The organism is Chelatococcus caeni (assembly GCF_014196925.1).
GTDB lineage: Bacteria > Pseudomonadota > Alphaproteobacteria > Rhizobiales > Beijerinckiaceae > Chelatococcus_A > Chelatococcus_A caeni.
This window is the reverse complement of sequence record NZ_JACIEN010000004.1, coordinates 171,409-226,636: the sequence shown is the minus strand read 5'-3', so window position 1 is coordinate 226,636 and position 55,228 is coordinate 171,409. Positions and strand designations below refer to the sequence as shown.

The 55,228-nt window shown below is 69.3% G+C and carries 53 protein-coding genes and 2 pseudogenes (2 of these 55 running past the window's edge); 24 read left to right on the top strand and 31 right to left on the bottom strand.

Annotation, left to right across the window (positions count from 1 at the left end):
- The 8 genes from GGR16_RS17165 to GGR16_RS17130 form a co-directional block, all read right to left on the bottom strand.
- Window positions 1–1,296, bottom strand: the 5' portion of a protein-coding gene (locus GGR16_RS17165; protein WP_019402653.1) for an FAD-binding oxidoreductase. It extends 117 nt beyond the left edge of the window; 1,296 of the gene's 1,413 nt are visible here — the first part of the coding sequence; the start codon lies at window positions 1,294–1,296; its stop codon lies off the left edge, out of view.
- A gap of 340 nt (window positions 1,297–1,636) precedes the next feature.
- Window positions 1,637–3,355 carry an FAD-dependent oxidoreductase gene (locus GGR16_RS17160; protein ID WP_019402654.1) on the bottom strand — a complete coding sequence of 573 codons (1,719 nt, stop codon included), beginning with the start codon at window positions 3,353–3,355 and terminating at the stop codon, window positions 1,637–1,639.
- Window positions 3,352–4,131, bottom strand: a complete 780-nt coding sequence (locus tag GGR16_RS17155) for an SDR family NAD(P)-dependent oxidoreductase (RefSeq protein ID WP_019402655.1) — start codon at window positions 4,129–4,131, stop codon at window positions 3,352–3,354. The genes GGR16_RS17160 and GGR16_RS17155 overlap by 4 nt, the downstream gene beginning before the upstream one ends.
- Before the next feature lie 15 nt (window positions 4,132–4,146).
- On the bottom strand, window positions 4,147–4,890 hold the full coding sequence (locus GGR16_RS17150) for an SDR family NAD(P)-dependent oxidoreductase (RefSeq protein WP_183317394.1): 744 nt from the start codon (window positions 4,888–4,890) through the stop codon (window positions 4,147–4,149).
- A 60-nt stretch (window positions 4,891–4,950) separates the two neighbouring features.
- Entirely contained in the window at window positions 4,951–6,078 is a 1,128-nt protein-coding gene (locus tag GGR16_RS17145) for a C4-dicarboxylate TRAP transporter substrate-binding protein (RefSeq protein ID WP_183317393.1), read from the bottom strand.
- A gap of 68 nt (window positions 6,079–6,146) precedes the next feature.
- On the bottom strand, window positions 6,147–7,451 hold the full coding sequence (locus GGR16_RS17140) for a TRAP transporter large permease (protein WP_183317392.1): 1,305 nt from the start codon (window positions 7,449–7,451) through the stop codon (window positions 6,147–6,149).
- Between the two features lie 9 nt (window positions 7,452–7,460).
- A complete protein-coding gene (locus tag GGR16_RS17135; protein WP_183317391.1) occupies window positions 7,461–7,964 on the bottom strand; it encodes a TRAP transporter small permease subunit in 504 nt (167 codons plus the stop codon).
- A 1-nt stretch (window position 7,965) separates the two neighbouring features.
- Window positions 7,966–8,724 carry an SDR family NAD(P)-dependent oxidoreductase gene (locus tag GGR16_RS17130; RefSeq protein WP_183317390.1) on the bottom strand — a complete coding sequence of 253 codons (759 nt, stop codon included), beginning with the start codon at window positions 8,722–8,724 and terminating at the stop codon, window positions 7,966–7,968.
- A gap of 158 nt (window positions 8,725–8,882) precedes the next feature.
- Here GGR16_RS17130 and GGR16_RS17125 point away from each other — a divergent pair, with 158 nt between their 5' ends.
- From GGR16_RS17125 to maiA, 5 genes are all read left to right on the top strand, one after another.
- Window positions 8,883–9,644: a GntR family transcriptional regulator gene (locus GGR16_RS17125; RefSeq protein WP_183317389.1), complete on the top strand. Its 762-nt coding sequence runs from the start codon at window positions 8,883–8,885 to the stop codon at window positions 9,642–9,644.
- Window positions 9,641–10,261, top strand: a complete 621-nt coding sequence (locus tag GGR16_RS17120; RefSeq protein WP_183317388.1) for a glutathione S-transferase — start codon at window positions 9,641–9,643, stop codon at window positions 10,259–10,261. The genes GGR16_RS17125 and GGR16_RS17120 overlap by 4 nt, the downstream gene beginning before the upstream one ends.
- Window positions 10,262–10,438: 177 nt before the next feature.
- The gene (hmgA, locus tag GGR16_RS17115) at window positions 10,439–11,797 is read left to right on the top strand and encodes a homogentisate 1,2-dioxygenase (RefSeq protein WP_183317387.1); all 1,359 of its coding nucleotides are present in this window, start codon (window positions 10,439–10,441) and stop codon (window positions 11,795–11,797) included.
- Window positions 11,794–11,934 carry a hypothetical protein gene (locus tag GGR16_RS17110; RefSeq protein WP_183317386.1) on the top strand — a complete coding sequence of 47 codons (141 nt, stop codon included), beginning with the start codon at window positions 11,794–11,796 and terminating at the stop codon, window positions 11,932–11,934. The genes hmgA and GGR16_RS17110 overlap by 4 nt, the downstream gene beginning before the upstream one ends.
- Window position 11,935: 1 nt before the next feature.
- Entirely contained in the window at window positions 11,936–12,571 is a 636-nt protein-coding gene (gene maiA, locus GGR16_RS17105) for a maleylacetoacetate isomerase (protein ID WP_183317385.1), read from the top strand.
- Between the two features lie 9 nt (window positions 12,572–12,580).
- Here maiA and GGR16_RS17100 read toward each other — a convergent pair whose 3' ends face one another.
- Complete coding sequence (locus tag GGR16_RS17100) at window positions 12,581–13,693, bottom strand: iron-containing alcohol dehydrogenase (RefSeq protein ID WP_210289604.1); 1,113 nt, start codon at window positions 13,691–13,693, stop codon at window positions 12,581–12,583.
- Between the two features lie 414 nt (window positions 13,694–14,107).
- On the opposite strand from GGR16_RS17100, the gene GGR16_RS17095 reads away from it, so the two are divergent.
- The 6 genes from GGR16_RS17095 (at window position 14,108) to GGR16_RS17070 (ending at window position 20,077) form a co-directional block, all read left to right on the top strand.
- Window positions 14,108–14,560, top strand: coding sequence for a tripartite tricarboxylate transporter TctB family protein (locus tag GGR16_RS17095; RefSeq protein WP_183317384.1), 453 nt, complete (start codon window positions 14,108–14,110; stop codon window positions 14,558–14,560).
- A gap of 43 nt (window positions 14,561–14,603) precedes the next feature.
- Complete coding sequence (locus GGR16_RS17090; RefSeq protein WP_183317383.1) at window positions 14,604–15,572, top strand: Bug family tripartite tricarboxylate transporter substrate binding protein; 969 nt, start codon at window positions 14,604–14,606, stop codon at window positions 15,570–15,572.
- Between the two features lie 87 nt (window positions 15,573–15,659).
- Entirely contained in the window at window positions 15,660–17,147 is a 1,488-nt protein-coding gene (locus GGR16_RS17085) for a tripartite tricarboxylate transporter permease (RefSeq protein ID WP_183317382.1), read from the top strand.
- A gap of 10 nt (window positions 17,148–17,157) precedes the next feature.
- Window positions 17,158–18,057 (top strand): dihydrodipicolinate synthase family protein, encoded by a 900-nt coding sequence (locus tag GGR16_RS17080; RefSeq protein WP_183317381.1) that lies wholly within the window; start codon window positions 17,158–17,160, stop codon window positions 18,055–18,057.
- Window positions 18,054–19,019 (top strand): phosphoglycerate dehydrogenase, encoded by a 966-nt coding sequence (locus GGR16_RS17075; protein ID WP_183317380.1) that lies wholly within the window; start codon window positions 18,054–18,056, stop codon window positions 19,017–19,019. The genes GGR16_RS17080 and GGR16_RS17075 overlap by 4 nt, the downstream gene beginning before the upstream one ends.
- Window positions 19,016–20,077: an Ldh family oxidoreductase gene (locus GGR16_RS17070; RefSeq protein ID WP_183317379.1), complete on the top strand. Its 1,062-nt coding sequence runs from the start codon at window positions 19,016–19,018 to the stop codon at window positions 20,075–20,077. Before GGR16_RS17075 ends, GGR16_RS17070 begins: the two co-directional genes overlap by 4 nt.
- A gap of 15 nt (window positions 20,078–20,092) precedes the next feature.
- On the opposite strand, the gene GGR16_RS17065 is transcribed toward GGR16_RS17070, so the two are convergent.
- Together GGR16_RS17065 and GGR16_RS17060 are read right to left on the bottom strand one after the other, a co-directional pair.
- A complete protein-coding gene (locus GGR16_RS17065) occupies window positions 20,093–20,812 on the bottom strand; it encodes a FadR/GntR family transcriptional regulator (RefSeq protein ID WP_343059823.1) in 720 nt (239 codons plus the stop codon).
- A gap of 17 nt (window positions 20,813–20,829) precedes the next feature.
- Complete coding sequence (locus tag GGR16_RS17060) at window positions 20,830–21,924, bottom strand: four-carbon acid sugar kinase family protein (RefSeq protein WP_183317377.1); 1,095 nt, start codon at window positions 21,922–21,924, stop codon at window positions 20,830–20,832.
- A gap of 203 nt (window positions 21,925–22,127) precedes the next feature.
- Between GGR16_RS17060 and pdxA the strand changes: the two genes are divergently transcribed.
- Window positions 22,128–23,126, top strand: a complete 999-nt coding sequence (gene pdxA, locus GGR16_RS17055; protein WP_183317376.1) for a 4-hydroxythreonine-4-phosphate dehydrogenase PdxA — start codon at window positions 22,128–22,130, stop codon at window positions 23,124–23,126.
- Between the two features lie 52 nt (window positions 23,127–23,178).
- Here pdxA and cml read toward each other — a convergent pair whose 3' ends face one another.
- The gene (gene cml, locus GGR16_RS17050) at window positions 23,179–24,387 is read right to left on the bottom strand and encodes a CmlA/FloR family chloramphenicol efflux MFS transporter (RefSeq protein WP_183317375.1); all 1,209 of its coding nucleotides are present in this window, start codon (window positions 24,385–24,387) and stop codon (window positions 23,179–23,181) included.
- 295 nt (window positions 24,388–24,682) lie between these two features.
- On the opposite strand from cml, the gene GGR16_RS17045 reads away from it, so the two are divergent.
- Window positions 24,683–25,192 (top strand): ferritin-like domain-containing protein, encoded by a 510-nt coding sequence (locus tag GGR16_RS17045; RefSeq protein WP_019402678.1) that lies wholly within the window; start codon window positions 24,683–24,685, stop codon window positions 25,190–25,192.
- Between the two features lie 77 nt (window positions 25,193–25,269).
- Here GGR16_RS17045 and GGR16_RS17040 read toward each other — a convergent pair whose 3' ends face one another.
- The 6 genes from GGR16_RS17040 to GGR16_RS17015 all read right to left on the bottom strand — a co-directional run bounded on the left by GGR16_RS17040 (window position 25,270) and on the right by GGR16_RS17015 (window position 29,435).
- Window positions 25,270–25,503 carry a hypothetical protein gene (locus tag GGR16_RS17040; protein ID WP_053194209.1) on the bottom strand — a complete coding sequence of 78 codons (234 nt, stop codon included), beginning with the start codon at window positions 25,501–25,503 and terminating at the stop codon, window positions 25,270–25,272.
- A 43-nt stretch (window positions 25,504–25,546) separates the two neighbouring features.
- On the bottom strand, window positions 25,547–26,545 hold the full coding sequence (locus GGR16_RS17035; protein WP_183317374.1) for an SDR family oxidoreductase: 999 nt from the start codon (window positions 26,543–26,545) through the stop codon (window positions 25,547–25,549).
- 25 nt (window positions 26,546–26,570) lie between these two features.
- Entirely contained in the window at window positions 26,571–26,897 is a 327-nt protein-coding gene (locus GGR16_RS17030; RefSeq protein WP_183317373.1) for a hypothetical protein, read from the bottom strand.
- Between the two features lie 24 nt (window positions 26,898–26,921).
- Window positions 26,922–27,146, bottom strand: a complete 225-nt coding sequence (locus GGR16_RS17025; protein WP_183317372.1) for a hypothetical protein — start codon at window positions 27,144–27,146, stop codon at window positions 26,922–26,924.
- Window positions 27,147–27,595: 449 nt separating this feature from the next.
- On the bottom strand, window positions 27,596–28,807 hold the full coding sequence (locus GGR16_RS17020) for an adenylate/guanylate cyclase domain-containing protein (RefSeq protein ID WP_183317371.1): 1,212 nt from the start codon (window positions 28,805–28,807) through the stop codon (window positions 27,596–27,598).
- 160 nt (window positions 28,808–28,967) lie between these two features.
- Window positions 28,968–29,435, bottom strand: coding sequence for an Lrp/AsnC family transcriptional regulator (locus GGR16_RS17015; RefSeq protein WP_183317370.1), 468 nt, complete (start codon window positions 29,433–29,435; stop codon window positions 28,968–28,970).
- A gap of 117 nt (window positions 29,436–29,552) precedes the next feature.
- On the opposite strand from GGR16_RS17015, the gene GGR16_RS17010 reads away from it, so the two are divergent.
- The gene (locus GGR16_RS17010; RefSeq protein ID WP_183317369.1) at window positions 29,553–30,569 is read left to right on the top strand and encodes a threonine ammonia-lyase; all 1,017 of its coding nucleotides are present in this window, start codon (window positions 29,553–29,555) and stop codon (window positions 30,567–30,569) included.
- On the top strand, window positions 30,569–31,183 hold the full coding sequence (locus GGR16_RS17005; RefSeq protein WP_183317368.1) for a glutathione S-transferase family protein: 615 nt from the start codon (window positions 30,569–30,571) through the stop codon (window positions 31,181–31,183). The genes GGR16_RS17010 and GGR16_RS17005 overlap by 1 nt, the downstream gene beginning before the upstream one ends.
- A gap of 17 nt (window positions 31,184–31,200) precedes the next feature.
- Here the strand turns inward: GGR16_RS17005 and GGR16_RS17000 are convergent, their stop codons facing one another.
- The 6 genes and pseudogenes from GGR16_RS17000 to GGR16_RS26600 form a co-directional block, all read right to left on the bottom strand.
- Window positions 31,201–33,426 carry a TRAP transporter permease gene (locus GGR16_RS17000; RefSeq protein WP_246373146.1) on the bottom strand — a complete coding sequence of 742 codons (2,226 nt, stop codon included), beginning with the start codon at window positions 33,424–33,426 and terminating at the stop codon, window positions 31,201–31,203.
- 239 nt (window positions 33,427–33,665) lie between these two features.
- Window positions 33,666–34,640 (bottom strand): TAXI family TRAP transporter solute-binding subunit, encoded by a 975-nt coding sequence (locus GGR16_RS16995; RefSeq protein ID WP_183317367.1) that lies wholly within the window; start codon window positions 34,638–34,640, stop codon window positions 33,666–33,668.
- Between the two features lie 211 nt (window positions 34,641–34,851).
- Window positions 34,852–36,201, bottom strand: coding sequence for a sigma-54-dependent transcriptional regulator (locus tag GGR16_RS16990; RefSeq protein ID WP_183317366.1), 1,350 nt, complete (start codon window positions 36,199–36,201; stop codon window positions 34,852–34,854).
- Window positions 36,198–38,099: an ATP-binding protein gene (locus GGR16_RS16985; RefSeq protein ID WP_425486579.1), complete on the bottom strand. Its 1,902-nt coding sequence runs from the start codon at window positions 38,097–38,099 to the stop codon at window positions 36,198–36,200. Before GGR16_RS16985 ends, GGR16_RS16990 begins: the two co-directional genes overlap by 4 nt.
- 53 nt (window positions 38,100–38,152) lie before the next feature.
- On the bottom strand, window positions 38,153–38,311 hold the full coding sequence (locus GGR16_RS16980; RefSeq protein WP_183317543.1) for a hypothetical protein: 159 nt from the start codon (window positions 38,309–38,311) through the stop codon (window positions 38,153–38,155).
- A gap of 116 nt (window positions 38,312–38,427) precedes the next feature.
- Window positions 38,428–38,718, bottom strand: a pseudogene (locus tag GGR16_RS26600) (LysE family translocator); the annotation flags it as partial.
- 255 nt (window positions 38,719–38,973) lie between these two features.
- Here GGR16_RS26600 and GGR16_RS16970 point away from each other — a divergent pair.
- The 5 genes and pseudogenes from GGR16_RS16970 (at window position 38,974) to GGR16_RS16955 (ending at window position 43,399) form a co-directional block, all read left to right on the top strand.
- Complete coding sequence (locus tag GGR16_RS16970) at window positions 38,974–39,279, top strand: zinc ribbon domain-containing protein YjdM (protein WP_053194201.1); 306 nt, start codon at window positions 38,974–38,976, stop codon at window positions 39,277–39,279.
- A gap of 144 nt (window positions 39,280–39,423) precedes the next feature.
- Window positions 39,424–40,638, top strand: a complete 1,215-nt coding sequence (locus GGR16_RS16965; protein WP_183317365.1) for an acyl-CoA dehydrogenase family protein — start codon at window positions 39,424–39,426, stop codon at window positions 40,636–40,638.
- An 86-nt stretch (window positions 40,639–40,724) separates the two neighbouring features.
- A pseudogene (locus GGR16_RS16960) lies at window positions 40,725–41,849 on the top strand (AMP-binding protein); the annotation flags it as partial.
- A gap of 287 nt (window positions 41,850–42,136) precedes the next feature.
- Entirely contained in the window at window positions 42,137–42,331 is a 195-nt protein-coding gene (locus tag GGR16_RS26595; RefSeq protein ID WP_425486580.1) for an AMP-binding enzyme, read from the top strand.
- A 21-nt stretch (window positions 42,332–42,352) separates the two neighbouring features.
- The gene (locus tag GGR16_RS16955; RefSeq protein ID WP_183317364.1) at window positions 42,353–43,399 is read left to right on the top strand and encodes a phosphotransferase family protein; all 1,047 of its coding nucleotides are present in this window, start codon (window positions 42,353–42,355) and stop codon (window positions 43,397–43,399) included.
- 17 nt (window positions 43,400–43,416) lie between these two features.
- On the opposite strand, the gene GGR16_RS16950 is transcribed toward GGR16_RS16955, so the two are convergent.
- The 6 genes from GGR16_RS16950 to GGR16_RS16925 form a co-directional block, all read right to left on the bottom strand.
- Window positions 43,417–44,256: a GNAT family N-acetyltransferase gene (locus tag GGR16_RS16950; protein ID WP_183317363.1), complete on the bottom strand. Its 840-nt coding sequence runs from the start codon at window positions 44,254–44,256 to the stop codon at window positions 43,417–43,419.
- Window positions 44,256–45,002, bottom strand: a complete 747-nt coding sequence (locus GGR16_RS16945) for an aspartate/glutamate racemase family protein (RefSeq protein ID WP_183317362.1) — start codon at window positions 45,000–45,002, stop codon at window positions 44,256–44,258. The genes GGR16_RS16950 and GGR16_RS16945 overlap by 1 nt, the downstream gene beginning before the upstream one ends.
- A gap of 26 nt (window positions 45,003–45,028) precedes the next feature.
- Window positions 45,029–45,847: an ABC transporter permease gene (locus tag GGR16_RS16940; protein ID WP_183317361.1), complete on the bottom strand. Its 819-nt coding sequence runs from the start codon at window positions 45,845–45,847 to the stop codon at window positions 45,029–45,031.
- A 1-nt stretch (window position 45,848) separates the two neighbouring features.
- Window positions 45,849–46,763 (bottom strand): ABC transporter permease, encoded by a 915-nt coding sequence (locus GGR16_RS16935; protein ID WP_183317360.1) that lies wholly within the window; start codon window positions 46,761–46,763, stop codon window positions 45,849–45,851.
- 93 nt (window positions 46,764–46,856) lie between these two features.
- Window positions 46,857–48,158, bottom strand: a complete 1,302-nt coding sequence (locus tag GGR16_RS16930) for an ABC transporter substrate-binding protein (RefSeq protein ID WP_183317359.1) — start codon at window positions 48,156–48,158, stop codon at window positions 46,857–46,859.
- Between the two features lie 46 nt (window positions 48,159–48,204).
- Window positions 48,205–49,290 (bottom strand): ABC transporter ATP-binding protein, encoded by a 1,086-nt coding sequence (locus GGR16_RS16925; protein WP_183317358.1) that lies wholly within the window; start codon window positions 49,288–49,290, stop codon window positions 48,205–48,207.
- 121 nt (window positions 49,291–49,411) lie between these two features.
- Between GGR16_RS16925 and GGR16_RS26435 the strand changes: the two genes are divergently transcribed.
- Together GGR16_RS26435 and GGR16_RS16920 are read left to right on the top strand one after the other, a co-directional pair.
- Entirely contained in the window at window positions 49,412–49,546 is a 135-nt protein-coding gene (locus tag GGR16_RS26435) for a hypothetical protein (RefSeq protein WP_256374274.1), read from the top strand.
- Between the two features lie 7 nt (window positions 49,547–49,553).
- Window positions 49,554–50,267 carry a GntR family transcriptional regulator gene (locus GGR16_RS16920; RefSeq protein WP_183317357.1) on the top strand — a complete coding sequence of 238 codons (714 nt, stop codon included), beginning with the start codon at window positions 49,554–49,556 and terminating at the stop codon, window positions 50,265–50,267.
- A gap of 18 nt (window positions 50,268–50,285) precedes the next feature.
- On the opposite strand, the gene GGR16_RS16915 is transcribed toward GGR16_RS16920, so the two are convergent.
- A complete protein-coding gene (locus GGR16_RS16915) occupies window positions 50,286–53,153 on the bottom strand; it encodes an MbtH family protein (RefSeq protein WP_183317356.1) in 2,868 nt (955 codons plus the stop codon).
- Window positions 53,154–53,311: 158 nt separating this feature from the next.
- Between GGR16_RS16915 and GGR16_RS16910 the strand changes: the two genes are divergently transcribed.
- Window positions 53,312–54,409: a GNAT family N-acetyltransferase gene (locus GGR16_RS16910; RefSeq protein WP_183317355.1), complete on the top strand. Its 1,098-nt coding sequence runs from the start codon at window positions 53,312–53,314 to the stop codon at window positions 54,407–54,409.
- Between the two features lie 30 nt (window positions 54,410–54,439).
- Window positions 54,440–55,228: the 5' portion of a lysine N(6)-hydroxylase/L-ornithine N(5)-oxygenase family protein gene (locus tag GGR16_RS16905; RefSeq protein ID WP_053194195.1), read on the top strand. It continues 552 nt past the right edge of the window; 789 of the gene's 1,341 nt are visible here — the first part of the coding sequence; its start codon is at window positions 54,440–54,442; its stop codon lies off the right edge, out of view.

Genomic DNA, 55,228 nt, shown 5'->3' with positions numbered 1-55,228 from the left:
GCCGATGCCGTGCTCGGCCGAGATGCTGCCGCCGAGCTCCTTCACGAGCCCGTAGATGATCGCGTCCATGGCCGGCTTCGGCTGGGCGGCGGCGGCAAGGCCCGGCACCCAGGTGACGAGATGCAGGTTGCCGTCGCCGATATGGCCGTAATAGACGCTGTCGCAGCCGGGGATCGCCGCCTCGAGCGCGGCTTTGCAGCGGCGCGCGAAGTCGTCCATCCGCCCGACGGCGAGGCCGATGTCGTAGGACACGTGCGGCCCGAGCACGGCCGGGAATTCGGCGCAGGCATCACGCAGGGCCCAGAACGCATCGATGTCGGCCAGCGATTGCGCCACGGCCGCGTCGACGAGCAATTCCTGCTCCATGAGGCCCTCGAGCCAGCTCTCGAAGCGGGGCCGGTCGATGGTCTCGTCGGTGCCCTGTGCCTCGACGAGAACGTAGAGGCCGTCTCCCGGCGCAACCGGGCTGCGCACGCCGGCGCGCTCCGTCACCACCTGCCAGTAGTCCGGCCACATCACCTCGAAAGCCGACAGCAGCGGCCCGAGGCCGCGGCGGGCGGCAGCGAGCAGGGCAACCACCCGGTCGTAGTCGGCGAGCTTGCACAGGGCCGCCATCGTGCACTGCGGCTTCGGAAACAGGCGCAGCACGACGCGGGTGACGATGCCGAGCGTGCCTTCCGAGCCGATGAAGAGGTGCTTCAGGTCGTAGCCGGCGTTGTTCTTCAGGAGCTTGTTGAGATTGGTGATGATGGTGCCGTCGGGCAGCACCACCTCGAGGCCGAGCACCAGCTCGCGCATCATGCCGTAGCGAATGACGCGATTGCCGCCGGCATTGGTGGAGAGATTGCCGCCAATGGCGCAGGAGCCGCGCGAGCCGAGGTCGAGCGGGAAGAGGAAACCTGCCTCGTCGGCCGCATCCTGCACACGCTCCAGCGGCGTGCCGGCCTTCACCGTCATGGTGGCGCTCGCGGCGTCGACCTCCTCGATGCCGCTCATCCGCTCCAGCGACAAGGCAACCCAGCCCTCCTCCGGCGTGGCGCCGCCGCACAGGCCGGTAAGGCCACCTTGCGGAACCACGGGGAAGCCCACCGAGCGGCAGACCTTCAAGGTCAGGGCGACGCCGGCGGCGTCGAGCGGCCGCACCACCGCGACCGGCCGGCGCGGCGCCTGCGGGCTCCAGTCGTTGCAATTGCGCGCGGGGACGTCGTCGCCGACGAGAACGGCGCCGGGGCCGAGCTGCCGGCGCAAATCATCGAGAACCTGCTGCCGCAGCGCAGGCGTGGTGATGACGTGCATGATCCTCCCCGACGACATCTTATATGTAAGGTACTAGCATATATGCTGTGACGAGGCCGTCAATGGCGGACGTGCAGAAGGGACTGCAAGGAGCTTTCGAACAGCGGAGAAGGGGAGGCGGCAGGGGCCGGCAAGTGGGCGCCATGCGCTGCTGCCGGCATCCCGCAGGTGCCGGGCGATGGGCGAGGGTGTGGAGGGCTTCGTTGGCCCGAGGCGCTGCAGCGCGTTTTGCGGGCTGCAGCGCCGGTGATGCCGGGGCGCGAGTAGGGAGGCGGCGCCGGTTCAGTGTCGGATCGGTCGGCGCGGCTTCAGCCGGCAGGCGGCAGGCGCCGTTATCGACTCAGGGGCCCCCGGCCACCCGGGCCGCGTGCCGCGCGACGATATAGCCGAAGGTGAGCGCCGGGCCGAGGGTGATACCGGCCCCCGGATAGGCGCCGCCCATGATCGAGTTCATGTCGTTGCCGCAGGCATAGAGCCCGGCGATCGGAGCGCCGTCCTCGTCGAGCACCTGCCCGTCGGCATTCGTCGCAAGGCCCGCGCTGGTGCCGATATCGCCGGGGAAGATCTCGACGGCGTAGAAGGGCGCCGCGCTGAGCGGGGCAAGGCAGGGGTTGGGCGCGACCTCGGCATCGCCGAGATAGGTCTGGTAGGCGGTGCTGCCCTTGCCGAAGGCGGTATCCTGCCCTTGGGCGGCATCGGTATTGAACTGCGCCAGCGTCGCTGCCAACCCGTCGGCATCGATGCCCGCCGCCTCGGCCAGCTCGCGGACGGTGCGCCCGCGGCGCAGATAGCCCGAGCTGAGATAGGGTCCGATGCGGCCGGGGAAGGGCGGCACGGCGCCGAGGCCGTAGCGGCGCAGCGCCCGGTGGTCGCAGACGAGCCAGGTGGATGTTCGCCCGTCCTCCGCCAGGGCCGTGAGCATCCCCTGCACGAAGTCGTGGTACGACACCGCCTCGTTGACGAAGCGCCGCCCCGCATGGGTGACGGCGATGACGCCGGGCTTCGCCCGGTCGAGGAAGAGATGCGGAAAGGGGCGTCCGCCGTCGCCGTCCGGCAGGAGCGATACCGGCGTCCAGAAGGCCGGATTGCTGTTCGAGGTGACGAAGCGGGCGCCCGCCGCCCGGCCGATGCGGATGGCATCGCCCGTGTTGCCGGCCGGGGAGAGCGAATGGAAGCGCAGGGGCGTTTCGGCCTGCGGCATCGTCTCGCCCCGCAGGTCCACCCCGTGCGGGAAGCCGCCGGTGGCGAGCACGACGCCGACGCGCGCCATGATGGTGCGGCGGCCGTGCCGGCCTTGGGTCTCGATGCCGGCGATGCGCCCGCCCTCGCGCACGAAGCCGGTGAGGCCGGTCTCGAGGAACAGCGGAATGCCCAGGCCGAACAGCGTCTCGGCGAGGCGGCCGGCCACCGCCTGGCCAAGCACCAGCCGCGTGCCGCGCGGATGGGCGAGCCGGTCGCGCAGGTGGCGCAGCACGAGCCGCCCGGCATGCAGCGCCGAAGGCAGCGAGCGGCTCATCTTCAGGAAATGGCCGATGTCGATGCGGTTGAGCATCAGGCCGCCGAGGATGGTGAAATCCTCGATCGGCGGCCGCAGGCGCGCAAAGTGACGGCCGAGGCGGCGGCCATCGTAGTCCTGGGCGTCGAGCACCCGCCCGCCGAGCGCCGCGCCCGGCACGTCCGGATGATAGTCCGGCGAATAGGTGCGGCAGTCGAACTGCAGGGCCGTGTTGGCCTCGAAGAACGCGACCATCTCCGGCCCATGGCGCAGGAAGGCCTCGACGAGCGCGCGATCGAAGCGGTTGCCGGCCTCGGCTGCGATATAGGCGAGCGCCGCCTCGGCGCTGTCGTTGATGCCGGCCGCCCGCATCTTCGGATTGTCGGGGATCCAGATGGCGCCGCCGGACACGGCCGTGGAGCCGCCGTAGGTCGCCTCCTTCTCCACCACCGCAACGTCGAGGCCGTGCAGCCTGGCCGTGATCGCCGCCGCCATGCCGGCCGCGCCCGAGCCGACGACGACGAGGTCGTAGGCCTCGGCCGGCGCCTGATCCTCAAAACTCATCGCGCCGCCTCCGGGCGCGGGTAGCGGCCCATGGCCCAGCCGCCGTCGACGCGCACCGTCTCGCCGGTCACGAAGCCGGCCGCATCGCCGAGGAGGAAGGCGATGACGCGGGCGACGTCGATCGGCTGGCCGACGCGACGCAGCGGCGCCTGCTCGATGAAGATGTGCCGGCGCCAGGTCTCGCTGGCGATGCGCTCGCGCGTCAGCGGCGTCTCGATGAGGCCCGGCGCGACGGCGTTGATGCGGATGTTCTCCGGCCCGTAGTCGGTCGCCATCTGCCGGGTGAGGCCGGCAAGCGCCGCCTTGCTGGCGCTGTAGCCCGCGCTCGCCGTGGCGCCGACGATCGAGTAGATCGACGCGACATTGACGATGGCACCGCCGCCGGCCGCACGCATCGCGCCGACGGCGAAGCGCGACAGGCGGAAGGCGCTGACGAGGTTGACGGCCAGGAACTGTTCCAGCTCGGCGTCGCCCGTCTCCTCGGCCATGCCGCCGCGGCCGATGCCGGCATTGTTCACCAGGCCATCGAGTGGACGGCCGATCGACTGGAGGGTCTGCGACAGGCGCTCGGGCAGGGCGGGGTCCGTCACGTCGGCCAAGAGCGGAACAACTCCCGCCGTGCCGGCAGCGAGGCGGGCAAGGCCGTCCTCGTTGCGGTCGACCGCAATGACGCGAGCACCATCGCCGGCGAGAAGCCCGACCGTCGCCTCGCCGATGCCGGAGGCGGCGCCGGTGACGATGATGAGCCGTCCGGCGAGCGATGGGGATGAGGTCATGTCCGGTCCTCCGAGTCAGAAGCCGAGCGAGCCGCCGAGCGAGCGGCCGCCGTCGACGATGAGCACCTGGCCGGTGATGAAGCCGGCCTTCGGCGAGGCGAGGAAGGCGACGGCGTGGGCGATGTCCTGCGACTCGCCGAGCCGGCCCGAGGGCTGCAGCGCCCTCAGGGCATCGAGATTGGTGTCCGAGCGCGCGCGCAGCATCTCGGTCTCGATGACGCCCGGCGCCACGGCATTGACGGTGATGTCCCGGTCCGCGAATTCGAGCGCCATCGCCCGCGTCAGCCCGGCGACGGCCGCCTTCGATGCGACGTAGTGGGCATAGTGGCGCGCCCCGAGCATCGCCCGCGAGGCGATGTTGACGATCCTCCCGCCCGGCTTCATGACCCGCGCCGCCGCCTGCGAGAGGCCGAAGAGGGCGACGAGGTTCACGTCGTACATGCGGCGGAAGTCCTCCGGCGTCAGTGCGAAGACATCCTTCACGTCGAAGATGCCGGCATTGTTGACGAGCACCGCGAGCTCGCCCGTGCCCGCGATCAGCTGCGCGCAGGCGGCGCTGTCGCAGATGTCGAGCACGGCCGCTTCCGCGGCGCCGCCCGCCTCGCGGATCAGCGCCACGGTCTGCGCGGCGCGCTCGCCGTCGCGCTCGGCGACAATGACGCGGTAGCCGTCGTCCGCGAGCGCCATGGCGATGGCGCGGCCGATGCCGGCGCCCGCGCCGGTGACGATGGCGGCGGGACGGGAGGATGCTGTGGTCATGGTGTCCTTGATGCTCCTGGGGCAGGCCGGCCGGAGGCGGGAGGCCCCCGGCCGGTGCCGTCACTTCAGGCCGAAGCTGTTCTCGTCGATGCCGGCGTAGAGGTTATCCTTGAGCACCTTGGCGACGGCGTCGGCATCGGTGCGGTCGACGCCCTCCATCAGGCCCTTCCACTTCTTCTGCAGCTCGAGGAAGGTGGCGATGACGTCGCTCGGATCCTCGACCTTGCGCTCGGCCACGGCGGTCTGCGGCAGCTTCTCGACGAGGGCGGCCTGGAAGGCGGCGAGCTTCTCCGTAAGGTCCGCCGCCGGCTCGATGATCTTGAGGCCGCGCTCCTTGGAGCCTTCGAGCGCCGCCTGCACGCCGACGTGGTAGGCGACCTGGGCGCGCGCGACGCCGACGGCCATGCTGTCGAGCAATGCGCGGCGCTGGGCCGGTTCCAGCTCCTTCCAGAAGGTCGGGTTGTAGACGTAGTTGGCGCCGACCACGACGCCCATGGGCAGCAGGGTGACGGACTTCGCCACCTCCCAGAACTTGTTGCCCTTGTCGAGGTTGGTCGGGTCCGACATCGTGCAGTCGATCGAGCCGCGCTCGAGCCCGGAATAGACGTCGCCGATGGGCACCGAGACGGGCACGCCGCCGAGCGACTGCACCCAGGCGGTCTGGGCGCCGCCGGCGGTGCGGATCTTGAGCCCCTTGGCATCGCCCGCCGCCGTGATCGGCTTGACGCAGACGAAGTTGTAGACCGGCGTCGAATAGCCGCCGGCGAAGATGCCGCCGTTCTTCTTCCACTCCGCGATGAGCTTGGGATGGGTGAGCCCGAGCTCGGTATAGGCGAAGGCGGAGGCGAAATCGTCGTCGGAGACGAAGACGAGGTCGTTGACGACGTTGTTCAGCGGCAGTTCGGACGGCGTGTAGCCGGGATAGACGACGCCGAGCGCGGCAACGCCGTCGCGGATGCCCTGCATCGTCGTGCGCGCCGGCACCAGCGAGCCGTTGGAATAGACCTCGAAGGTGATGCCGCCGCCGGTGGCCGCCTTCACGTCCTCGGCGAATTTCTGGTAGGTGAACTCGTTGAGGATGTGCACCGGGGCCATCCAGTTGGTGGCCTGGTAGGTCTCGGCGCTGGCCGGCGGGGCGAGCCCGCCCATCAGGGCCCCGGCGGCAACGGATGCAAGAAGGCGCTTCATCTGTCTACTCCCTAGAACTGGCGCTTCGTTTTTTGGCGCCTGGTTGGCGGCCGCGGCGCGGCCATCTGCTAGCGGACCATCATGCCCGGCAGCCAGAGGCTGAGCGCCGGGAAGCCGATGAGCAGCGCAAGGGTGATCACGTCGGTCAGGATGAACCATCCGGCGCCGGCGAAGATCGTCCCGAGCGGCACCGTGCCCCCGAGGCTCGAGCGGATGACATAGACGTTCATGCCGACCGGCGGCGTGATGAGGCCGATCTCGAGCAGCTTCACCGTGATGACGGCGAACCAGACGAGGTCGATGCCGAGCGCCGACAGGAGCGGCGCCAGCACCGGCAGGGTCAGCAGCATGATCGAGATGCTCTCGAGAAAGCAGCCGAGCACGAGATAGAGCGCGCTGACGAAGACGATGACCGTGACGGCGCTGTAGCCGTCGAAGAAGGTCATCAGCCAGTTCGGCAGGGTCGACAGCGCCACGAAGCGGGCGAACAGCGCCGCCCCGACGACGATGATGAAGATGGTCGAGGTGCCGACCGCCGTGTCGAACAGCGCCTGGCGCATGACCTCGACCGACAGCCGCCGGCGCAGGAGGGCGATCGTCGAGGCGAGGAAGGCTCCGACCGCCCCGGCCTCGGTCGCGGTGAAGATGCCGGCGAAGATGCCGCCCATGACGCCGGCGATGAGCACGGGCAGGGGCCAGGTGTCGCGCAGCAGCGCCATGCGCTCGGCGCGGCTGTGGTGCTCCACGACGCGCGGCGCGAGCGCGGGATTGCGCCAGGCGCGCCAGGTGATCATGCCGACGAACATCAGCGCCGAGAGGACGCCCGGCACGATGCCGGCGACGAAGAGCGTGCTGATGGAGACGTCCATCATCAGGCCGAAGACGATGAAGAGGACGCTCGGCGGGATGAGCGAGCCGAGCGTGCCGGCCGCCGCCACGCTGCCGGTGGCGAGCGAGGGGGAATAGCCGGCCTTCAGCATCTCCGGCACGGCGATGCGCGAGAAGGCCGCGGCGGTCGCGACGCTCGAGCCGCTCGCCGAGGCGAAGAGGGCGCTCGCCGCGACGGTCGAGGAGGCGAGCCCGCCGGGAATGGGGTTGAGGAAGATGCGGGCCGCGCCGAACAGCCCGTTGGTCAGGCCGGCGCGGGAGGCGACATAGCCCATGAGCAGGAACATGGGCACGGCCGAAAGATTCCAGTCGCCGATGAGCTCGTAGGGGATCGCCTTGGCGATGCCGATGGCCGGGCGCAGGCCCATCATGGCCGTGATGCCGGCAAAGGCGACGCTGCCCATGGCGACCCCGATCGGCACCCTGAGGCCGATCATGAGGAGCGTGGCGGCGATGCCGATGAAGCCGATGTCGATGCGGTCCATCGCCTTGCCTCACGCGGGCTCGGTGCGCGGGCCGGGATCCCGGCCGAGCAGGAGGTCGGCGAGGCGCGGCATGAGCACGATACACGCGATGGCGAGGCCGAGCGGCAGGAGGAATTTCGCCGGCCAGACCACCACCTTCCAGGTGCCCTCGACGATCTCGCCGATGCGCCAGGCCGCCAGGGCCGAGCCCCAGGAGAGCCAGGCCAGCACGCCGTAGAAGGCAATGGTGAGGACGGTGCCGAGCAGGTCCATGGCCCGCCGCCCCGCGGCCGGGGCCATGGTGTAGAAGAGGTCGACCACGATGGGCTGGCTGCGGGCCTCGACCCATGCCAGCGGCAGGAAGACGGCGGCGATCATGTAGTAGTTCGCGACCACCTCGGCCGTGCCGGGGATCGGTGCGCGCAGGAGGTACTTGCCGGCGACGTCGGCGGTGACGTGCAGCATCATCAGCGCCATGGCGAGGGCGGAGAGGACCGCGAGCGTGGTGGTCAGGACGTCGACGAGCCGGCGCATGTCATTGCATCCTGTAGCCGCCGTTGACGTCGATGGTGGCGCCGGTGACGTAGCCGCCGTCAGGGCCGACGAGGAAGGCGACGGCTCCCGCCACGTCCTGCGGCGTGCCGATGCGCTCGAGCGGGATGTTGCGCGCCGCCGTCGCATCGTCCTCAGGCGACAGCGACAGCCGCAGCATCGGCGCATCAATGAGGCCCGGCGCCACCGCATTGACGGTGATGCCGAGCGCCGCCGCCTCGCGCGCCGCCGCCTTCGTCAGGCCGAGGACGGCCGCCTTGCTCGCGATATAGGCCGAGCTCGAACGATAGCCGCCGAGCTGGGCGGCGACGGAGGAGAAGGTGACGAAGCGTCCGCCGGGCGCCGGGCGGCGCGTGCGGGCGCGCAGGAAGGCGCGCAGCAACAGGAAGGTGCCGGTGCTGTTGACGCGCTGCGTCAGTTCCCATTCCTGAAGCGAGATCTCGGTGAGCGGCGGCCGCTCGCCGCCTTCGCGCAGGAGGAGGATGCCGGCCGCCGCCACGACGACGGCGATCCGGTCGCCCGCCGCCTCGGCGGTCTCGAACAGGCCCTCGACCATCGTCTCGCTGGTGACGTCGAGCGCGAGGCCGCGATGACCCGCGCCGGGCAGCGCTCCGGCGACCGCCACGGCGCGCTCCTTGTCCATGTCGGTCGCGATCACCGCAAAGCCGTCGGCGGCCAGCCGCTCCGCCACCGCGCGGCCGATCCCGCCGGCAGCCCCCGTGACGAGGGCGAAGGTTGCCATCAGATGCCTCCCTGAACGTATTCTTGTGCGTGCATTGGCCGGAAAAGTGGATCCAATATTGCGCCATGTCAATGATCAAAGTTCCAAACTGCGCTTCATTGGATCCATTTTTTGTCCGACGGGCTTGTGCGCGGCGTCGGCCGTGCTAGGTTGAAACCATGAGCGACATGTCTTCATCCGCCGACATCACCAGCGTGGACCTCGTCGTCCGCGCCATTCGCGAGAAGATCCTCGAGGGGGAGCTGGAGCCGGGCAGCCGGCTGCAGCAGGACCATCTGTCGGAGATGCTCGGGGTGTCGCGCACGCCGCTGCGCACGGCCCTTGCCATGATCGCGCAGCAGGGGCTCATCGAATACGAGGCCAACCGCGGCTATCGGGTGCGCAGCTTCTCGCTGGCCGATGTGCAGGCGGCCTTTGCCGTGCGCGCCGAGCTCGAGGGGCTCGCCTGCCGCTATGCCGCCTGCCGGCGCCTGCCGGAGGAGACGCTGGCGCGCTTCGGCGAGCTCGTGGCGGAGGGGGATCGCATTCTCGCCGGCGGCGTGCTCGATCCGGCGCTGCTGCCGGCCTACCGGCGCATGAACGTCGCCTTCCACGAGCTCATCATGGCGGCGGCCGACAATCCTTGGATCCAAAGCTTCGTCCACCAGACGCACAACGTGCCGCTGGCGTCCGACCGTATCTTCCTGTGGGACAATTTCGACATCATCTACCGCTCGCACGACGATCATCATCGCATCGCCGACGCCATCGCCGCGGGCGAGGCCGTGCGCGCCGAGCACCTGATGATCGAGCACGTGACTTTCGCCGGGAAGCTGCTCATGAAGCGGCTCGAGGCCGACCCGCGCGGTGTTTTCGTGTCCCAGCCGCAAAGGCGAGCCAGATCCCGCAACCGATCAGTCAGAAACGGAACAGCCGCATGACCGCCTTCCAGCTTTTCCACTCCCCGGCCTCGCCCTATGTGCGCAAGGTGCTCGTCAGCGCGCACGAGAAGGGCGTCGCCGACGCGATCGCGCTGCTGCCCTCCGCGGCAGGGCCGGTGAAGCGCGACGCCACGATCGTCGCCCACAACCCCTCCGGCAAGGTGCCAACGGCCCTCCTGCCGGACGGCTCGGCGCTCTACGACAGCCGCGTCATCTGCGCCTATGTGGACAGTCTCGCCGAGGCGCCGCGCCTCCTGCCGGCCGAGGGACCCGAGCGCTTCCGCGTCCTGACGCTGGAGGCGCTGGCCGATTCGATGCTCGATGCGGCTCTCCTGTGCCGCTACGAGACGGTGCTGCGCCCCGAGGAACTGCGCTGGGATGCGTGGTACGCAGGCCAGATGGAGAAGATCGACAGCGGCCTCGCCGAACTGTCGCAGCATTGGCTGCCGCTGCTGGAGGGGCCGGTCAATGCCGGCAGCATCGCCGCCGCCTGCGCCCTCGGCTATCTCGACTTCCGCTTCGCCGACAAGAATTGGCGCGACCCGCACCCCGCGCTCGCCGGGTGGTATGCCACCTTTGCCGAGCGCCCTTCGATGCAGGCGACCCGGCCGCGCTGACGAGCGTTCCGGGCACGATCTCGCGACCGGCCTTCCGGCGAAGGGCAGTCGGGCTCAGAATCGGTCGCGTCGTTCCTCCAGGGTCCGCACGGCCTGGCTGGCCAAGCCTCGCGCGGATCCGGGCGGCGGCCGCCGCAGATGGGGGCCACGCAAGTGACCAGACAGGAGGTTCCGCTCATGAATGACCAGCATTCATCCCCTGATGCCGGCCGTGCGGAGCGGCCCGAGAGCGCCATCCAGCGGGGCTACATGTCGGGCTTCGGCAACGGTTTCGAGACCGAGGCGCTGCCCGGCGCGCTGCCGCTCGGCCGCAACTCCCCGCAGAAATGCGCCTATGGCCTCTATGCCGAGCAGCTCAGCGGCTCCCCCTTCACGGCGCCGCGCACGACGAACGAGCGCTCGTGGCTCTACCGCATCCGCCCGACGGTGGCCCATTGGGGCGAGTTCCGGCAGGTGGATATCGGCCTGTGGCGCACGGCGCCGGCGGCCGAGGCCGAGGTGCCGATCGCGCCCATGCGCTGGGATCCGATACCGATCCCCGACGAAGAGTTGTCCTTCCTCGAAGGAATCCGCACCATCACGACGGCGGGCGATGCCGGTGCGCAGGCCGGCATGGGCGCGCATGTCTATCTCGTCACCCGCTCGATGGCGGGCGAATATTTCTACAACGCCGATGGCGAGATGCTGTTCGTGCCGCAGCAAGGCGAGCTGCGCCTGTGGACCGAGTTCGGCATCATCGATATCGAGCCGGGCGAGATCGCCGTCATCCCGCGCGGCGTGAAGATCCGCGTCGAGCTGCGGGGCGGGCCGGCACGCGGCTATCTGTGCGAGAACTACGGCGGGGCCTTCAGCCTGCCCGAGCGTGGGCCGATCGGCGCCAACTGCCTCGCCAATCCGCGCGACTTCCTGACGCCGGTCGCCGCCTATGAGGACCGCGAGGCGGCCTCGACGATGTATGTGAAATGGGGCGGCACGCTCTGGGCCGCGGACATCGACCGCTCCCCGCTCGATGTCGTCGCCTGGCACGGCAACTACGCGCCCTACAAATATGACCTGCGCCGCTATTCGCCGGTCGGGCCGGTCCTCTACGACCACGCCGACCCGTCGATCTTCACCGTGCTGACCTCTCCGTCGGAGACGCCCGGAACGGCCAATGTCGACTTCGTCATCTTCCCGGATCGCTGGCTGGTCGCCGAGAACACCTTCCGCCCGCCCTGGTACCACATGAACGTGATGAGCGAGTTCATGGGGCTCGTCTACGGCGTCTATGACGCCAAGACCGGCGGTGGCTTCGTGCCCGGCGGCATCTCGCTGCACAACACGATGCTGCCGCACGGGCCCGACGTGGACGCCTTCGAGAGGGCGAGCAACGTCGAGCTGAAGCCGCACAGGCTGGAGGGCACGCTCGCCTTCATGTTCGAGACGCGCTTCCCGCAGAAGGTGAGCGCCTTCGCCGCCGGAACCGAGGCGCTGCAGAAGGACTATCGGGCCTATGGTCGCAAGCTGAAGATCCATTTCGATCCGCAGAGGCCATGAGCAGCGCCATGGCAGGGCTCGGCGAGCCCTATGGGCCGCAACTGAAAAGCCGGGAGGCCGCGGCCGGCGGCCACCCGATCCCCAACGGCTTCGGCGCGTGCCGTGCCACGATCCTGCCCGCGCCGCCGGAGGCCTGACATGAAGCTCTACACCTATTGGCGATCGACCTCGTCCTATCGCGTGCGCATCGCCCTGGCGCTGAAGAACATTCCGGTCGAGCAAGCCTTCGTCCACCTCGTGCGCGACGGCGGCGAGCAGAACGGGCCGACCTACAGGGCGATCAACCCGCAGGGGCGCGTGCCGGCGCTGGCGCTCGACGACGGCACGGTGCTCATCCAGTCGCCCGCGATCCTCGAATATCTGGAGGAGGTCCATCCGAGGCCGGCGCTGCTGCCGGCCGATCCGGTGGCGCGCGCCAGGGTGAGGGCGGTCGCGGCCATCATCGGCTGCGACATCCATGCCCTGCACAATGTCGGGCCGCTCAACCACCTGAGGAAAGTGTTTGGCCGCTCGGAGCCGGAGGTGAGCGACTGGATCACGACCTGGATGGGCAAGGGGCTCGCGGCGGTCGAGGCCCTCATCGGGGACGAGGGCTTCTGCTTCGGGCCCGAGCCGTCGCTCGCCGACGTCTATCTCATCCCGCAGCTCTATGCCGCCCGGCGGTTCGACGTGCCGCTCGATGCCTGTCCGCGCATCCTGCGTGTCGAGGAACGCGCAGCCAGCCATGCGGCCTTCCGCAGCGCGCATCCGTCGGTGCAGCCCGACGCGGAATAGGCGCCAGGTTCAGAACGCCGCCTCGTAGATGGCGAGGATGTCCGCTTCGCCGAGGTCGCGGGGATTGAAGTCGAGCAGCCGGCGGATGGCGTGGGCCTCGCGTGCCATGGCCGGCAGGTCGTCGCGCGGCACGCCGTGGCCGGAGAGGGACATGTCGAGCCCGAGGTCGGCACAGAACCCGTAGGCCGCCTCGAAGACCACGCCGTCGGGCCGGCCGAGCGCCCGGCACACGGCGGCCGTCTTGTCCGGCACCGCGGCGGCATTGGCCGCGAGCACATGGGGGAAGATCAGCGCATTGGCGATGCCGTGGGCGATCTTGTGCCGGGTGCCGAGCGGATAGGCGATGGCGTGTCCCGCCGTCGTATTGACCGGCCCGAGGCAGACGCCGCCGTAGAACGCCGCGAGCGCCAGTCCCGTGCGGGCCTCCACATCCGCGCCGTTCTCCACCGCGCGCCGCAGGTAGCGGCCGACGAGCTCGATGCCCTGCAGCGCATAGGCATCGATGAGCGGATGCGCGCGCTTGCTGGTGAAGGCTTCCACGCAATGGGCGAGGGCGTCGACACCCGTCGCCGCCGTGACGGCGGGAGGCACCGTCAGCGTCAGCGCGGGGTCGATGATGACGAGATCCGCGAGCATGCCGCGGCTCTCGGTCGCCACCTTGTTCATCGTCGCCGGGTCGGTCACGAGCGCGCGGGTGCCGGCCTCGCTGCCCGTGCCGGCGGTCGTCGGGATCTGCACGAGGCCGACCGTGCGGGGCGGCGCGCGGTCCGGTCCGCTGATGTCGGCCAAGGCGCGGCCGGAGCCCAGCATGACGGCGACGAGCTTGGCGATGTCCATGGCGCTGCCGCCGCCGAAGCCGATGATGACGTCGGGGCTGCAGCCTCCCGCTGCCGCGAGCGCCGCCTCGAGGTCGGTGATGGCCGGCTCCGGCTGCACGTCGCCAAAGACGGCGGTGCTGCCGAGGCCGAGCATGTCCACGCGTCCCGCATTGAACGCGTCGGCGATCACGAAGGCCCTGCCGCCGCGCTGCGCCGCCCACGGCGCCAGCGTGTCGAGCTGGCCCGGGCCGAAGCGAACGGCCGGCGGGCGCAGGATCTCGATGGGACGGTCGAACATGCTCATGTGATGCCTCCCTGCCGGGCCGCAGGACGTGCCCGACGACGCCGAAGAACCGGCCGTGATATCCGCGCAGGCAGAGCCCGGGATTGGTCACGGCGCAGCGGACAAAACCGCCGCATACCCGTTGATAGAGGTGCCTGCTTTCACTTGTCAACTTATGACAGAAGCAGCCTCCTCAACGCCTCGATTGCCGTCGAATTTGTTCAAAAACAAAGGCTTAAATGCAGGGCGGTGCGATGGGCCAACCAACTGGCGAGTGACCGAAAAATCAGAGTGATTGGAAGATTTCTCATATAAAACAACGAAATGGCTCGTGTGAGAGACGGAAACGCATGCGCCGTTGCCTTGCGAAGTTGACAACTTGAGGGATTGCGGCGATGAATCGGGCGGCGCCGCAAGAGCGCGAATGGAGGAAGCATGATCGGACGGCGGGCGGACGTGTGGCTGGGCCTGGTGCTCCTCGCCTTCTGCGGCGTCGCCGGCTGGTGGACGCTGCGCATCCCCTCCGTGGGGACCGGCACGGCGGCTGGCCCGAGCTTCGTTCCCTGGATCATGATCGCCGGCATCGCCATCCTGTCCGTCGCGATGATGCTGCGCGCGCTGCTGCATGCCACGCCTGCCGCGGCGGAAGGGCAGGGGGCGACCAGCCGGGCGACGCTGCTGCGGCTCGGCGTCTTCGTGGTGCTCCTTGTCGCCTATGCCGGCCTGTTCCTGAGCGTCGGCTATCTCACCACCACCATCGTCGTCTTCATCGCCGGCATGTTCGTCCTCGGTGAGCGGAACTGGCTTTTCCTCGTCGTCCTGCCCGCGGTGCTGACCGGCGCGATCTACTTCGTCTTCACGCAATTTCTCGGCGTCTGGCTGCCCTAGGGCGCCGCCTGCCGTCGATCATAAGGACATCAAGGAGGAGCCCATGTTGAGACCCGTTTCCGCCATCCTCGGCGCCTGCGCGCTATTGGCCGCCGGCGCCGCTGCCGCGCAGGACTTCCCGGCCCGCCCGGTCCAGGTCGTCGTGCCCTATGCGGCCGGCGGCGGCACGGATCTGTCCGCCCGCATCATGGCGGACGTCTTCCAGAAGCACCTCAAGGGCCCGCCGATGGTGATCCGCAATCAGCCGGGCGGCGGCGGCGCCATCGGCACCTCGGCCGCCCTGCATGCGCGGCCGGACGGCTATACGCTCGGCATGGGCGCCCAGGGCCCGCTCGCCCTGCTGCCGCACTACGGCGGCACCGACTACAAGCTCGACGATGTCCAGTTCATCGCCCTGATGGGCCGCAACCTGCAGCTCGTCGTCGCCTGCGCCAAGGCTCCCTTCTCCGATTTCAAGGCGTTCATGGCCTATGCGAAGGCGAACCCGAAGGGCATCCAGGTCGGCAATTCGGGCGCCGGCGGCGCCAATCACATCGCGATGGAGGCCTTCGGCCGCGTCGCCGAGGTGAGTTTCGAGAACGTGCCGTTCGGCGGCGCGTCGGAGGCGATGACGGCCTGCGTCGGCGGCCACGTGCACGCCATGGTGGCGACCCCGGCCGAGGCTTTGCCGCATGCCAAGTCCGGCGCCATCAAGCCGCTCTTCATCATGGAGGAGAAGCGGATCGACACCTTCCCGGACACGCCGACGGCGATCGAGGGCGGCGTCAAGTTCACCTGGTCGTCGTGGAAGGGCGTCATCGGCCCCAAGGGCATGCCGGCCGACGTCGTCGCCAAGCTGCAGGAGGCGCTGAAGGCGACCTTCACGGACGAGGAATTCGTGCGCCGGATGCAGGATCTCGGCGAGTTCGTCGATTACCGCGACGGCGCCGCCTATGAGGAGCTGGCGCGCAACGACAGCCAGACGGCCGAGGCCATCATCCGCGACCTCGGCATGTATCAGATGAACAAGTAGGCCGGCCGGGCGGGTGGAACGGTTCCGCCCGCCCGTCTTTCCGTGACCGCGTGCGGGGCGCCGCACGCCTGAAACGTTCCCGAGCCGATGGACATTCTGCAGCATCTTTCCGCCGTCCTTTCCCTCGAGGTGATGTGGTTCATCGCCCTCGGGACGCTCGGCGGCCTCGTCATAGGCGCCCTGCCGGGGCTGACGGCCACCATGGGCGTCGCCCTGCTCATCCCGCTGACCTTCGGCATGGCGCCCGTCGCCGGGCTCAACATGCTCATCGGCATCTATATCGGCGGCATCTATGGCGGTTGCATCTCGGCCATCCTGTTGCGCACGCCCGGCACGCCCTCCTCCGCCGCGACCGTGCTCGACGGCTATCCGCTGGCGCAGAAGGGGGAGGCCGGCAAGGCGCTCGGGATGGCGACGATCGCCTCCTTCGTCGGCGGCCTGTTCGCCGCCATCGTCCTCGCGACGCTCGCGCCGCAGCTCGCGTCGATCGCGCTCAAGTTCGGCGCGCCGGAATATTTCGCTCTTGCCCTGTTCGGGCTCACGATCATCGCCTCCTTGTCCGGCGACCTCCTGAAGGGGGCGATCGCCGGCCTCCTCGGCGTGCTGATCTCGACGGTCGGCGCCGACCCGATCTCGGGCGTGTCGCGCTATACCTTCGGTCTTCCGGGCTTTGCCGCGGGACTTTCCTTCACCCCGGCGCTGATCGGGCTCTTCGCCCTGTCCGAGGTCTTCGTGCAGCTGGAGAAGATCGTCGGCGACAAGATCGTGACGCTCAAGGTCTCCGGCCGCTGGCCGAACCGCGCCGAGATGCGGGAATCGGTGCCCGCCCTCCTGCGCGGATCGCTCATCGGAACGGTCATCGGCATCGTGCCGGGCGTCGGCTCCGGCACCGCGTCGTGGATCGCCTACAACGAGGCGCGCCGGGCCTCGAAGACGCCGGAGAAGTTCGGCACGGGCCATGTGCCGGGCGTCGCGGCGACGGAGAGCGCCAACAACGCCGTCTGCGCGGCGGCGCTCATCCCGCTACTGGCGCTCGGCATCCCCGGCGACGTCGTCACCGCCGTGCTGATGGGCGGGCTGATGATCCAGGGGCTGGCGCCCGGGCCGATGCTGTTCGAGAGCCGGCCGGACATCATCGTCGGCATTTTTGGCGGCACCTTCCTCGCCACCGTCTTCATGTTCATCTTCGGCATGCTGGGCATCGGGCTGTTCTCGCGCATCCTGCTGATCCCGAAGCGGCTCCTGACGATGAGCATCGTGACCTTCTGCTTCATCGGGGCCTTTTCCATCAATCTCAACCCGGTCGACCTCTACACGATGGTGGCCTTCGGGGTGCTCGGCTACGTCATGCAGAAGTTCGGCTTCAGCCAGGCGGCGCTGTGCATCGCCATGATCCTCGGCCCGATGGCGGAGGCCAACCTGCGGCGCGGCCTGCTGCAGACCCGTGACAACGTGCTCGAATTCGTTTCGGGCCCGATCACGATCACCTTCCTCGTTCTCACCGTCCTCTCGCTCCTGTGGCCGCTGCTGCGGGATCTCAAGGCGCGCAGACGGATGGCGGAACAGCCGAACTGAAGGTTCATCCATGACAGCCAAGGAAAGCTTCGTTGCCCTCGTCACCTGTTTCGACGGGGACGAGAGCCTCAACTATGCGGCCACGCGGGCCCAGGCGCGACGGCAGGTCAAGGCCGGCAACAACATCCTGTGCGCCGGCACCAATGGCGATTTCACGGCGCTGACCTTCGCGGAGAAGGTGCGTCTGTGCGCCGAGGTGGTGGACGAGGTCGCCGGTCGCGCCAAGGTCATCGTCAACGCCGGCATGCCGGCGACCTACGAGACCGTGCTCCTCGCGAAGGAATTCGACCGGATCGGCGTCGACGGCATCGCCGTCATCACACCCTATTTCATCTCCTGCACCCAGGAGGGGCTCATCCGCCACTTCACGGTGGTCGCCGATGCGGTCGCAACGCCGGTCTATCTCTACGACATCCCGGCGCGCACGCAGAACCACATCGAGCCGGAGACGGCCCGCCTGCTCGCCCATCACGGCAATATCGCCGGCATCAAGGATTCGGGCGGCGCTGAGGCGACGCTCGAGGCCTATCTCGCCGTCTCGCGCGACAGCAACGGGGCCTTCGACGTCTATTCCGGGCCGGATTCGCTCGTCTACTGGGCCTTCAGCAACGGGGCCCGCGGCTGCATCTCCGGCCTCGGCAACGTCATGCCCGAAACGCTCGCCGCGCTCACCCGCGCCTTCAACGCGGGCGACCTCGCCGAGGCCGAGCGCCAGCAGGAGACGTTCACGGCCCTGCGCAAGGACCTCTATGCCCTCGGCTACCCGCCGGCGATGGTCAAGCGCGCGCTCTACCTGATGGACAGGTCCGTCGGTGCCAGCCGGCAGCCGGCCCTCGCGCCCGATCCGGCGCAGGATGCGAAGATCGCCGCCATCCTCGCGGCCCACGGCCTCGCCCCGGAGCACGCATGACCGTCATCGCCACCACCTCTCCCGGCTTCGGCCGGCACGGGCGCGTGCCGCACAAGCTCGCCGAGAACGGCTGGGAACTCATCCGCTGCATCGACACGAGCCGCCCCGACGGCGGCCTCGGGGAGCACCTGCCGCGCGTCGACTATCTCGTCGTCGGCCTCGTGCCCGTCACCGCGGCAACGCTGGAAGCGGCGCCGCGCCTGAAGGCGGTGCTGAAGCACGGCGTCGGCACCGACAACATCGACATACCGGCCTGCACCGCCCGTGGCATCCCCGTCCTCAACACGCCCGGGGCCAATGCCAATGCGGTGGCGGAGCTGGCGCTCGGCATGATGTTCTCCTTCGCGCGCCGTATTCCCCAGGGCCATGCGAGCGTGATCGCCGGCGGCTGGGACCGCAAGGTCGGCATCGAGATCGCCGGCCGGACGCTCGGCATCGTCGGCCTGGGCAACATCGGCAGGATGCTGGCGCTGAAGGCGCTCGCTCTCGGCATGAAGGTGGTCGCGTCGGATCTCTATCCGGACAAGACCTTCATGGCGGAGCACGGCATCGAACTGATGGACCTCGACGCGCTCCTCGCGCAGAGCGATTTCGTGTCGCTGCACGTCTTCGGCGGCAAGGACAATGCGGCGCTCATCGGCGCCGAGCGCCTCGCCCGCATGAAGCCGACGGCGTGCCTCCTCAATCTCGCCCGCGGCGAGGTGGTGGACGCCGACGCGCTCCATGCCGCGCTTGCCGAAGGCCGGCTCGGGGGGGCTGCCCTCGACGCCTATGTGACGGAGCCGCCGGACGTTTCGCACCCGCTCTTCTCGCTGCCGAACGTGATCTTCTCGCCGCATACCGGGGCTGATACCGTCGAGGCGGTGGAACGCGTCGGCCTGATGAACATCGCCGACATCGAGGCGCTGATGGCCGGCGGCCGTCCCGCCCGCGTCCTCAACCCGGAGGTTTTCGCGCGATGACGAGCGAAGAGGAACGTCCCCGCTACGACGCCGCGGCCCTGCGGGAGGCGGCGCAGGCGCTCTTTTCCGCGGCAGGCCTCGAGGAGGAGAAAGCCGCCGCCGTGGCGCGCTATCTCGTCGAGGCTGACCTCATGGGCCACACGACGCACGGCCTCGCGCTCGCCGGCTGGTATCTGCAGGGCATCGAGGACGGCGTGATGGCGAAGGGCGGCGCGCCGGAGGTGGTGTCCGACCGCGGAGCGGTCGTCTGCTGGCGCGGACGTCGCCTGCCCGGCGCCTGGCTGACCTCACAGGCGGTGGAACTCGCCGCGACGCGTGCCGCCGTCCACGGGGCGGCGACCGTCGTCATCGGCGACAGCCACCACATCGGCTGCCTCGCGGCCTATCTGCCGATCGCCACCGAGCGGGGCATGATGGTGACGGTGGTGAGCTCTTCGCCGTCGGGCGCGCAGGTCGCGCCCTTCGGCGGCCTCAAGGGGCTCTACACGCCCGATCCGGTGGCGCACGGCATCCCGACGCCCGGCGATCCCATCCTGATCGACATCTCCGCCTCGATCACCACCGTGAACATGAGCCAGCGCCTGATCCGCGAGGGCGGCCGCTTCCCGTACGACTGGCTGATGGACGCCGAGGGCAATCCGACGAACGACCCGACCGTCATCAACCGCGGCGGCACGCTTTTGCCGACGGGCGGCCTCGACCACGGGCAGAAGGGCTATGGCATGGCCCTTCACGCCGAGGCGCTGACGCAAGGCCTCGCCGGCTACGGCCGTGCGGACGCGCCCAAGGGCACGAATGCGGCGGTGACGGTGCAGGTCTACGACCCGGAAGCTTTCGGCGGGCGCGAGGCCTTCCTGCGCCAGACCGGCTGGCTGGCCGACGCCTGCCGCGCCAACCCGCCGCGTCCCGGCGTCGAGCGGGTCCGCCTGCCGGGCGAAGCGGCGCTGAGGCGCAAGCGCGAGGCGCTCGCGCAGGGCGTCGTGCTCCATCCCGGCATCGTGGAGACGCTCGCGCCCTATGCCGAGCGATACGGCGTATCCCTGCCGCTGGCGCTCTGACGGGCGCCGGCACCCTCACATCGACAGGTCGATGAGGCTGCCGCCGAACAGGCGGTCGCGGGAATTGACGATGTGTTCGCGCATGACGTCGCGAGCCTTGTCCCCGTCGCGGTCGCGGATGGCCTCGTAGATGGCGTTGTGCTCCGCCAGCACCTCCTCGAGGCCCTTCGGCCCGTCGGACATCAGCGACTGGCCGTGCATCTTCATGCCGACATGGATGTGCTGGCGCAGGGCGCGCATGGAGGCTTCGAAATACTGGTTGTTGGACGCGCGCGTCACGGCGAGATGAAAGGCGAAATCCGCATCCTCGCGGTGGATGTGCGAGCCCGTGGCGGCGCTCAGCAGCTTCAGCGCCTCCTCCATCTCCGCAAGGGCGGCGGCGTTGCGCCGCTGGGCGGCGAGGCGCGCCGCATCGGGCTCGATCGTCAGGCGGAACTCGTAGCAGCGCTGGATGTCGGCGATCGTCTCCACGCGGGCGAAACCCAGCGGCGCCTCCTGCTGCGGCGCCCGCACGAAATTGCCCGCGCCCTGGCGCGAATAGATCAGCCCCTCGCTGCGCAGCCGCTCCAGCGCCGCGCGCAGCACGGGACGCGAGACGTCGAATTCCTGCGACAGCTGCTTTTCGGGCGGCAGCTTCTGGTTGGCGGGATAGTCGCCGCTCGATATGCGGCTGAACAGGGAATGATAGACGCGATCGGCAAGCGTTGCCCGCGGCTTCTGACGTTGTTGCTGCACCAGGGCTCCTTGCGCCATCACACGCGATTCCGATCGCCCGATAATAGGTCAAGTTGTCGGCCGGACTCAATCATGGCCACCAGCGAGAGCAGGAGCTCGGACGGGCCGAAGCCGCCGGACTTGGTGACGAGCCGCATGTCCGCCCCGCCGAAGGAGAATTGCGAGACGGGCACGCCGGCAAGGACCTCGCCCTCGAGCGCGAGGACGCCGACACCGAGTTCGCCGAGGAGGGCGTCTGCCGTCTCCCCGCCGCAGGCGAAGAGGGCGCGCGGCGCGAAGCTGCTGACCGCCGTGCGCAGGCCTTGCGCGAACCGCTCGCCCGCGGCACCCGGCGAGGCGCCCGGGCCCGGCACCATGCGCACAAGCACCGTGCTTTCACGGGGCAGGGCGGCTGGCGGCACGGCACCGTCCGGCGCGTCGATGCAGGGAATACCGCAGGTGTCGAGGAGGACGGCGACCTGCGCCAGCGAGATCGGGTCGCGCGAGCCGACGGCGAGCAGCAGCGGGCCTTCGACGCGCGGGCGGTTTGGCACAGCAGCATTCGGCGCCAGGCGGCGTGCCAGGGCACCGGCGAGGCCGCGGGCTCCGGCAAGGAGCGCGCGCGGCCCCATGCCGGCAACCGCCGCATCGAGCTCGCCCTCGCTCTCGCAATCGGGCATGACAAGTCGCGCCGGCAGGCCCGCCATCACGTCGGCGAGCGCGATGGGCTTCGCGATGCCCATTCCGCTGAGCTGCCCCGCGCGCACGATGCGGCCCATGTCAGGAATCGCGGGGCAGAACAGGATCTCTTCCGCCCCCGCTGCCTGCAGGACGATCGCCGTCTCCGCGGCGACATGACCCTTGAGGCGGGAATCGACCTTCTTGAAGACGATCGGGGGCAGTTGCGCTCCGAAGGGCGCCAGGGCTGCCGCGACCGACTGCTCGGCCTCGGCGGCCGTGCCCTCGCGCGAGGCGGTGCTGACCGCGATCACGTCCGGTTCTCGTGCAAGCGCCTCCGGCAGGTCGGACGGACGGCGCGCAACCACTGTCGACAGGCCGCGGGCGGCAAGGGCGACGGCGGAATCGAGCGCGCCCGTCAGGTCGTCCGCCACCATCAGCACCTGTGTCGCCATGGTTCCTGCCCCATCGTTGTGGAACCATATAGGTAAACCTGTCAGGTCGACCTGTCCACGGCCGGACAACAACAGTGACCTTCCGGGCGGCATCAATGCCGCAACGGAAGCCCGACCGGCATTGCGTCGGAAGGCAATGGCGCGATATACCACTTAACAAATGCCAGCATGCGCCGCGGCGCCCAACGAAGGAACATCCCGACATGACCTCTTCCTTGCCGCCTATCGCCATCACGATGGGAGACCCTTCGGGCGTCGGTGCCGAGGTCATCGTCAAGGCGCTCGCGGAGCGGGACGCCGAGAGCCGAGCGCGCTTCGTCGTCATCGGCGACCGGGAGACGCTCGAACGCGCGCTCAAGGTCTGCGGCCTGTCGCTCGCGCTCGCCGATTTCGATGGCTCGCCCGTCGCCGACGGCATCGCCCTCGTCCATGTGCCGGTCGCCGGCCTGCCGGGCCGGTTCAGCGTGCTGAGCCCCGCCTGTGGCGAGGCGAGCTACCAGTATATCCGCCGCGCGGTCGAGATGGCGCTGAAGGGCGAGGCCGCGGGCATCGTCACGGCGCCCATCAGCAAGGAGGCGCTCAATGCAGCCGGCCACCATTACGACGGCCATACGGGGCTGCTCGCGGCCCTGACGCAATCGGCCTCGTCCTGGATGCTGCTCGCGTCGGAGCGTCTCAAGGTCATCCATGTCTCGACCCATGTCGCGCTGCGCGACGCCATCGGCCGGGCGACGACCGAGCGGGTGCTCGCCACGATCCGCACCGGCCACGCGCATCTGCGCCGCATGGGCTACGAGCGCCCGCGCATCGCCGTCGCCGGCATGAACCCGCATTGTGGCGAGAACGGCCTGTTCGGCACCGAGGATGACGACGCGCTGCGGCCCGCCGTCGTCGCGGCGAAGGCCGAGGGCATCGATGTCGAGGGCCCGATCTCGGCCGATACGCTCTACTATCGCGCCTATCAGGGCGCCTTTGATCTCGTCATCGCGCAATACCACGACCAGGGTCACATCCCGATCAAGCTCGTCGCCTTCGACAGCGCGGTGAACGTCTCGCTCGGCCTGCCGATCGACCGCACCTCCGTCGACCACGGCACCGCCTTCGACATTGCCGGCACGGGCAAGGCCAAGCACGTCAACATGCTCGCCGCGCTCGCCTATGCCGAGCGGCTGGCCGCGAGCCGGAGCAAGGCGACCGGCTGACATTCCCGCCATCCATGGGCGGCCCTCGAGAGAAGGCCGCCCATGCGATCCATTACACGGGCTGCGGGCGCGAGCGCCGCCGGCCGAGCCGCAGCAGCGCCGTGAGGGTGAGCGCCGCCATGCCGGCCGAATAGCCGATCAGGGGCCAGGCCGTGTCGCCGCCGAGCGCGATCACGAAGCCGGTGCCGACGAGGCCGGTGATGAGGCTCTGCACGCAGAAATGCAGGGCGACGGCCGTGCCGGCAATGGCGCCGAACTCCTGCAGCGCGCCATTGGCCGTGACGGAGGTGATGAACACGATCCCGACAGCCATGACCCACATGGGCGCGACGAAGGACCAGAATGAAGGGGTGGCCAGAAACTGACCGGGCAGCAGCAGCCCGGCGCCCAGGATGAGCAGCGTGAGGCCGCGAAGGGCGGTGCCGGCAATGCCCCACCGCCCGACGACGCGCCCGGCGAGGCGCGCCGTGCCGATCATGACCACGGCCACGCTTGCGAAGGCGAGGCTGAAGCCGAGCTCCGAGAAGCCGGCGCCGTCGATGAGGACCCGCGGAGCCGTCGAGAAGAACACGAAGAAGGTGCCCATCGCCGTGCCGAAGCCGGCCGTATAGGTCCAGAAGGCCGGGCTCCTCAGCACCGGGCCGAAGGCGGGCCGCTCGCGTTCATGCCGCTGTGGCCGTGTCTCGTGCCAGGCGGGCAGCGCCACGGTCAGCATGGCGATGGCCGGGGCGCCGAGGGCGACGAAGATGGCCGGCCAGCCGAACGTGGTGGCGATGAGCGCCCCGGCGATCGGCCCCAGTGCCGGCACGAAGGCGAGCATGGCGTTCATCAGGCTGTAGACGACGGCGCTCTCCGGCTTCTCGGCATAGACGTCGCGCACCGTGGCGAAGACGGCGACGAGCGCGGCCGATGCCCCGACCGCCTGGAGGACGCGCAGCGACACGAAAAGCGGCGCCGATGTCGTCGCGGCGAGCGCGAAGGACGCGAGCGCGAACAGGACGGCGCCGCCGATCAGCACCGGCCGGCGGCCGAGGCGGTCGGAGAGGGGACCGAAGACGATCTGCCCGACGCCGAGCATGATCATGTAGAGGGTGAGCGTCATCTGGACCACGGCCGGCGTGGTCCCGAGGATGCCGGGCATGGCGGGGATCACCGGCAGGTAGATGTCCATTCCCAGCGAGGCGAGAATGTTGAAGGGAGCCAGCAGCATGAGGGCCGCCGGCAGGCCGTAGGCCCACGGGCGTGTGTTCTGACGAGGCATGGCGAAGCGTCCGCGCAAATGGATGACATTCGGCGGCGGCCTGCGCTGTCTTCTAGTGAAAGGTGAACCGAGCAGACTGCCGCAACAACGAGGCTGGTTGTTGCGGCTCAGCGGTCTGACTGCTTCGATTCCATGGCTCGTGTCCGGGTGATCAGGTGATCGCGGGAGATGCCCTGCTTAGCAGCCATCTCGCACGCGGACAACCGGAGCGTTCTGTCCCCGGGGCCGAGGAACATTTGCCGTCGATGACGGTTCGCTGGCGGACCAATGCGAAGTTCTGCCACGGAGTTCTGCCATGACCGACCCCAAGGACCATCTGCTTTCCTGGCTGAGAGACGCCCACGCCGCCGAGGAGCAGGCGATCACCATGCTCAGCAATCTCGCCGGGCGCATCGAGAACTATCCCGAGCTCAAGGCGCGCATGGAGCAGCATGTCACGGAGACCGAGAGACAGGCGGAGCGTGTGCGGGCGTGTCTGCAGCGGCTCGGCAGCGATACCTCCACCATCAAGGACACCGGCACGAAGCTGTTGGGGCTCGGCCAGGCCCTGAGCGGCGTTTTCACCAGCGACGAGGTGATGAAGGGCGTGCTGGCGAGCTATGCCTTCGAGCATATGGAAATCGCGAGCTACCGGATCCTCATGGCGGCGGCCCGCGAGCTGGGCGATGCCGAGACGGAGCGCGTCTGCGGCGAGATCCTGCAGGAGGAACTCGCCATGGCGAAGTGGCTGGAGAACCATTTCGACAGCATCACGTCCCGGTTCTTCCTGTTGGAGAAGGACCCCTCCGCCACTGCCAAGCACTGAGACGTCCCGATGGGGTGAACAGGCCGCCGCCGCGACCGGCGGCGGCATCGTTGTCGGGTGCGCCCGTTAGCGCACCCTCACGTCCCGTCCGAGCGCTTCTTGTTGTGCTTGCTCTCCTGGTTCATGCCCCTGTGGCTGACCGGAAACTCGCTCTGGCGCGCCTTGTCCTTGCGGTCCCTTGCGGCGATGCCCGGCTCGCGCTCCGGCATGGAGGCGGGGTTGCGCGGATCCGGCATGTCCGGCTTTCGCTCGAATGTGCGGATCTGCTGCTCGTGCGTCTTGCGGCCTTGTCCCATCTTCGGATCGTTCATGTCGTCCTCCGTTTGCTGCGGGCGTCGAACGGGCCTGCCTTCGTCAGCGGCTCCGGTCCGCGCCGGCGTGGTGTGATCGCCGCCCGCCCAGGAGCAGTCCCGCCGCGGCGCCCGCGACGAGCGCCGCGGCAAGAACCGCGGTATAGCGGGCCGTCGGGCTGCGCAGACCCCCGTCGATGCCGCCGGGCTTCCGCGGCGGTGCGAACAGGTTTCCATCGGTCACGGGCACGCGCTCGGCGCGGCGGAAATAGGCCTCAATGATCATGGCGAGCAGCCGGGTGCCGAGCTCCGGCGCAAGCGCATGTCCCAGCCGGGCAAGATGCGCGAAGGAGCCGACGACGGTCGTCGGCCGCGGACGATCCGCGAGGCGGACGACAGCCCGCGCCACCCGGCGTGCATCATAGACGGGAGGCGGCGCCGTCAGCGCCCGGCCGACGTAGTTGGCGCTGTGGCTGAGGCCCGGCGTGTCGATGAAGGACGGATAGACATCGCAGATATGGATGTCCGGATAGCCGCGCAGTTCCCCCCGCAGCGCCGCCGAGAAGCCGCTCAGCCCGTATTTGCTGGCCGAATAGGCCGTCGCGAAGGGAGCGGGGGCGAAGGCGCCGAGCGAGATCATGTTGATGAAGATGCCGTGCCCCTGTCGCAGGAAGATCGGCACCGCCGCATAGGCATCGTGCATGTGGCCGACGAGGTTGGTCTGGATCACCTGCTGGTGGGCGGCCATCGGCGTCTCGTGGAAGGCGCCGACCGCGCCGACGCCGGCATTGCTGAACCACACGTCGATGCCCCGGCCGATCGCGCGGGCGCGGGCAGCCAGCTCCATGACGGAATCGATGCTCGTCACGTCCGTCGGCACCGCCAGCGCATCGCGCGCCCCGAGCGAGCGGCAGCGCCGGACGATAGGATCGAGCGCATCGCCGTCCCGCGCCGCGAGCACGAGGCGCGCCCCCTGCCGGGCGAAGGCATAGGCGGTCGCCTCGCCGATGCCGCTCGTTGCGCCGGTGATGACGACGGTCCTGGGGGCTTCTTGCCTGCGCATGGCGGTCCTGCCTCTCGGGGGCGGCTCACGAGCCGGGGCGGACGCCGAGATCCTCGGCCTTCGCCTCGAACGCGTCCTTGATGTCCTCGATGGTCGGAAGGTTGAGGGCCCTGAGTTCGCTGTGCACCTTCTTCGCGGCCCGCGAGCTCAGATCGCGGCGGAAATTGACGACGACGTCCCCGGCCGAGCCGTAGTTGCGGTAGCGCTCGATCTCCGCCCGCGTTGCGTCCTGCACGTCCTCCAGCTTGCGCCGGTCGGCCGGCGAGCGGCCGTCGGGCCGCGCCCGCATGACGGGCTCGAGCGCGCGGTCGATCACGAAGTCGACGAGCTGCTTTCTGGCGTTCGCTGCCATGATGCGTGCTCCTGCATCTCTCGGTCAGGGCCGGGTGAGCGGGCGGCTGCCGCGTGCGACGTCCTTGTCGATGCCGCCCTGCCGGTTCACGTCATTGGCGACATCGCCCTCGATCGTGTTCTCGCCCTTCATCTCCTCGAGTTCGTCCGGGGTCACCCCGGCGCGATCGGCGCCCTTCGTCCCGCCGATCATGGGGTTGGACTTCAGATCGCGGTCCGTCGGCTTGCCGGTCTTGGCGTGCTTGTTCATGGCGTTCTCCTCGCGGGTCCTGCCCTCCTGCCGAGGGGGCGCCGCCGCGAGCCGCAGTGGCGCTGAAGCGTGCCGCGGCGGCGGTTCGCTCATGCGACCGGAACTGCCTGATCGCCGGACCGTTCCCGAAAAATGCGCCTTTTACGGTGTGTCGGCTGACGCCGGCGCCGGCGTGAGCCCGAGCCGCCGGGCCACCGCGTCGATGTCGAGATCGGCGGGTGCCTCGCTCAGCAGCCGGCGCATGCCGTGGCCGCGCAGGGCGTTGAGGAAGAGCGCAACGTCGGGGTCGCCCGGCGCGCGGCCGACGGGAACTAATAGGTGAGGTGCGACTGGCGCACGCCCCCCGCAACGATCTTCCTGCTTCGGCGATAACATTGGAATTGCAATAAGTTGCATGTGCCGGCATCCGCCGGGGGGAGGCCTCCGCGCGGCAGGCCGGCGAAATGGCCCTATGCCGCGGGGGCTGTGATCGTGAAGAGCTCTTCGTGCCGGTCGAAGCCGCGCAGGGGATGGTGGCCGACTGAGACGATGTTGGTGCAAAGCTGCTCGGGCGTTGCCGCGAGGAAGGCGGACGACAGCAGCACTTTTCGCTCGAGCAGCCGGCACATTGCGGAGATGCGGCTCGCCATGTTGACCGCCGGGCCGATGACCGTGAAGTCGAGGCGATCCTGGCTGCCGATGTTGCCGAAGAAGACATCGCCGAGGTGCAGGCCGACATAGGCCCCCGTCACCGGCAGGCCTTCGGCGACGCGCCTCTGGTTGAGCTCGGCCACGCGACGGCGCAGGAGTGCCTCGGCGTCGAGGGCGGCCCGGCAGGCCTCGCCCGGCTCCTCCGCGGGGAAGATCGCGAGGATGCCGTCGCCCATCAGTTTCAGGACGTCGCCGCCCTTCTCGTGGATCGTCGAGATGGTGGCGTCGGCATAGTCGTTGAGGAAGGGGATGATCTGGTCGGGCGCGGCGGTGTTGGTGATCTGCGTGAAGCTGCGCAGGTCGCTGTACCAGAGGACGGAGCGCACCTGGTCGGCGACCCCGCGCATGATGCGGCCTTCGAGGACCCTGCGGCCGGCATCGCGGCCGAGATAGGTCTCGACCAGGGTGCCGGTGATGCGCAGGAGCGAGGAGCACTTCACGGCAAGGGCGAGCTGCGGCAAGAGGCGGCAGAGAAGATCGGCCTCCTCGTCCGCGAAACCTGCCGGTGCATCGCTCGCCCAGGAGGAATAGAAGCAGTCCATCTCGCCGAGCGAGCCCGCATCGGCGAAGCGGTTGATGCAGGCGACATAGTCCGTATGTCCCCGTTCGCGCAGTTCCACGAGGACGGGAAAATCCGCCGGGTCGCCCTTGGCGAGATTGCGGCGCAGCGTGGTGCTGCCGTTTTCCAACATGTGGAAGAAGGGGCTGCGGCGCCAGTTCTCCTGGGCATCCGTGTTCGCGGCGAGCCGGCCGTATTCGATCACCTCCCGCTCTTCATCCCGCCACCACGGAAAGACGCGGCCCTCGTGAATGGGGTGCAGCGTGTCGATGATCACCGTCGCCCGCGTGAGCGGCAGGCCGGCGGCGACGAGCCGCTCGCAGAACCCGCGCACGAGATCCGGCTCGGAGGTTCCGACGAGGCCCGCCTCGGTCACCCAGGCGCCGACATCGTTGAAGCGTTGATCGGTCAATGGCCAGATCCTGCTGATGGCATCGTGCAGCGCATGTTCAAACGAACCGGCGCCATCTTACCGCCGGGACCCGAACCGCCTGCCAGTTCTAACCGCAAGCTGCCGGGTCTCCTAGCCAGGGGCGACGCGGCGGACGATCACAATCGGTCGCGCGGTCCTCTCACTCCAGAGGCACGGTCGCGCCGCGTTTCAGCGTGCCGAGCGTGACCCTGGTGCGGAAGCGGCGGATGTTGGGGTTCTCGCTGACGAGGCGCTGCATGAGCGCGTCGTAGTCCTCGACGTCACGGGCCGCGACGACGAGCACGAAATCGCTGTCGCCGGTGACGTACCAGGCTTCCTGGATGGCGCCCTCGCGCGCGATCCAGCGCTTGAAGGCGGAGAGCAGCTCCGGCCGCTCGCGCTCGACCTCGATGTCGACGATCATCGTCAAGGGAAAGCCGGCGGCCTTGGCATCGAGCACGGCGACCTCCGCCGTGATGACGCCGCCGTCGCGCAGCCGCGCCAGACGGCGCTGCACGGCCGAGGGCGAGAGGCCGATGGCCGCACCGATCTTCTCGGCGGGAAGCCGTGCATTCTCCTGCACGATCTGCAGGAGCTTGCGGTCGATGCGGTCGAGATCGTGCGGCATTTAAGCACCGTGTCCAGAGAACATGCGGAAATTTCCGAACCGGAAGCCAAACTACGGGAAAATTCCCCGCCTTCGCAGCTTACCCTGAAAGCCGGACATAGAAAGGTCACGGCCCTCATGACAAGCGTTCCCGCGCATTCATCCGCCTCCGCATCCGCCTCATCGAGAGCCATCGCGCTCGATGAGATCGAGGCGGCGCGCCGCCACATCGATGCATGCTTCCTCGGCACGCCGCTTACGGGCCATGCCGGGCTTGATGCCGCGCTCGGCTGCCGCCTCGCCGTCAAGGTCGAGACGCTCAACCCGGTCCGTTCCTTCAAGGGACGCGGCACGGAGGCCTTCGCCGCGCTGGCTCTCGGTGCAGGCGAGCGCTGCGTCACGGCTTCGGCCGGCAATTTCGGGCAGGGCCTTGCGCGGGCGCTCCTGCGCCGCGGCCATTCCTGCGTGGTCTTCGCGGCGACGACCGCCAATCCGGCGAAGATCGAGACGCTCCGGCAGATGGGAGCCGAGGTCCACCTTGCCGGAGACGATTTCGATGCGGCCAAGGATGTGGCGCGCGCCTATGCGACGGAGCGCGGCCTTCGCTTCGTCGAGGACGGATCCGAGCGGACGATCGCCGCCGGTGCCGGGACGATCGGCGTCGAGCTTGTGCGGAGCCTCGCCGAATTCGACGCCCTCGTCGTGCCGCTCGGCAACGGCGCGCTGCTCGCCGGCGTCGGCGCGGCCGTGCGGGCGCTGGCCCCGCAGGTCGAGATCGTCGCCGTCGTCGCCCATGAGGCGCCCTCCATGAAGCTCTCGCTGGAGACGGGGCGGGTGGTCGAGACGCGATCGGCCGCGACAATCGCGGACGGCATCGCCGTGCGCCGCCCCATCCCGGAGGCGCTCCGCATGCTGGAGGGCTGCTTCGACGCAATCGCGGCCGTCGGCGAGGACGAGATCGAACGCGCCATGCGGCTGACGATGCTGCATCTCGGGCTCGTCGCGGAGCCGGCGGGCGCGACCGGGCTGGCGGCCGTCATGGCGGGGCGGGAACGGTTCGCCGGCCGGCGGGTCGCGACCATCCTCACCGGCAGCAATGTCGCCCCGACCCTTTTGTCCCGCCTCTTCGCGGGCGGCAACCCGGTGGCCAGGTGATGCAGCTTCTCTACCAGACGCACTCGCCCTACGCCCGAAAGGTGTTGGTTCTCGCCCATGAGACGGGGCTCCTGCCGCGGCTCGATGTCATACACCACGAGACCAGCCCCACGCGCCGCAACGACGCGGTGTACCGCCTCAATCCGCTCGGCAAGGTGCCGGTCCTCATCCTCGACGACGGCACGGCGCTGTTCGATTCCGCCGTCATCTGCGACTACCTTGATGGTCTCCACGACGGCCCGAGGCTCATTCCGGCTGAGGGGCCGGCGCGCTGGCAGGCCCTTCGCCTTGCGGCGCTGGCCGGGGGCATTGCAGACGCCGGCATCCTGCTGCGCTGGGAGACGGAACGGCGGCCGCCGGAGCTGCGCTATCCCGCGCTTGCCGAGGGCCAGGCGGGAAAGCTCCGCGCGACCTATGCCTTCCTCGAGGAGAGCGCCGCCCTCGATGGCCCGACGACCATCGGGCATATCGCGCTCGCCACCGCCCTCGACTGGATCGTCTTCCGCGGCCTGCCGGGCTTCGACCGGCACGAACGGCTCCGGGACTGGTATCGCGGCTTCATCGCGCGCCCGTCGATGCAGGCGACGGCCTACACCGGCCGGACGCACGATTAAGGCGGCAGCGAGCGGCCTCAGTCGAGCCCGTGCGCGAGGTCGCGCGGGCTCACCACCTTCTTCTGGTAGAGGAGCACGCCGGCGCCGATCGCGAGGCCGACGAGGTCCGAGATAAGGCCGCCCTTGATCATGGCGAGTGCGCCGATGAGCAGGACAACCCGCACGAGCGGGTGCAGCAGCCCGAAGAACCAGCCCTGCACGGCGGCAGCCAGCATGAAGATGCCGACGGACGCAGTGACGAAGACATGCGCGATCTCGAGCCACTCGCCCTGCATGAGCAGCGCCTGCGAGTAGAAGAACATGAACGGCACCACGAAGGCGGCCAGGCCGATCTTGAAGCTTTCCACCGAGGTGCGCATGGGATCCGACCCCGATAGCGCCGCGCCGGCATAAGCGGCGAGGGCGACCGGCGGCGTGATGGCGGACATGACGGCGAAGTAGAAGACGAAGAAATGCGCCGTCAGCACCGGGATGCCGAGGCTGATGAGGCCCGGCGCCACCACCGCCGCGGCCACCGCATAGGCGGCCGTCGTCGGCATGCCCATCCCGAGCACGATGGCGATGCACATGGCGAAGAACAGGGCGAGCAGCTGGTTCTGCGCCGCGAGCGCCAGGAGGAGGGCGGAGAAGCGCGCGCCGACGCCGGTGAGCGCGATGACGCCGACGATGATGCCGGCGCAGGCGCAGACCGCGACGAGCTGGATCGACATCTTGGCCGCAAGCTCGAAGGCGCGCAGCACGGCCGTGACCCCCATCCGGTACGGCGTCAGCCAGCTGACCACCGCGGCCGCAACCATGGCGAGGGTGCCCGCCCGGATGACCGAATAGCCCGCGAACAGCGCGTAGATGAGGATGATGACCGGGATGAACAGGTAGACCTGCCTCACCAGCTTGGCGAAGACCGGCAGCTCGTCGCGCGGCAGGCCCTTCATGCCGAGCTTCAGCGCCTGCAGGTCGACCATGAAGTAGACCGAGGCGAAATAGAGCACCGAGGGGATGATCGCCGCGACGACGATCTCGGTGTAGGGGATGCCGGTGACCTCGGCCATGATGAAGGCGCCGGCGCCCATGATGGGCGGCATGATCTGCCCGCCCGAGGAGGCGGCCGCCTCGATGGCGCCGGACGAGCGCGCCGGATAGCCGACCCGCTTCATGAGCGGGATGGTGAGCGAGCCGGTGGCGACGACGTTGCCGGCCGACGTGCCGTTGATCATGCCCATGAGGCCGGAGGCGAAGACGGCGACCTTGGCCGGGCCGCCGCGGGCGTGGCCGGCGGCGGCGAAGGCGAAGTTGACGAAGTAGTCGCCGACCTTCGAGGCCTGCAGGAAGGCCGCGAAGGTGATGAAGAGGATGATGTAGGTCGAGGAGACCGCCGTCGTGTCGCCGAGGATGCCCTGGTCCGTGTAGATGTAGGTGAAGAAGCGCGTGGGCGTGTAGCCGCGGTGAGCGAGGAAGCCCGGCAGGTAGGGTCCCGCGAAGGAATAGAGGATGAAGATCGCGGCGATGACGACGAGGGCGAGGCCGGCGAGGCGCCGCGTCGCCTCGAGGATGAGGATGACGCCGACGAGCGCGGCATAGAAGTCCGCCGTCTGGGCAAGGGCCGTGCCGGCGCGCAGGCGCAGCGCCCCGACGTTGAACAGGATGTAGCCGAGCACCGTAACGGCGGCGACAGCGAGCAGCACATCGGCCCAGTGCAGGCGCCCCCGCGCCCGCTCCGGGAAGAACCAGGCGCCCGCAAGCGCCGCCACCATGCCGGCGGTGAGGGGCAAGCCGTAGGTCTCGAAGACGAAGGCCGGCGGGCGCGCCGCGCCGGTCAGCCACCAGCCGCCCCAGGCGAAGGCGATCATGGCGGCGGCATAGCCGATGCCGCCTGCCCCGACGATGAGGAGCGGCCACTCGAGCGGCACGACACGCAACGGCCGGCCGGCTTCCGTCGGCGCAGCCGAGATGCCGGCCGCCGAGAACAGGAGGAAGCCGAGGACGAGGCCGCCCGCGACGTGGATGAGGCGATAGGTCCAGGTCTCCAGCGGGTAGAAGTTCATCACCCCGATATGGAAGGCGGTGTAGAGGATGCAGAGCGCGACCATCAGGCCGGCGCCGACACCGCCGGTGAAATCGCGCTGGTTGCCGGCAAGCGGCTCGTCGTCGACGCCATGCGCCAGCACGGCCCCCTCGACACCTTCCCGAGGAAGATCAGCCGGGGACGTCGTTGCGGAAAGGGGCGTCTGGGGGGTGCTGGTCATCGCAAGCCCTCGCCTCGAACATGCGTTGGATCATCGTCCAGCCGCCGGGCGGCCGGCATATGGTAGCCGAACCGGCCTGCCATTGCAGGCGGTGCATCACGTTTCGCCTTGGTGCGCGGCGTGCAGCGCCGGGGCGGCCGACGGAGGGCGTCGGCCCGCCTGCGATACGGGTCTGCGGTCAGCCGGTGCGCGGCCGGACGTGGCGCGGGGAGGAGCGTGCCGCCCCGCGCCGCCAGGGCTCAGCCCTTGAGGTTGTCCGGGATCTGGATGCCCTTTTCCTCGAAGTAGCGCACGGCGCCCGGGTGGTAGGGCAGGAAGCTGTTGCGGTCGACGTGGCCGGGCACGGTCTCGGACGCCGTCGAGTGGATCTGCTTCATGCGATCGTTGTTCTCCATCACGAGCTTCACGATCTCATAGGCCAGGCTCTCGGGCATGTCCTTGTGGGCCACGGCGAAGTTCCACAGGCTCACCGTGTCCTGCGGATCGGGGAAGCCCTGGTAGAGGCCGCCGGGGATCTGGAACTCGGCGAGCTCCGGCATCTTGTCGAGGACGGCCTTCTGCTGCTCCTTGGTGAAGGAGAAGATGTTGACCGGGTTCTCGGCGGCGATCTGGGCGAAGGCCGAGATCGGCACGCCGGCCGCGAAGGCGAAGGCGTCGATCAGCCCGTCCTTGACCTGGCTGGTGGCGTCGTTGGCGCCGGCATAGCTGACGACCGGCTTGACCTCGAGGACCTCGAAGAAGCGCGGCCAATAGGTGGCGGCGGTACCGCCGGCGGGGCCCACGGCCACGCGCTTGCCGGCGAGATCCTTGACGTCCTTGATGCCCGACGACTTCAGGGCCACGACCTGGAACGGCGTCTGGTACATGGGGAAGAGGGCGCGCAGGTCCGTGTGCTCGACGCCCGGGGCGAGCTCGCTCTTGCCGGTCCAGGCCTCATAGGCCGGGCCCATGGTGACGAGGCCGATCTGGTGGTCGCCGGTCTGCACGAGCGTGGCGTTCTGCACCGGGCCGCCGGTCACCTCGGCCGAGGCGTTGACGCCCAGCTTCTCGCTGATGAAGTTCGCGAGGCCGTTGCCGTAGATGAAGTAGGTGCCGCCCTGGCTGGCGGTGCCGATGGTCAGGCTCTGCGGCCAGCCGGTCTTGTCCTGCGCGACGGCCGGAGCGGCCAGGAAAAGCGCGGCGGCGCCGAGCGCCGCAAGCGTGATCTTGCGCATCGTTTCCTCCCTTGCGAATGCGGGTTGCCGGTGCGGGTTCCCATCCACACTTCGGCTCCGATCGCATCAACACGCAGCCGTGCCTGCGAGACAATCATTCATGGGCGGCAAATGCATCTTTTTGCGTCAAGGCAACGGCAATGGGTGGAAATCGTAACATTTCGCCGGCACTCGTGGGTGGAATTCCACCCGAGCGCCCCCGACTGCCCGGTCAATCCTGGCCGACGGCGGCCTGGCGGGTGAGGCCGTATTTCTGCATCTTCTCGTAGAGCGTCTTGCGCGAGATGCCGAAGCCCTCGTAGACGGGCTTGAGCGCGCCGCCGCTCGCCGCGAGCGCCGAGGCGATGAGGCGCTTCTCGTAATCCGCCACCCGGCTGGCGAGGCTCGCCGGTTCGCCCGGGTCATCATCGGCGCCCTCCTCGTCGGCGACGCCGAGACCGAGGACGAAGCGGTCGGCCGCGTTGCGCAATTCGCGCACGTTTCCGGGCCAGGCCCGCTGGCTGACGGCGGCGATGACATGGGCCGGCACCTCGATGTCGTCGCGCCTGTAGCGCGCCCGGGCCTCGGCCACGAGCTGCAGGAACAGCAGCGGTATGTCCTCCGGCCGGGCGGCGAGGGCGGGCATGCGCAGGCTGACGACGTTGAGGCAGTAATAGAGGTCGGCGCGGAAGCGCCCCGCCGCCACTTCCTTGTCGAGGTCGGACTTGCTGAGGGCGATGAAGCGCACGTCGAGCGGCACCGGCTCGTTGGAGCCGAGGCGGGTGATGACCCGCTCCTGGATGACGCGCAGCAGCTTGGCCTGCAGCTCCAGCGGCATGGAGCCGATCTCGTCGAGCAGGATGGTGCCGCCGCGCGCGTGCTCGAACTTGCCGTAGCGCGGCCGCAAGGCGCCGGGGAAGGCGCCCGCCTCGTGGCCGAAAAGCTCGCTCTCCATCAGCGCCGCCGGCATCGCGGCGCAGTTGATGGCGACGACCGGCCGTCCCGCGCGGGCGCTGATGTCGTGCAGGGCGCGGGCGGCGACCTCCTTGCCCGTCCCCGTGTCGCCGACGATCAGCACGTCGGCGTCGGTCGCGGCGATGGCGCGCAGCCGGTAGCGCAGGTCGACCATCAGCGCGCTGCGTCCGGGCAGGCGCGTCTCGATGTCGTCCCGCTTGCCCGCCAGCGCCCTGAGGCGGCGGTTCTCGAGGACGAGGGTGCGCCGGTCGAGCGCCCGGCGGGCGATGTCGCCGAGGTTCTGCACCGTGAAGGGCTTCTCGACGAAGTCGTAGGCGCCTTCGCGCATGGCGCGGACCGCGAGCTGCACGTCCGCATGGCCGGTGAGCAGGACGACGGGAATGTCCGGGTCGATCTCGTGGATGCGGTTCATCAGCGACATGCCGTCCATGCCGGGCATGCGGATGTCCGTCATCACGAGGCCGTCGAAGTCGTAGCCGACGCGGCTCAGCACCTCCTCGGCGCTGGCGAAGCCGCGCACGGCAAAGCCGGCGAGTTCCAGCCCCTGGACCGAGGCGATGCGCAGGTCGTCCTCGTCGTCGGCGAGCAGGATCTGCGGCCCGCTCATTCGGCCGCCTCCCGGGGCGCGCTGAGATCCGTCGCCTCGAGCTCGATGGTGAAGACCGCGCCGCCCCCCGGCGCGTTGGCGACGAGGAGATTGCCGCCGAAATCCTGGATGATGTTGTAGGAGATCGACAGGCCGAGGCCGAGGCCCTTGCCGACGCCCTTGGTCGTGAAGAAGGGATCGAAGATGCGCCCGGCGATGGCGTCCGGCACGCCGGGGCCCGGGTCGCTCACGCTGATGAGCACGTGTCCGCCCTGCCGCTCGGCGCGGAGCGTGATGGTGCGCTCTGGCCGGCCCTCCACGGCATCGGCGGCATTGGTGATGAGATTGACCAGCACCTGCTGCAGGCGCACGGCACCGCCGCGCACCATGAGCGGGCCTTCGCCAAGGTCGATCACGAGCTCGGCCTGAGCGGCCTTGAGCCGCCACGCCACGATCTCGAGCGTGTCGCGCACCACCTCGTGTACGTCGACGGGGCCCAGCTTCTGGTTGGGCTTGCGGGCGAAATTGCGCAGGTGGCGGCTGATGGTGGCGAGCCGGTCCGTAAGGGCGGCGATGCGCGTGACATTCTCGCGTGCATCCGCGATGCGCTCATGGTCGATGAGCACGGCCGTGTTGTCGGCATAGGTGCGCAGCGCCGCGAGCGGCTGGTTGAACTCGTGCGACAGCGCCGCCGACATCTGGCCGAGGGCTGCGAGCTTGCCGGCCTGGATGAGGTCGTCCTGCGTCTGGCGCAGCCGCTGCTCCGTGGCGCGGCGCTCGGCCACCTCCGTCTCGAGCCGGCTGTTGACCGCGGCGAGGTCGCGCGTGCGCTCGGCGACCCGCCGCTCCAGCGTCTCGCGGGCCTCCTGCTGCAGGGCCATGCGCTCGGCCATGCGCGCCCGCCGCTGCAGGACGACCGCCGCGACCATGCCGGCAAGGGCGAGGCACAGGAAGATGGCGACGAGCGCGGTGAAGGCCTGGGCCCTGGCCGAGGCCGTGTCGAGCAGCACCTTCACCGTCCAGCCGGCCTCCGGCATCGGCTCGGTCAGGACGAGATATTCGCGCGGTTCGCCATTGGCCTCGCCGATCGTCATCAAGGCGTGGCCGGCCTCGCTGCCGCGGCTCTCGATGGGCAGCGGATAGAGCCGGGCATCGGCATAGCGGCGCGAAGCGTTGGTGCGCGCCAGCCGCTCCGGTGTCAGCGGCTCGAGCCCGGCATAGCGCCACTCGTCGCGACCGGTCAGGAAGATGATGCCCTCGGGATCAGTGACGATGATGACGTGGTCGCTGCCGCGCCAGGACAATTCGATGACGTCGACGTCGACCTTGAAGACGACGACCCCGCGGATCGCCTCCCCGTCGCGGATGGGGGCGGAATAATAGTAGCCGCGCTTGAGCGAGGTGGTGCCGAGCGCGAAGAAGCGGCCGCGCTCGCCCTTCATCGCATCCTGGAAATAGGGCCGGTAGCTGAAGTTCTCGCCGACGAAGCTCAGCGGCTCGTCGTGGTTGCTGGCTGCGATGGTGACGCCGTCCGGGGCCATGACATAGATGTCGGACGATTCGAGCAGCCCGTTGATTTCCTTGAGATAGCGGTTGGCCGCGGCCCTGAGGCCGGGATCCTCCGGCCGGCGCGCCAGCTCGCGGATGTCGTCATGGTCGGCGATGAGCGAGGGCAGCGGCTCGTAGCGGCGCATGTGGCCGTGGAGGGCGGCGACCGCGAGGCGCAGCGTGGTCTGCCCGCGCGCGGCCGTCTCGGTGAGGTAGATGCGCGTTGCCGCCGTGCCGCCCCAGACGGCGGCGGCACATGCAAGAACGACGAGCACCCCGAGGCGGGCCCATGTGAGCCAGGTTTTCTGCAAGTCGCCGCCTGTCGCAGCCCTTTTCGAGCGCGGCTCCGCGCTCCTCCCTGTCGCACACATCTAGCACAGGCCAGCCGGCGATGACCACTGCCCGGCGGGGCACGCGCGCGTGCTCAGGCCCGCAATTCCCTGACCCCGTCGGCGAGAAGATGCGCCCCGACCGCGCCGAACACGGCGCCGAAGGCCCCTTCGATGGCCCTGAAGAACCGCTGGTACGCGCGCACCGCAACCCCGGTCGAGAACAGCACCGCATAGGTTCCGTAGACCAGCATGGCCGATGCCGATGCTCCGGCCCCGATGAGGAGGAAATGCGCCGCAGAGAGGCGGTCGAGGCCAGGAACATGGCGATCGCCACCCACATCAGGGCGGCCTTCGGGTTCGTCATCACCACGGCGAGCCCCAGCCGATAGGCGGCACGCACGCGAAGGGCGCCGCGGCCCACGGCCGGCATCCCTGCCGCCGGCCGGAAGGCACTGCGCAGCGCCTTCACGCCAAGGAAGAGGAGATAGCCGCCGCCGATGAACTTCATCGCGGTGACGGTCTCGGGGAAGGCCTGCAGCAGGGCGCCGACCCCGAAGGCGAACAGGATCGCCCAGACGAAGACCCCCGTCGCAACCCCCGCCGCCGTCGCAAGGCCCGCCCGGCGGCTCGTGCCGAGAGAGGCGGAGGCAACCGCCATCATGTTCGGCCCCGGCGAGACCTGAGCCAGGAAGACGCCCAGGAACACACTCACTATACCGATCATGCCTCGACCCTCCCGCAGACGGCGCGAGCATAGCGGCCGCCCGGAGCGCCCGGCAATCGCCCGTGACGGGCGGAACATTGCACAGTGTCAGCATGTGATATAAGCGTGCCACCAAGCCATCCATGTCGATTGTCCGTCGCAGCCCGCACCGGACCGGCAGATGGGAACGATCTTGAAAGCGAGGCAGGCGTGGCCGACGACAACGACGAATATGTCTACGACGAGACGACCGGTGAATGGCGCCCGGCGGCGGAGATGGCCGCGGCGGCTGCCGACGCGGCCGCGGTGCGCGATGCCGCCGGCAACATCCTGGCCGACGGCGACTCGGTGACCCTCATCAAGGACCTCAAGGTCAAGGGCGCCAACCAGACGCTGAAGCAGGGCACGGTCATCAAGTCGATCCGCCTCACCGACAATGTCGAGGAGATCGACTGCCGCTACGACGGCATCAAGGGCCTCGTCCTGCGCACCGAATTCGTCCGCAAGCGCGGCTGAGCGCAAGCGGGCGCTGCACGATCGCCCGCCCACCTTCGCAAAATCCCGATTGGCCCCGGCACAGGCCTCCAATACCGTGGTGGAGCCCGCTGCTCTGCCCGGAAGCCGGCGGCAGCGATCTGGTTTCAGCGTCGTGGGGCTGGCATGAACTTCGAAATCTCCCCGAGGATCGAGGACTACCGCGCGCGCATCGCCGATTTCGTGGCGCGCGAGATCCTGCCGCTGGAGGCCGACCCTCGGTCCTTCGACGAGCATGGCAACATCACGCTCGATCTGCTCGGGCCCCTGCGCGAAAAGGCGAGGGCGGCCGGGCTCTGGTGCCTGCAGCTCAAGGAGGAGACGGGGGGCGCCGGGCTCGGCAAGGTCGGCATGGCGGTCTGCTACGAGGAGATGAACCGCTCCATCTTCGGCCCCGTCGTCTTCAACGCGGCGGCTCCGGATGACGGCAACATGATGCTGCTGGAGGCGGTGGGAACGCCGCAGCAGCAGGAGCGGTGGCTCGCCCCGGTCGCCGCGGGCAAGGTCCGCTCCGCCTTCGCCATGACCGAGCCCCATCCGGGCGGCGGCTCCGACCCGTCGATGATGCTCACGCGCGCCGAAAAACGCGGCGACACCTATGTCGTCACCGGCCGCAAATGGTTCATCACCGGGGCCGGGGAGGCGAGCCATTTCATTCTCGTCGCGCGCACGTCCGACGATCCCCGTCACGGCCTCACCGCCTTCCTCTTCCACAAGGACCAGCCGGGATGGCGCATCGAGCGCCGCATTCCCATCATGGGGCCGGAGGAGCACGGCGGGCATTGCGAGCTCGTGTTCGACGGCCTCGAGATTCCGGCGAGTGACATTCTCCTCGGCGAGGGGCGGGGCATGAAGGTGACGCAGGTGCGGCTCGGCCCCGCGCGCCTCACCCATTGCATGCGCTGGCTCGGCCTCGCCAAGCGCTCGGTCGAGATCGCGCGGGCCTATGCCGGCGAGCGCCACGGCTTCGGCCAGCGGCTGGCGGACCGGGAGAGCATCCAGCTCATGCTCGGCGGGCTCGCCATGCGCATCGAGATCGGCCGGCTCCTCGTCATGCGCGCAGCATGGGAGCTCGACCGCGGCGGCTTCGCCCGCAAGGAAGTCTCGATGGCCAAGATCCACGTGGCGAACCTCCTCCACGAGGCTGCCGACGTCGCCATCCAGATCAACGGCGCGCGCGGCTATTCCAAGGATACGGTGCTGGAGTGGATCTATCGCTACGCCCGGCAGGCGCGGCTGGTCGACGGCGCCGACGAGGTCCACAAGATGGTTCTGAACCGGTTCCTGAACGAGGAGGGAACGGGCTTCTGGCGCTGGGACGTCGCAGCCCCGCCGATGTGAGGGTGAACGCCCGAGACGATCAGGCAGCAAGGGGCCCATCCAAGAGGCCTCCGCCAGAAAAATGAACGGAGGGAGGACAGCAATCCATGCGTCTTGATGCCCATCTCGCGCCACGGCCGGCGAACCACGTTCCCCTGACGCCGCTCGACCTGCTCGACCGCACGGTCGAGGCCCATCCCGAGCGCCCGGCCGCGGTCTGGCGGGAGCGGACCCTGACCTATCGCGCCTTCGGCCGAATGGTCACGCGCTTCGCGGCCTTTCTCCTCGGCCGCGGCATCGAACCCGGCGACGTGGTCTCCATCATCGCCCCGAACCGGCCGGAGATGCTCGCCGCGCACTACGCCGTGCCGATGATCGGCGCCGTGCTCAACACCATCAACACGCGGCTCGAGCCGGACACCGTCGGCTATATCCTCGAACACGCGCAGTCGCGCCTGCTGATCGCGGACCCTTTCTGCCTGGGCGTGGCACAGACGGCGGCGACGGAGGCGCGCGTGCCTCTCGTCGTCCTCGACGCCGACGGGGAGCCTGCGGGTCCTGATGCCCTCGACCTTTTCGGCGAGGGCGAGGTGTCCGACGACATCGATTACCGGCGCTTCGTGAAGGGCGAGTGGCAGCCGATCTGCCTCAACTACACCTCGGGTACGACGGGGCGGCCGAAGGGCGTCGTCTATCACCACCGCGGAGCCTATCTCAACGCCCTCGGCAACGTGCTGGCGCTCGGGCTCGACCAGCGCAGCGTCTATCTCTGGACCCTGCCGATGTTCCACTGCAACGGCTGGTGCCACACCTGGGCCGTAACGGCGGCGGGTGGCCTCCACGTCTGCCTCGATCGCGTCGATCCGGCCCTCATCTTCGCGGCCATCGAGCAGCACGGCGTCACGCATCTCAGCTGCGCGCCGGTGGTGCTCTACATGCTGCTGAACCATCCGGACCGGGAGAAGAAGGACGTCTCCCGCATGGTGCGGGTCGCAACGGGCGGCGCGGCGCCGACGAGCGCGCTCATCGCGCAGATGGAGGCGCTCGGCTTCGACCTGATCCATCTCTACGGACTGACGGAATCCTACGGGCCCGCCACCTTGTGCGAGCTCGACGAGGCGGCGGACCTCGCTGTGGAGGCGAAGGCGCAGCTCCTGGCGCGGCAGGGCTTTCGGCACGTCACCGGCAGCAGGGTGCGCGTCGTGGACGGTGAGGGAGGGGATGTCGCCCGCGACGGCACGACGACGGGCGAGATCGTGCTCGCCGGCAACACGCTGATGGCCGGCTATTACCGCGACGAGGCGGCGACCGCGAGCGCCTTTGCGAGCGACGTCTTCCACACGGGCGACCTTGCGGTCGTGCACGGCGATGGCCGCATCGAGATCAGGGACCGCGCCAAGGACGTCATCATCTCGGGCGGCGAGAATATCTCGAGCCTCGAGGTGGAGAACGTGCTGCACCAGCACCCGGCCGTCCTTATCGCCGCCGTGGTGGCGGCCCCGATCCCAAGTGGGGCGAGGTGCCCTGCGCCTTCATCGAGCTCAAGGGTACAGGCACGGCGACGGCCGAAGAGCTCACGGCCTTCTGCCGGGAGCGGCTCGCAGGCTTCAAGGTGCCGAAGCGCTTCGTCTTCGGCGAAGTCCCGAAGACGGCGACGGGCAAGATCCAGAAGTTCCGGCTCCGCTCCGAGGCGGCGGCCGCCGGCACCGCCTGATCACCGAGCGGAGCCCTGGCGATGACAACGACGGTTCCGGCCCGCACGCCCGATACCGATTTCGATCCCGCCGCCCTCAGGCGCTTTCTTGCGCAGCGCTTCGGCGGGAGCGCCGATCACTTCAGCTGGAGCAGGATCGGCGGCGGGCAGTCGAACCCCACCTATTTCGTCGATTTCGGCGATCGCCGCATGGTCCTGCGCAAGCAGCCGAACGGGGAAATCCTGCGCGGGGCGCATGCGATCGACAGGGAATACCGCGTGCTCAACGTCCTCACGGCGACCGACGTGCCGGTGCCGCGACCGATCCTCTACCATGCCGATGCAGGCCTCCTCGGCACGCCCTTCTACCTGATGGAGCGGCTCGAAGGCCGCGTCTTCCACGATTGCTCGCTGCCGGAACTCGCACCCGCAGAAAGGCGCGGCATCTATCTCGGCATGGCCGAGGCGCTGGCGAAGCTGCATGCTGTCCGCCCGCAGGATGTCGGCCTTGCCGACTTCGGCCGGCCCGGCAGCTATTTCGAGCGGCAGATCGCGCGCTGGTCGAAGCAGCTCCACGCCTCGCCGGGCGATCCCGTTCCCGCCCTCGCCCGCGTCGAAGCCTGGCTCAGGGAGAACCTGCCCGCGGATGACGGGATGGTCGCGATCGCGCACGGGGATTTCCGCCTCGGCAACCTGCTCTTCCACCCTGAGGAGCCGCGCGTCATCGGCATTCTCGACTGGGAACTGTCGACCCTCGGCCATCCCCTTGCCGATCTTGGCTTCTGCTGCATGCCGTGGCACACGGCGCCGGACGAATACGGCGGCATTCTCGGCCTCGACCATTCCGGGCTCGGCATCCCCACACGGCGGGAGTTCGTCGCCCATTATCAGGCCCATGCGGTGCCGACCGCTCCGCTCGCGCGGTTCCATGTCGCCTTCGCGCTCTTCCGCTTCGCGGTCATCTTCGTCGGCATCGCCGACCGGGCACGGGCAGGCAATGCCGCATCGGCCGATGCGGCAAGGCTCGGGCCGCTGGCGGGCCGCTTCGCCGAGAGGGCGCTCGAGGTCATCGGGACGAGGGATTGGTGAGGGCGCGGGGCGGACGCTCAGCCCAGCTCCAGCGTCGTGATGCCGAAGACGCCGCCAAGGTCGACCGCCGGCGCCGCGCCGCGGTACATGCGCGCGGTCTCGAAGCCCGGCGACAGCCCCGCCGCGGCGAGGAAGACCGGGAAGCTCCCGGCTGTCTCCGGAACGTCGATATGGATGGGGCCGCCGCAGACGCCGGCGAGCGCCGAGAGCAGCAATCCCGCGGTCCCGCCGTTCCGCGCGAAGAGCGGGCCGATCTTGAAGCCCTCGCGGCAGGGCCGGGCGACGCCGTAGCCGGCGATACCGTCCTGGCCCATCGCCACGAGGGCGGCATGCGGCGGGCGCAGCCATTGCTCCAGGAAGGCCCGGCGCGGTGCCGGGAAGAAGGCGCCATCGAAGGCGGCCACGGCCTCGACGAGATCGGGCGTCACCGGCCGGACCGCGCCGGACGGGGCGACCGCCGCCGCGAAGCGCCCGCTGTAGCGGATGGTGCGATAGGCCGGGACGAAGCCCATGCTGCGGTAGTTGGCCTGCTGTGCGGGCACGCCGTCGAGACCGATGGTGCGGCCGGCGAGCCGCGCCATGCCGGCATCCCACACGGCCTTCCCGTGGCCCCTGCCGCGCCGATCCGGCCGGCAGATGTAGAGCCCGATGAAGCCGAACGTCTCCCCGTAGGCGACGGCCGAGATGCCGGCGACCATCTCGCCATCCATGAAGGCGCCGAGGAAGCCGCCCGTATCCGCGGCATGGAAGGCGGCGGCATCGGCGAGGCCGGGGTTCCAGCCTTCGCCCGCCGCCCAGTCGACCAGCGTCTCGACCTCGGCGAGCGTCAGCAGGCGTATCGTCGGTGTTTGCGGCATCAGGCGACGGCCGTGTCCTCGATCCCGAAGCCGGCGAGGAGGCCGGTGTAGGGCTTCGCGGCAGGCCGAGCATAGGCCCCGCGCTTGCCGGTGGACAAGCCGAGCGTCACGAGCGCTTCGGCCTGCTTGACCGCCGCCCCGACGCCATCGACGACGGGAATGCCGAACTCGCCTTGCAGCGCGGCGGCAAGGTCCGCCATGCCGGCGCAGCCGAGCACGATCGCTTCGGCATGGTCCTCCTTGAGGGCGCGGGTGATCTCGTCGCGCAGCGCGGCAACGGCGTCGGATGACGGGTCTTCAAGGTCCAGCACGGGCACGCCGAGCGCCCGCACGCTGGCGCGCGGCTCCATGCCGTAGCGGCGGACGAGCTCGGTGATCGGCACGAGCGAACGCTCCGACATCGTCACCACGCTGAAGCGCCGGGCGAGGAAGGAGGCGAGGCTCAGCGCGGCCTCGCAGATGCCGATCACGGGGATGGCGGCCATGGCGCGGGCAGCATCGAGGCCGGTGTCGTCGAAACAGGCGATGACCGCCGCCGCGGCGCCCGCCCGCTCGCCCCGCGCGATCTCGGCGAGGAGGCCCGGCACCGCCAGCGCCTCGTCGTAATAGCCCTCGATGGAGGCGGGGCCCATGGCGGAGGTCACGGCCTCGATGACGGTCGACGGACCGGCGGCGGCGCGCGCGGCCGCCGCGATCGTCTCGGTCATCGAGGCGGTGGTGTTGGGATTGACGACGAGGATATGCATGGGAGGTTCCGTGCGCGGGCTTTCGTTCAGCCCCGCGCCCTGCGCCGGCCGAGCCAGACGATGACGCCGAGCGTGAGCGAGATGACGAGGAAGGAGAAGAGCGTCGTCACCGTACCGAGCGCGTAGAGCACCGGCGTGGTGACGTTAGTCGTCATGCCGTAGATCTCGAGCGGCAGGGTGTTGTAGGTGCCGGCCGTCATCAGCGAGCGGGCGAATTCGTCATAGGACAGCGTGAAGCCGAAGAGGCCGACGCCGACCAGCATCGGCGCGATCATCGGCAGGAGGACATGGCGGAAGGTCTGCCACGGCGAGGCGCCGAGATCGCGCGCCGCCTCCTCGTAGGCCGGCGAGAAGCGGTTGAAGACGGCGAACATGATGAGTACGCCGAAGGGCAGCGTCCAGGTGAGGTGCGCACCGAAGGCCGAGCCGTACCAGGACGGGCGGATGCCGACCTGCTGGAACATCACGCCGATGCCGAGCGAGATGATGATCGACGGCACCACGAGGCTGGCGACCGCGAGGTAGAACAGCGGCGTCGCCCCGACGAACCGGCGCCGGAAGGCGAGGCCGGCGAGCAGCGAGATGACGACGGTCACCACCATCACCATGAGGCCGAGCGTGAAGGAGCGGCGGAAGGAGCCGCCGAAGTCGCCCACCGCCTGCTGCTCGGTGAGATTGCGGAACCAGTGCAGCGAGATCCCGTTGAGCGGGAAGGTGAGGCCGCCGCTCGGCCCCTGGAAGGACAGGATCAGGATCGCCGACAGGGGGCCGTAGAGGAAGAGAACGAACAGGCCGAAGAAGACCGCGAGGATCCAGAAGGTGACGGAGCGTCTTTCGCCGGCCATGTCACAGCTCCTTGCGGATGTCGACGACGCGCAGGATGCCCGCCACCATCAGGAGGACGAGGACGAGCAGCACGACGGCATTGGCCGCCGCCGCCGGATATTGCAGCAGCGACATCTGGTTGCGCATCATCAGCGCGACCGACGCGCTCTGGCCGCCGGACATGACCTGCACAGTGATGAAATCGGCCATCACCAGCGTGACCACGAAGATGGTGCCGATCGCCATCCCCGGCTTGGCGAGCGGCAGGACGACGTTCGACAGCACCTGCCAGCCGTTCGCCCCGGCATCGCGCGCGGCCTCGATCAGCGCGCGGTCGATGCGCATCAGCGTGTTGAAGATCGGCGTCACCATGAACAGCGTGTAGAGATGCACCATGGCGAGCACGACGGCGAAGTCGGAGTAGAGCAGCCATTCGACCGGCGTCGAGACGAGCCCCATCTCGATGAGCGTGGCGTTGACGAGCCCGTTCCGCCCCAGCACCGGGATCCAGGAGATCATGCGGATGATGTTGGAGGTCAGGAACGGCACCGTGCAGACGAGGAACAGCACCATCTGCATGGTCGCGGTACGGACGTGGAAGGCGAGGAAATAGGCGACCCAGAAGCCGATGAAGAGCGTCAGCGCCCAGACGATGGCGGCATATTTCAGCGTGTTGAGATAGGTGCGCCACGTCACCCATGAGCCGAGCGTCTCGGCATAGTTGGTGAGGACGAAATCGGGATATAGCCGCGCGAAGTCGTAGTCCCAGAAGCTGACCGCCACGATCATCAGGATCGGCGCGAGGAGGAAGACGCCGAGGATGAGCGCGAGCGGCGCCGCCTGCAGGTAGGCGGCGAGGCGGCCGAGCACGGAGACAAGGCGTGCGCCGGCCGGGCGGGCCGGGGAAGCGGCAGGTTGTTCGACGGCGATGGCCATGCGGCCTTTCCTCGGTGGAAACGCTGCTCTGACGGAGGCCCGCGTGGCGGGCCGCCCCCTCCCTGTCAGGGGAGAGGGCGGGAAGGCGCGGGATCAGGCGGCGATGAACTCGTTCCAGCGGCGGACCATGTAGCGGTCCTCGTCCATCACCGAGTTCCAGCAGGCGACCTTGCCCATGCGCTCCTCGAAGGAGCCGCCGTCGCGCACGGCGCCTGCCTTCTCCATCACCTTGCCGTCGGGCGCGAGAATGTCGCCCTTGGCCGGCTTGCCTTCGACCCAGAAGCCCCATTCGTCGTCGGACATGTGCTTCTTCGCGGTCTCCATGGCGGCGGAATAATAGCCCTGGCGGTTGAGATAGGCGCCGACCCAGCCCGACAGGTACCAGTTGATGTATTCGTAGGCCGCGTCGAGCTTGGCGCCGCTGAGGTGCTTGGCGAGGCCGATGCCGCCGCCCCAGGCGCGATAGCCTTCCTTGAGCGGCTGGTAGACGCAGGGGATGCCGCGCGAGCGCACGGCCGCCACGGCGGGCGACCACATGGACTGGATGACGACCTCGCCCGAGGCCATGAGGTTGACGCTCTCGTCGAAGGACTTCCAGAAGGCGCGGAACTGGCCGGCGCGCTTGGCGGCGATGAGGAAATCGATGGTCTTGTCGATCTCCGCCCGCGTCATGTTGCCCTTGTCGGCATAGGTGAGCTCGCCCGAGGCCTCCATGATCATGGCCGCGTCCATGATGCCGATGGAGGGGATGTTGAGGATCGAGGCCTTGCCACGGAAGGCCGGGTCCATGATGTCGGCCCAGGTGGTGATCGGGCGGCCGACGAGATCGGGCCGGATGCCGAGGGTGTCGGCGTTGTAGATGGTCGGCACCATCGTCAGCCAGCCGGTCGGCGCCTTGGCGAAGGTGGTCGAATCCGGCCCCTCGACGAAGCCGACCGTATGCGGCGCAGTGCCTTGGGCGATGACGCTGTCCGGCGTCAGCTTGCCGGTGATGAACAGCGGCACGATCTTGTCGAAATAGGTGAGCCGCGACACGTCCATCGGCTGCAGGACGCCGGCCGGGAAGACCTTCTTGGCGATCCAGTATTCGACGTCGGCGATGTCGTAGGAATCGGGCTGGGTGACGGCGCGCTGCGCGGCGGCGTCCGAATCCGTCGCCGTCATCTCCAGCGTGATACCGAGGTCCTCCTTGCACTTCTCGGCGATGGCGTTGAGGTTCGACACGCCGGTGCCGAACTGGCGCAGGGTGATCGGGTTCTGTGCCCAGATGGTCGGAAAGCCCGTGATCGCGCCCGAGCCGGCGGCAAGGCCCGCGGCGGCTGCGCCGGTCTTCAGGAGCGAGCGGCGCGAGATGCCGCCCGATATGCCGCGCTTGTCCTTCGTTGTCCTGGTCATGGCCTCTTCCCCTCTTGTGATTGTTGCTGCTTGATCGTCGCTCGGCTCAGGAATCGAGCCGGCCGAGGACGATCGCGTCCTCGGCACCCCAGGCGAACGGAACCGCCTCGCCCACCGTGACCGGCCTGGCGAAGAAGGCGCCATCGCCGACGATTGCCGTGAAATCCTCGATGCCGGCGCCGCTCGCCGTCAGCTTCACCGAAGCGCCGCGATATTCGACATTGGTGACGATGCCGGTGAAGCCGAGCCCGGGCGCCGGCGCCTCGCCGAGGCGCACGCGGTCGGTGCGCACGGCGATGTCCGCCTGCCCGCCCTCGGGCGGCCGGCCGAGCGCGTCGAAGCGTCCGCCACCGGCGACCTCGACCGTGACGGCGCCGTCGCGCACATCGGCCACCCGGCCGGAAATGACGTTGTGGTCGCCCATGAAGCGGGCAACGAAGGCGGTGGCCGGCCGCTCGAAGATCGTGCGCGGATGGGCCGCCTGCTCGATGCGGCCCTCGTTCATCACCACGATGAGGTCGGCGAGCGCCATCGCCTCCTCCTGGCTGTGGGTGACGTGGACGAAGGTGATGCCGAGCTCGTTCTGCAGCTTCTTGAGCTCGGCCCGCACCCTGACCTTCAGGAAGGGATCGAGCGCAGAGAGCGGCTCGTCGAGCAGCAGCGCCTCCGGATCGGTGATCAGCGCACGCGCCAGCGCCACGCGCTGCTGCTGGCCGCCGGAGAGCTGCGCCGGCCGGCGGCCGGCATAGGCGTCCATCTGCACCAGCTTCAACATATCGAGCGCCCGCGTGCGGCGCTCCTCCTTCGACACGCCCTTCATCTTCAGGCTGAAGGCGACGTTGTCGGCGACGTCGAGATGGGGAAAGAGCGCGTAGGACTGGAACATCATCGCCGTGCCGCGCCGCGCCGGCGGCAGGTCGGTGACGACGGTGTTGCCGAGCCGGATATCGCCCGAGGAGATGCGCTCATGGCCGGCGATCATCCTGAGCGTCGTCGACTTGCCGCAGCCGGACGGCCCGAGCAGGCAACAATAGCTCCCCGCCGGGATCTTGAGGCTGATGGCGTGAACGGCGGTCATCGTCCCGTAGACCTTGGATACGGAGGCGATGTCGATCGCGGCGGCCTTGCTCATGCGGCATTCCCCTGTCTGCCGGGGATGAAGCATCCCGCGTGCCAGTTGCCGGGAGTGGACCCAAGGCGCTGGTAGGGCTCAGGTTTTCTGCCGAGCTCGGCGAGCACGGGAGGGCACGGTCATGCGCCTGCACAAATTCCAGGCAATCGTCGCCGATCCGGTGGCAAAATTGTATGCAATCTCGACGCTCATTGCCGGCAATCTCGGCTTTCCTCCGCCGCTTTTCCCGCTAGAAGGGGAGACCCCATGCGGGTGAGACGGGCATGAACCTCATCGATTCGACACCTGCCGACGGGCAGCAGACAGCCGAGGACCGCACGCAGGCGATCCATGACCGGCTGCGCGACGCCATCGTCGACCGCCGGCTGGCGCCCGGCACGAAGCTCTCGGAGAGCGAGGTCGGCGCGCTGTTCGACGTGAGCCGCACGGTGGTGCGCGCGGCGCTGCAGATGCTCGCCTTCGAGGGGCTGGTCCGCATCGAGCGCAACCGCGGCGCCTTCGTCGCCAATCCCTCGCCGGAGGAGGCCCGCCAGGTCTTCGCCTCCCGCCGGCTGATCGAGCCCGGCATCGTCGCCGCCGCGGCCGAGCGGGTGACGGCCGACGACATCGCCCGCCTGCGGGCCCATCTTGCCGCCGAGCGCCGGCACATGCACGCGCGTGGGCCGGACGCGCGGCGCGCCGAGATCAAGGCCTCGGGCGAATTCCACCTGCTGCTCGCGACCATGGGCGGCAATGCCATCCTGCAGCGCTTCATGGAGGAGCTGGTCGCCCGCTCCTCCCTGGTCATCGCGCTCTATGGCCGCTCCGGCGCCTCGAGCTGCGGCCACGACGAGCACGACACCATCGTCGATGCGCTCGAAAGGCGCGATGCGGCGGCCGCGGTCGCGCTCGTCGTCAGCCACATCGACCATATCGAGGCCGATCTCGACCTGCGCGCCCGCACCGGCCCCACGCTGAAGGCGGCACTGGCGCCGTAGGTCCGGCGGCAGCTGGCCTCACCGCGCCGCGGCAAGCGGGCGGGGCGCCGGCAGCCGGCTCCGGAGGCTCGCGTCGAGCTGTTCGGCGAAGCTCGCGTGGAAGGCCGCGGCCGTGACGATGTCGAGATGGTCGGTGTCCGGCACCAGCGTCACAGCCTCGACGCGGCTGGAATAATCCCGCCAGTCGACGAGCCTGAAGCCCCGCTCGATGGACTTTTCCGCGATCCAGGCACGGATGGGCAGGTCGCTCGGCTCGAGGCGATAGTTGCGGAAGATCATCGCGTTCTCGATGAGCGTCCAGAAGATGTGCTCGCGGCTGCCGATGTCCGGACCGTCGAGCGGCAGGTCCTCGGGGCTGTTCAGCACATAGGCGAGGAAGCGGGTGTAGACCTCCGCGTCCATGCGGGCGATGAGACCCTCCCAGTCGGCGCGCATGCGCGTGCGCGGCAACCAGGCCGCGATGCGCCGCTCGATTCCAGTCCTCTCGTCTTCCGTGAGGCTCACCTCGGCATCGATGGCGAATTCCGCGTCGAGGGCGCAGACGTCGAGCATGCCGACGAAGGTGAGGTCGACCTCGCCCGCGAGCCGCCGCGCCGTCTCATAGGCGAGGATGCCGCCCCACGACCAGCCGAGCAGCGTGCAGGCCCCGCCGCTGGTGCGGCGGATATAGTCGGCATAGCGGCCGGCGAGTTCCTCGACGCTCACCGTGCGCGCCTTGTCCTCGGTCAGCGAGTAGCAGATGAAGGCGGTCGCCGGCTGGTCCGGCCCCAGATGCTCGACGAGCCCGGCATATTCGCGCGTGCTGACGAGGAGGCCCGGGAAGCAGTAGAGCATCGGCCGGCTGCCAGTGCGCCGCATGTGGACGACCGCATGCTCCTCGGCCGTTCCGCTCGCCAGCGCGGCGGCGAGCGCCTCGACCGTCTGATGGTTGAAGATCTGGGCGATGGTGACGGACCGGCCGGGCAGGAGCCGCGACAGGCGGGCGAGCACCCGGAGCGCCGAGAGCGAATTGCCGCCGAGCTCGAAGAAGTTCTCGTCGATGCCGACGGCGGCGAGCCCCAGCACCTCGCGCCAGATGCCGGCGATATCCGCCTCGAGCGGCGTGCGCGGCGGGCGGATCGGCACGACATGCGCCTGCGGTTGGGGAAGGGCGTCGCGGTCGAGCTTGCCGTTGGGCGTGAACGGCAGCCGGTCGATGATGAGGATGCGCGAGGGCACCATGTAGCCGGGCAGGCGCGCGGCCAGCGTCGCCCGCAGGGCCGCCGGGTCGATCGTCGCGCCGGCCGCCGGTACGACATAGCCGACGAGCATGGTGCCGCCCGGCGCCTCGCGCAAAGCCGCGGCGGCGGCGCTGACGCCGTCGAGCTCGGCAAGCTGCGCCTCCACCTCGCCGAGCTCGATGCGGAAGCCGCGCAGCTTCACCTGCTGGTCGCGTCGGCCGAGATAGTCAATGACGCCGTCGGCGCGCCGGCGCACGACGTCGCCCGTGCGGTACATGCGTCCGCCGCCGCCGGTGAAGGGATCGGGCAGGAAGCGCTCGGCCGTGCCGCCCGGCCGGCCGTGATAGCCGCGCGCGAGGCCTTCACCGCCGATGAACAGCTCGCCCGCCTCGCCGTCGGCCACTGGCATGAGATCATCGTCGAGCACATAGGTGCTGCGCGGACCGACACCCTGGCCGATGGGCGCATAGGCCCCCGAAAAGGTCGCGCTCGCCGGCACTTTCCAGGCGAGCGGCGAGATCACCGCCTCCGTCGGGCCGTAGCCGTTGATGAGCCATTGCGGCTTCAGCGCCCGCTTGACGAGTTCGAAGGTCGCCGGCGACATGCCCTCGCCGCCGAAGGAATAGAGGCGGACCGGCGGGGCCTCGCCCGTTTCAAGCGCCCATTCCGCCACCAGGTGCAGGTAGCGTGGCGGAAAGCCGGCATTGGTGACGCCGTGGCGCGCCATGGCACCAAGCGTCTCGGCCGCGCTCCACAACGCTTGGTCGCGCAGCACGATGGCACCGCCGAAGGCGAGCGGCACCATCCAGCGCTCGTGCGCGCCGTCGAAGCTGACGGACAGGAAGTGCAATTCGCGCGACTGCGGCGTCATGTCGTAGAGCTCGCCGGTGGCGAGGCAATGGGCGGCGAGCGGCCCGTGCGCCACGGCGACGCCTTTCGGCCGCCCGGTGGAGCCGGAGGTATAGACGAGATAGGCGAGCTGGCCGGGATGGACGGCGATGCCCGGATCGCTGTCGTCGAGCCCCGACAGGGGAAGCCCGTCGCAGGCGACGATGCTCGCGCCGGGCAGGGGCGGAAGCCGTGCGGCGAGGTCGCGGGTCGTCAGCAGGATGTCGACGCCCGCATCGCTCAGCACATGCGCGATGCGCTCGGCCGGATGGTCGGGATCGACCGGCACGAAGGCCCCGCCGGCCTTCAGCACGGCGAGGAAGGCGGCAATCATCTCGGCTGAACGGGGCAGGGCGACCCCGACGCGGTCCTCGGCGGCGAGGCCGAGGGCGAGGAGATGGCGCGCGAGCCGGTTCGCCCGGCTCTCGAGGGCGGCAAAGCTCGTCTCGCCGCTGTTCTGGATGACAGCGGGCGCGTCCGGCCGGGCGCGGGCATGGCCGGCGATGAGGCTGTGCACCGGCGCGCCGGCGCCGTGGCACCCGCCCCAGGCGAGCGTCGCCCTGGCCTCATCCCCGCCCGCGGCGAGGAAGGCGGCGAGCCGGGCCGGGCGCATGTCGCGCCAGACGGTGTCGACATGGGCGAGGCATGCGGCGCGGGGGCCCGAGAAGCCTGCTGTGCGCCAGCCGTCCGGCAGCGCGCGGCCGGCGGGCCAGAGCGAGAACTGTCCCTCGCCGTTCACCACGACGTCGAAATTGGTGCCCTCGTCGTCGATCGCCATGCGCCCGATCCGTCCGTTGTTGTCGCTGCCTTCAAGACGGACGGAGACGGAAAAAATTTCGCGTTTTTCCCCATTTCCGCACCGGCTGCTGGCCGGAACGCTGAAAAAAACGCCCTCGGCATTCGTCGTTTCAGCGACATGTGCGGCAGGAGAGGGCCATGGGCATCGCGGAGATGAGACCGGGCGAGACCGTCTACACCTCGTTCAATGCCGGGGACGGGCAAAGGCTTGCGGTGCGGGCAACCGGCCAGGGCTTCGCCGTCGAGCGTGACGGCATGGTGCTCGTCACGCTCCTGCCCGGGGACGAGGGCCGGCGCCTGACGTTGCGGCCGGGTGCTGCGGAGCCCGCGGCGCTGGCGCGCGCCGCCCTCGCCGGGCTCGAAGCCTTCTTCGCCCTGCGTCCGGATCAGGCCACGGCCCGGCTCGATCCGGTGAGCTGGGCGCCCGTCGCCGATGCACTCCTCGGCCGCGGGGCCGCGCTTGCCGGGCCCGGCGGCACGCTGACGGCCCACGCCTCCCTCCTGTGGCAACTGCCCGAGCTGTGGCTGCCGTCCCCAACCGCGCCCTATCCGCAGCATTTCGTGATGACGGGCGGGCGCCGCCATCCGCTGCGGCCGATGAAGCCGACGGGCATGGTCTATGCCCGCTTCATCCCCTGGCTCGGCGGCGTTCTGTCCCTGCGCGCCGCGACGGTGGAGGCCGACGCCGCGCGCCTCAACCGCTGGATGAACGACCCGCGCGTCGCCGCCGTCTGGGCGGAGGAGGGCGACCTCGACAAGCACCGGGCCTATCTCGGCGGGCTCATCGCCGATCCGCACATGCTGCCGCTCATCGGCTCCTTCGACGGCGAGCCCTTCGGCTATTTCGAGGTCTACTGGGCGAAGGAGAACCGCCTCGGCCCCTTCTACGACGCGCAGGACTACGACCGCGGCTGGCACGTGCTGATCGGCGAGGACGGGTTCCGCGGCCGGCCGTGGGTCACGGCCTGGCTGCCGTCGCTGATGCACTACATCTTCCTCGACGACTGCCGCACCGAGCGCATCGTCGGCGAGCCGCGGGCCGACCACCAGCAACAGATCCGCAACCTCGACAAGGCCGGCTTCGCCAAGATCAAGGAATTCGACTTCCCGCACAAACGGGCCTTGCTCGTGATGCTGCTGCGCGAGCGCTTCTTCGGCGACCGGCTCTGGCAGCCGGCGGTGGCGCCCGAGGCAGCGCGGCAGGGCATGCGCTTGCCCGAGCCCGTCGAGGCATGACCGTCACACGACCAGCGGCAGGTGATCCCCATGACCATGCATGACCGGACCTTCGACGTGATCGGCGTCGGCTTCGGCCCCTCGAACCTCGCCCTCGCCATCGCGCTCGACGAGGCGGCCCGCCGCGAGCGGCCGGGCCTCGCCTTCCACTTCGTCGAGAAGCAGCCGCATTTCACCTGGCACGGCGGCATGCTGCTGCCGGACAGCGACATGCAGATCTCCTTTCTCAAGGACCTCGTCTCGCTGCGCGACCCGACGAGCCCCTTCACCTTCGTCAACTACCTGCACGAGAAGGGACGTCTCACCGCCTTCATCAACCGCAAGACGTTCTTCCCGAGCCGTGTCGAGTTCAACGACTACCTGCGCTGGGCGGCATCCTGCTTCGCCGAGCGCTGCAGCTATGGCGAGGAGGTCGTCGCCCTCGAGCCGGCGGCGGAGCGCGACGGCACGGTAACCGCCTTCGCCGTGCGCTCGCGCGCCGCCGACGGCACCGAGCGCCTGCGCCGGGCGCGCAACGTCGTCATCGCCGCCGGCGGCGCGCCGCAGCTTCCCGAGTGCTTCGCGCCATTCGCCGGCGATACGCGCATCATGCATTCCTCGCGCTATCTCGATCGCATCGCGGGGCTGGGCCTTACCGACGCGCCCACCACCCGCATCGCCGTCGTCGGCGGCGGGCAGAGCGCGGCCGAGATCTTCTGCGATCTCGCCGGCCGCTTCGGCAGGGCGGCGATCGATCTTCTCGTGCGCGGGCGGGCCCTGAAGCCGGCCGACGACAGCCCCTTCGTCAACGAGATCTTCGATCCGGAGGGCACCGGCACC

Coding starts and splice junctions, on each gene's coding strand:
- GGR16_RS17160 (WP_019402654.1), bottom strand. CDS start 3,355: ATGAGTTTTGAGGATCAGGCGCCGGCCGAGGCCTACGACCTCGTCGTC.
- GGR16_RS17155 (WP_019402655.1), bottom strand. CDS start 4,131: ATGACCTCATCCCCATCGCTCGCCGGACGGCTCATCATCGTCACCGGC.
- GGR16_RS17150 (WP_183317394.1), bottom strand. CDS start 4,890: ATGACCACAGCATCCTCCCGTCCCGCCGCCATCGTCACCGGCGCGGGC.
- GGR16_RS17145 (WP_183317393.1), bottom strand. CDS start 6,078: ATGAAGCGCCTTCTTGCATCCGTTGCCGCCGGGGCCCTGATGGGCGGG.
- GGR16_RS17140 (WP_183317392.1), bottom strand. CDS start 7,451: ATGGACCGCATCGACATCGGCTTCATCGGCATCGCCGCCACGCTCCTC.
- GGR16_RS17135 (WP_183317391.1), bottom strand. CDS start 7,964: ATGCGCCGGCTCGTCGACGTCCTGACCACCACGCTCGCGGTCCTCTCC.
- GGR16_RS17130 (WP_183317390.1), bottom strand. CDS start 8,724: ATGGCAACCTTCGCCCTCGTCACGGGGGCTGCCGGCGGGATCGGCCGC.
- GGR16_RS17125 (WP_183317389.1), top strand. CDS start 8,883: ATGAGCGACATGTCTTCATCCGCCGACATCACCAGCGTGGACCTCGTC.
- GGR16_RS17120 (WP_183317388.1), top strand. CDS start 9,641: ATGACCGCCTTCCAGCTTTTCCACTCCCCGGCCTCGCCCTATGTGCGC.
- hmgA (WP_183317387.1), top strand. CDS start 10,439: ATGAATGACCAGCATTCATCCCCTGATGCCGGCCGTGCGGAGCGGCCC.
- GGR16_RS17110 (WP_183317386.1), top strand. CDS start 11,794: ATGAGCAGCGCCATGGCAGGGCTCGGCGAGCCCTATGGGCCGCAACTG.
- maiA (WP_183317385.1), top strand. CDS start 11,936: ATGAAGCTCTACACCTATTGGCGATCGACCTCGTCCTATCGCGTGCGC.
- GGR16_RS17100 (WP_210289604.1), bottom strand. CDS start 13,693: ATGAGCATGTTCGACCGTCCCATCGAGATCCTGCGCCCGCCGGCCGTT.
- GGR16_RS17095 (WP_183317384.1), top strand. CDS start 14,108: ATGATCGGACGGCGGGCGGACGTGTGGCTGGGCCTGGTGCTCCTCGCC.
- GGR16_RS17090 (WP_183317383.1), top strand. CDS start 14,604: ATGTTGAGACCCGTTTCCGCCATCCTCGGCGCCTGCGCGCTATTGGCC.
- GGR16_RS17085 (WP_183317382.1), top strand. CDS start 15,660: ATGGACATTCTGCAGCATCTTTCCGCCGTCCTTTCCCTCGAGGTGATG.
- GGR16_RS17080 (WP_183317381.1), top strand. CDS start 17,158: ATGACAGCCAAGGAAAGCTTCGTTGCCCTCGTCACCTGTTTCGACGGG.
- GGR16_RS17075 (WP_183317380.1), top strand. CDS start 18,054: ATGACCGTCATCGCCACCACCTCTCCCGGCTTCGGCCGGCACGGGCGC.
- GGR16_RS17070 (WP_183317379.1), top strand. CDS start 19,016: ATGACGAGCGAAGAGGAACGTCCCCGCTACGACGCCGCGGCCCTGCGG.
- GGR16_RS17060 (WP_183317377.1), bottom strand. CDS start 21,924: ATGGCGACACAGGTGCTGATGGTGGCGGACGACCTGACGGGCGCGCTC.
- pdxA (WP_183317376.1), top strand. CDS start 22,128: ATGACCTCTTCCTTGCCGCCTATCGCCATCACGATGGGAGACCCTTCG.
- cml (WP_183317375.1), bottom strand. CDS start 24,387: ATGCCTCGTCAGAACACACGCCCGTGGGCCTACGGCCTGCCGGCGGCC.
- GGR16_RS17045 (WP_019402678.1), top strand. CDS start 24,683: ATGACCGACCCCAAGGACCATCTGCTTTCCTGGCTGAGAGACGCCCAC.
- GGR16_RS17040 (WP_053194209.1), bottom strand. CDS start 25,503: ATGAACGATCCGAAGATGGGACAAGGCCGCAAGACGCACGAGCAGCAG.
- GGR16_RS17035 (WP_183317374.1), bottom strand. CDS start 26,545: ATGCGCAGGCAAGAAGCCCCCAGGACCGTCGTCATCACCGGCGCAACG.
- GGR16_RS17030 (WP_183317373.1), bottom strand. CDS start 26,897: ATGGCAGCGAACGCCAGAAAGCAGCTCGTCGACTTCGTGATCGACCGC.
- GGR16_RS17025 (WP_183317372.1), bottom strand. CDS start 27,146: ATGAACAAGCACGCCAAGACCGGCAAGCCGACGGACCGCGATCTGAAG.
- GGR16_RS17015 (WP_183317370.1), bottom strand. CDS start 29,435: ATGCCGCACGATCTCGACCGCATCGACCGCAAGCTCCTGCAGATCGTG.
- GGR16_RS17010 (WP_183317369.1), top strand. CDS start 29,553: ATGACAAGCGTTCCCGCGCATTCATCCGCCTCCGCATCCGCCTCATCG.
- GGR16_RS17005 (WP_183317368.1), top strand. CDS start 30,569: ATGCAGCTTCTCTACCAGACGCACTCGCCCTACGCCCGAAAGGTGTTG.
- GGR16_RS17000 (WP_246373146.1), bottom strand. CDS start 33,426: ATGACCAGCACCCCCCAGACGCCCCTTTCCGCAACGACGTCCCCGGCT.
- GGR16_RS16995 (WP_183317367.1), bottom strand. CDS start 34,640: ATGCGCAAGATCACGCTTGCGGCGCTCGGCGCCGCCGCGCTTTTCCTG.
- GGR16_RS16990 (WP_183317366.1), bottom strand. CDS start 36,201: ATGAGCGGGCCGCAGATCCTGCTCGCCGACGACGAGGACGACCTGCGC.
- GGR16_RS16985 (WP_425486579.1), bottom strand. CDS start 38,099: ATGTGTGCGACAGGGAGGAGCGCGGAGCCGCGCTCGAAAAGGGCTGCG.
- GGR16_RS16980 (WP_183317543.1), bottom strand. CDS start 38,311: ATGCTGGTCTACGGAACCTATGCGGTGCTGTTCTCGACCGGGGTTGCG.
- GGR16_RS16965 (WP_183317365.1), top strand. CDS start 39,424: ATGAACTTCGAAATCTCCCCGAGGATCGAGGACTACCGCGCGCGCATC.
- GGR16_RS16955 (WP_183317364.1), top strand. CDS start 42,353: ATGACAACGACGGTTCCGGCCCGCACGCCCGATACCGATTTCGATCCC.
- GGR16_RS16950 (WP_183317363.1), bottom strand. CDS start 44,256: ATGCCGCAAACACCGACGATACGCCTGCTGACGCTCGCCGAGGTCGAG.
- GGR16_RS16945 (WP_183317362.1), bottom strand. CDS start 45,002: ATGCATATCCTCGTCGTCAATCCCAACACCACCGCCTCGATGACCGAG.
- GGR16_RS16940 (WP_183317361.1), bottom strand. CDS start 45,847: ATGGCCGGCGAAAGACGCTCCGTCACCTTCTGGATCCTCGCGGTCTTC.
- GGR16_RS16935 (WP_183317360.1), bottom strand. CDS start 46,763: ATGGCCATCGCCGTCGAACAACCTGCCGCTTCCCCGGCCCGCCCGGCC.
- GGR16_RS16930 (WP_183317359.1), bottom strand. CDS start 48,158: ATGACCAGGACAACGAAGGACAAGCGCGGCATATCGGGCGGCATCTCG.
- GGR16_RS16925 (WP_183317358.1), bottom strand. CDS start 49,290: ATGAGCAAGGCCGCCGCGATCGACATCGCCTCCGTATCCAAGGTCTAC.
- GGR16_RS26435 (WP_256374274.1), top strand. CDS start 49,412: ATGCGCCTGCACAAATTCCAGGCAATCGTCGCCGATCCGGTGGCAAAA.
- GGR16_RS16920 (WP_183317357.1), top strand. CDS start 49,554: ATGAACCTCATCGATTCGACACCTGCCGACGGGCAGCAGACAGCCGAG.
- GGR16_RS16915 (WP_183317356.1), bottom strand. CDS start 53,153: ATGGCGATCGACGACGAGGGCACCAATTTCGACGTCGTGGTGAACGGC.
- GGR16_RS16910 (WP_183317355.1), top strand. CDS start 53,312: ATGGGCATCGCGGAGATGAGACCGGGCGAGACCGTCTACACCTCGTTC.